Source organism: Candidatus Rokuibacteriota bacterium (assembly GCA_016188005.1).
Taxonomy (GTDB): domain Bacteria; phylum Methylomirabilota; class Methylomirabilia; order Rokubacteriales; family CSP1-6; genus UBA12499.
This window is the reverse complement of record JACPIQ010000086.1, coordinates 112,508-168,490: the sequence shown is the minus strand read 5'-3', so window position 1 is coordinate 168,490 and position 55,983 is coordinate 112,508. Positions and strand designations below refer to the sequence as shown.

Here is a 55,983-nt window from a genome sequence, read left to right as displayed (position 1 = left end):
TGGCGGCGGACGATGCCCCACAGGCCCTCGGGCACGAAGACGACGAAGACGATGAAGATCAGGCCGAGGATGAGCGCCCAGGAGTCAGTCAGGCCGCTCAGATGGTGCTCGAGGAGCAGGAACACCGCCGCGCCGGCGATGGGCCCCAGCAGCGATCCGCTCCCGCCGACGATGACCATCACGAGGACCTGGCCCGAGAGGATCCAGAAGAAGAGATCCGGCGAGGCGAAGCCGGCGAAGGGCGCGTAGAGCGCCCCGGCGAGCCCGCCGAAGAACGCCGCGATCACGAAGACCGCGATCTTGTAGGCCCGCGGGTTGTAGCCCAGCGCGCTCGCCTTCCGCTCGTTCTCGCGGATGGCGAGCAGCGTGGTGCCGACCGGCGAGGCGACGAAGGCGCGGCACAGGACGTAGGCGCCGGCGAGGCAGCCGGCCACGAAGTAGTAGTACCCCGGCCGTGACGTGAACCAGGTGAGGCCGAAGGGCCCCGGCGTCCGCGAGACTCCCGCGAGCCCGTCGGAGCCCCCGGTGACGCTCTGCCACTTGTAGGCCACGGCGTAGAGCAGCTGGGCGAAGGCCAGGGTCAGCATGGCGAAGGAGACGCCGGTCGTGCGGGTGCAGAGCCAGCCCATGGGCAGGGCGAGCACGGCCGTCAGCAGCGCCCCGCCGAGCACCGCCGTGGGCAGCGAGACCTCGGCCCTGAGGAGCAGGAGCGAGGCCGTGTACGCCCCGAGCCCGTAGACGGCGGCGTGCCCGAAGGAGTCGAGGCCGGTGTAGCCCACGAGGAGATCCAGGCTCATGGCGAAGAGGCCGAGGATCAGGACCTCGGTCAGCGAGGTGACCAGGAACCCTGGCAGTACCGCGGGGGCCGCGGCGAGGCCTGCGATGACGACCGCGCCCGCCCAGCCCACGGCTACTGCACCGTGCCGGGCCAAGTCACGAGCCAGACGAGGCCGGAGGAATGCTGTGCGAGCCGCAGCCGGGAGGCGAGGCGAGCGGACCTGGGGAGACGAGCGGAAGCGGCGGGCGCGAGGCGTACGCAGGTGTACGTTGAGTGCCCGCGCCGACCGAGAACATGGCTGGGCGAGCCGAAGCCGGAGGCCAGGCGAGCGGAGATGGGAGTCGCGCGAGCGTGAGCGAGCGATGGCGAAGTGAATTGGGCCGGCACTACTCGTCCTGCCCGAAGAGGCCGCGCGGGCGCAGGACCAGCACGGCGATCATCGCGAGGTACATCGCGGCCAGGGCCAGGTCGGGGAGATAGAAGTTCCCGAAGGTCTGGACGAAGCCGACCAGGAGGCTGCCGATCACCGACCCCACGAAGCTGCCCATGCCCCCGATGATCACGATGACGAAGGCATCCACGACCACCCCCGCCCCCAGGCCGAGGTAGGCGGTGACCAGCGGGACGGCCAGGACGCCGCCGAGCGCGGCCAGCCCGCAGCCGAGCGCGAAGACCCCCGAGCGGACCCAGCGGACGTCCACCCCGAGGGCATGCACCATCTCGGCGTTCTGGGCGGTGGCGCGGATGACCAGCCCGAGCCGCGTCCGCTCGAGGAACTGCCACAGCGCGACGGCCACCGCCACCCCGAAGCAGGCGAGGAAGATCCGGTAGACGGGAAACGCCTCGCCGAGGAGGGTCACCGACCCGGCCAGGCCGGACGGCAGCGCGAACCGTCGGGCCGTGGGCCCCCAGCCGAGGCGGATCCCCTCCGCGACCACCAGAGCGACGCCGAACGTCACCAGGAGGAAGGCGCCGTGCTCGCGCCGGTAGAGGGGCCGGAGGACGAGCGCCTCGACGCCGAGCCCCAGCGCCGCCACGAGGATCGGCGCCAGCGCGAGCGCCAGCCAGTACCGGCCCGTCCAGAGGGCGACCGAGACGCCCACGTACGCCCCCAGCATGTAGAGCGCCCCGTGGGCGAAGTTGATGATGCGCATGATGCCGAAGATCAGCGTGAGCCCGATGGAGATGAAGAACAGGAGCGCGGACAGGGCCAGCGCGTTGAGACCCTGTGTCACGAGGAAGGCGGTCAGGCTCATCGGATCGTCGCGAGAGAGCCGCGGCGGGAAGGGCTGCCCCTCCCCGCCGCGGCGCCGGGCGCCTAGCTGTAGGACGACTTCCGGCAGGGGGGCGTGACGATGTCGGCCGGGTAGGTCTTCACCACCTCGGGGACGGGATGGGCGAAGCCCTGGCGCTTCACCGCCTTGACGACGAAGCCCTGCTGGCTCCCCTGATGGTCGCACTCGCGCATCACGACCTTGCCCTTGACGCTCGTCACCTCGAGCCCTGCCATGGCCTTGACAAGGGCGGCCGTGTCGGTGCTCCGGGCCTTCTCGATGGCCTTGAACAGGATCTGGAGGGCTTGGTACTGCTCCCCGTCGAAGGTGTCGGGAGCTTCCTTGAACTCGGCCTGGAAGCGCTTCACGAAGGCCTGATTCTCCGGGGTCTCGTACATGAAGGTGTACCGGCTCGACCCGATGAGCCCCAGCGTGGCCTCGCCGGCCGGCTTGAGGTTCAGCATGTCGACCAGCTCCGTCACCATCTGGATCTTCTCGCCGAGCTTGAACTGGGCCGCCTGCTGGTAGAAGGCCGTGCCGTCGTCCCCCGTGATGGCGACGTAGAGCCCGTCGGGGTTCGCCTGGCGGATCCGAGTGATGTAGGTCGAGTAATCCTTGGTCCCGGTGGGCGCGAACACCTTGCCCACGAACTCCTTGCCGGCCCGCTGGATCTCCTTCTCGAAGACGGCCACGCTCGAATGCCCCCACGCGTAGTCGAGGCCGATCGCGTAGAAGGTCTTCTGGGGAGCGTCCTTCAGATAGACTGCGATGGTCCGGGCGCCCATGGGGCCCGAGGTGTTGGCGCGGAAGAAGTTCGGGACGTACTTCTCGGCGGTGAGCTCCCCGGCCCCGTTGATGCTCGAGAGGAAGAACGCGTTCCACTCCGCCAGCTTCGCGCTCACCGCGAGCGCCTCGGACGAGGCCATGATCCCCGTGAACAGGTTCACCTTGTGCCGTTCCACCATCTCCTGCGCCTTGCGGACGCAGTTGGCCGGGTTGCCCTGGGTGTCCTCGAAGAGAAACTCGACCTTGCGGCCGAGGATCCCGCCCCGCTGCTCCACCTCTTTCGCGACGAGCTTGCAGGTCCGCACGACCTGCACCCCCAGCGCTGCCCAGGTGCCCGTGATGGCGGTCGGCACGCCGATGACGATCGGCTCCGAGCCCTGGGCCCAGGCCCGCGCGCGCATCGTCGGCACGGCCAGGGTCGCCACCCCGGCTGCACCGGCCCTGAGGAATGTCCGTCGAGGGATCGACCCTTCCCGTTTCATTGGCTGCCCTCCTGTCGACGACGAGGTCGTGGGGATGTGCTCCGGGGGTGGCGACGAGCCGACGGCCTACGAGGACGCGGCGCATGGGCGGCCTCCCCGACGACGCCGAGCCCCCGGAGCATGAAATCCGTCAGCCCGGGGACCAGGACGGCGGGGGGAACGCGCCGGGTCAGGTCCCAGCGGCGCAGGGCCACCATGGTGGGGAGGAACGTCACGATGTTCGCCGCGAGCCGCCGGTGCTCGACCGCGAATCCGCGGCGCCCCCGAACGGCGGCGAGCATCTCCTCGAAGGTCTGGATGAACTCCTCGACCCGGGCCAGCAGCGCGCGCACGGCCTTGGGGTCGAGGGAGTGGCTCTCGTGGTAGAGGAGCAGGATCTGCTCCTGGCGCGCGAGCATGACCTCGACGATCGCCCGGAGCGCCGCGCGGAGCCGCGCCGCGGGATCGACGATGCCGTCGATGGCCCGGCGCACCGCGGCCTGGTAGGCGGTGACCACCTCGTCACAGACGAGGTAGAGGATGTCGGCCTTGGAGCGGACGTAGTTGTAGATCGTGCCCTGCGTGAAGCCGGCCTCGCGCCCGATGTCGCGGACCGTGGCCAGGTGGTAGCCCTTGCGCACGAACACGTCCGTGGCGGCGCTGACGAGACGCTCGCGGCGCTCCCGCACGCGCTCCCCGTCCTTGATGGAGGCGACGACCAGTTCGGTCATACTGAGCGCTCAGTCAACACCACCGGCCTGGCGAAGTCAAGCCCCGACGCGGCGGGGGCCTAGCGCTTCCGGTTCGCAGACTACATAGATGATCCGCGCCGGTGTCCGCAGAACGTCATCGTGGTGCGCAAGGAGTGGACGTGAGGCGGTCAGGCACGCTAGGGCACCGCTTCGAGCCGGATCGCGTCGGCCGACGTGATCCCCGAGGGTGCTTCCAGCACCTCGACGTAGCCGGCGGTGCCCGCGTTGAACATGAACTGGCCCAGGAGGTTCCACTGTCCGCCGTTCACCTGCTGGTTCACGTTGACCGTCGTCAGGCCGCCGGCGTGACTGATGCGGAACGGCACCGCGGTGCCGCGGTTCGAGTGCGCGGCGTGCTGCTCGAAGACACGGTAGGTGCCGGTGGCCGGTACGGTCGGCCGCCAGCGATAGCTCTCGCCGGCGCCACCGCACGCGTACAGGGTATCGGCGCCGAAGCCGGCCAGGGCGGATGTGCACCAGGTCCCGGTGAACGTGCGCGCCGCATCCTGTTGCCCCACGGGAAGATTGTCGACGACGATCGGGGTGGCGCCCGCGCCGGGAACGAAGCGGACCGCATCCGCGGACGTGACCCCTCCGGTCGCTTCCAGCACCTCGACGTACCCCGTCGATCCGGCGTTGAAGCTGAACGTCCCCAGGAGATTCCACATCCCGCCATTGATCCGCTGGTTCACCGCCCGCATGGTCGTGCCCCCGGCATGCACGATCCGGTAGGGGACATTGGTGGAGCGGTTGGCATGGGCCCCCCATCGCGCAAAGACCTGATAGGTGCCAGCGCTGGGGATGGTCGGGCGCCAGCGATAGCTCTCGCTGCTTCCTCCGCAGGCGTAGAGCGTGTCGGGCCCGAGGCCGGCCACGGTAGACGTGCACCAGGTCCCGGTGAACGTGCGCATGCCATCCGACTGCCCCGCGGCCAGGTTGTCGAGGATGATCTCGCCGCTGGCCGCGGGCACGGCGATGCGAAAGACGGCACCGTCGGTGAAGCTGGCTCCGCTGGTGCCGATGTGCACCACGTAGATCTCGCCCTGCTCGTCCTCTCCGAAGCTCGAGATGCTGAGAGCCGTGTCGAGCAGGAGCTGGGTCGTCCACGCCCCTCCGCCGGCCTCCGTGCCGGCCCAGATCTTGCCGGCGCAGAAATCGCCGTAGAAGTACCTGGCGAAGAGCGTGGGGAAGGCGGTGCCGCGATAGCGGTAGCCGCCGGTCACCGAACAGCCCTCCGCATGCGTGTACTCGATGACGGGCAGGGTGAGGGTGCCGTCGTTGCAGCCGGTGGTGGGGTTGAAGCAGGCCGTGCCCTCCATGCGCCGCCAGCCGTAGTTGCGCCCACCCCCGGTGCCCGCCGCCTCGAAGTCGATCTCTTCGCGCGCGTCCTGGCCGACGTCACCGATCAAGAGGTCGCCGGTCATCCGGTCGAACGAATAGCGCCACGGGTTGCGGAAGCCATAGCTCCAGATCTCCGGGCGGGCCCCCGGGACCCCGACGAAGGGGTTGTCAGGGGGGATCGCGTACGGTGTGCCGCCGTCGACGTCGATGCGCAGCATCTTGCCCAGCAGCGACCCGAGATCCTGCGCGAAGTTGTTCGGGTCGCCCGCGCTCCCGCCGTCCCCGAGCCCGACGTAGAGGAAGCCATCGGCCCCGAAGGCGAGATGCCCGCCATTATGGTTGGCGAAGGGCTGTCCCACGGTGAGGATGAGTGTCGCCGACCCGGGGTTCGCGACATCGGGATCGGCCGAGACCCGATACCTGGCGACGACGGTGTTGCCACTCGTGTTGGTGTAGTTGACGAAGAAGAATCCATTGCTCGGATACTGCGGATGGAAGGCGAGACCCAGCAGGCCCCGCTCGCCCGTACAGCATGACACGAGCGTCGAGATGTCGAGGAACGTGCTGATGGAGCCACTCGCCGACCGAACGAGGATCCGCCCCCCCCGCAGCACGATGAAGAGGCGATTTGAACCGTCCCCGGCGTTGGCCAGTCCCAGAGGCTGGGTGAGGCCGGAGGCGATGGGCTGAAGCTCGATCATCTGGGCCCCGGCGGGACTGGCTGGCAGCAGCAGGAGGAAGGCCGGGAACCACAAAGAGGCAGCGAACCGTTGGCGAGGCCACGTTGAGAGTGCGCGCATGGGCGGTCCTCCCTGGACGCGTGGGCCGGAGGCAACGCGACTACAATGCGCTGAGCTTACTCCCTCTGGCTCGCCCTTGCCACGGCAGGCTCGGCCTCGCAGGTTGGTACCGTCATGGCGTATCCCGTCCCACCAGTGATCGAAGGCGGGACGCTGCTACTGGCCGCCGCGCTGGACATAGCTCGACACGAACTCCTCCGCATTGCTCTCGAGGACTCCGTCGATCTCGTCCAGGAGCTCGTCCAGCTCCTGCTTGATCTTCTCGCCCTTCCCGGCCAGCGACGGACTCGGCGAGGTGTCGCTCTTCTCACACGTGTCGCTCGGCCTGCTGACTCGTGTCTTTGGGCTCATGATGCGCTCACCTCCTCACCGCGCTCACCGCGCGCTGCCGCGGCAATCTGCCGATCGCGTCAGCCTCTGCCTGCTCGAGGAGCAATCGACATGCCAGGCGGGGAGCCGAGACGGTCCGGCCATGCCAGCGTTCCGCCAGCTCGAACGTGGCTTGGCGCCCTGCCGACGTTCCCGCCGAGATTCATGTGGGAACCTATAGAGCTGTGGCCGCCTGCAGCCACAGGCCCCGCGTCGACCCGTGCCACGAGTCCTTCTCATCATCGTGCGGCTCGTAATCTTTACCTGGCCGCCCGTACTTTCTTCCCACCGGCCCCAGCAGTCCGGCCTCTGTTCGACCGAGAGGGGGCAGATGCGGCCAGAGAGCGTCGAGGAGGTGACGCTTGGTGCGTGCGATTGCGTCTGGCACGGGGGATGCTCCATAGAAGGACTCGTCGGGACATCCGCCCTGCGAAGCGGGTCTCCCGCACGAGCAGAGGCCGTGCGCGGACAGGCGGGGCGAGCACGGCCCGAACACGGAGGTGAATGTGATGCACGTAAACGTGACGCACGCAAAGGTATTCCTCGTTGCTGCCCTCGTTGGAGTCGTGGCGTTCGCGCTTCCGGCGGGGTTGACATCGGCCAGTCACGTCCGGATCGAGACGGGTTCGGTGTACGCGCCGCCCGTGGCGCCCCCGGGAGCGCTGACACCACCCCCGACCCTGCAGGCCGAGGAGATCAAGGCCCACCAGGTGCGCGCCCATACCATCTACGCCAACAAGATCGAGGCGGACGAGGTCCGGGGCGCGATCCATCACACCCGAGGCGTGAAGATCGGCGATGCCCACGGTGAGATCAGGGCGCCCGAGGTCACGGCCTCGGTCATCTACGCCGACGTGATCACCGCGAACTCCGTCGTCGCGGAGGTCGTCTACGTCCGTGACCTCCGACGGAAGTAAGGGCGAGCGAGGCCGGGCGAGGGCGACCCGCCAGCGGGTGGACGCCGTGGGTGAGCGCACGGTCGCCGGCCGGCAGCCGGCGCGGCGAGCGCCACCCCGTCCGGTCCGGCGAGGGCGAGCGCCGCGACGAATGACGATGATTCAGATCATCGTGACCCCGGGTTCCGGCAGCGGCCTCGCCCTGTCGTCGGCAAGGCGTGTGCAGCAGGCGCTCCGGGTCCGAGGATACGTTGCGCGCGTCCAGATCTTCCGCGATCTGGGCAGCCTCGCCCGGTGGGCCGGGACGTGCAAGCGCACCTTCTCGCATCTCGTCGCGGTCGGCGGCGACTCGACGTTCAGCGCCGCCGCCGCTGCTGCCGTGCGGCTGTCGCTTCCCTTCGTTCCGGTCCCTTCAGGGTTCGGGAACCTGTTCGCGAGCGCGTTCGAGCACCCGCGGGATCCGGAGGCCGTGGTCGACCTGCTCCAGCGGGGGGAGCTGCTGGGGCTTGATGTGGGCGTTGCCAGGAGCGGGCTCTCCCTCTGTCACGAGAGTTACGGCCCGCTCACGAGGATCCAGCACGCCGTCGAACGCGGCCGTCGATACCCCCGGCAGCGATACCTGCGCCAGCTCGCCTATTACCGCACAGCGGCCCGGTGGTTTGCCGACGGTGTTCTCGACACCATCCACGTCGAGGTCGACGGCCGCGTCGTGGCGGACGAGGCCGCCCTCGTCACGGTTGCGAACGTGGAGACCTACCGGGGCTTCCTGAGCCTGACCCCTGCAGCCTCGCCCGTCGACGGCCTCCTGGACGTGTGCGTGATCCCGCGCATGACCACGGCGCGCCTCTTCGCTCGGCTGCTCAGGTTGATGTTCCGGCTCCCCGGCCGCTGGGAAGAGGTGGGGCTCCACCGCGGCCGTCTCGTGCGGGTGAGCGTCAACGGCCGGAGCCCGGAGGAGATCCGCATCCTGGAGGGGGTGCTCCCGACGCTCGTGCCCCCGGGGAGCCTCGAGCGTCTGGAGGCGCGCCGGGAAGCGGCGGAGGCCGAGCTCAGCGTGCTCATGGCGGCGGACGCCGGGCTGCCGGGGGCGTCCCTGGAGGCGCTCACTGCGGCAGCGCCGTCCGGCCCTCCCGAGGGCGGGCCGCGCCGGTCCGCGCCAGGACGATCACGAGCGCGCCGACGCCGATCCAGACCGCCTGTCGGGTTCGCCGCAGGAGACTGAAGGCGATTCCGGTGCCCGCCCCGAGGCCCAGCGCCCCGAAGGCGGCCGCGTTGGCGCCCTCGTACGCGCCGAGGCTGGCGGGCACCAGGAAGGTGGCGAACCGCACGCCGGAGCCGAGGGCCTCGATGACGGTCGTGGTGGCGAAGGACACCGGCACCTGGAGCACGTGGAGGATGACCGCGGCTTCCAGCACGCCGATCAGCCAGCCGGCGAAGTGGCACCCGACCGACAGGACGAGCGGGAGCCACTGGCGCCGGTAGAAGGTCCGCAGCGTGGCGTCGACCCGCTCGGCGGAGGAGGGGTCCGCGATCAGGCCGGACCAGCGGAGCAGCCGCCCGCTCCTGGCGAGGAGCCCGCACACCTGGGACAGGACGAAGCCCCCGACGGCCACGACCTCCACGGCGAGCAGCCAGATCATGGCGCCCAGGACCTGAGAGTCGATCCCCACCACCGTCCAGGCGACGGCAATCCCGAGCAGCAGGAGAAGCGCCTGGGCGATCGTCACCGTCGTCTTGGCGATGATCACCGCCGGCACGCTCGCCTCGTAGGGGACGTGGGGCCGGAGCAGCCAGACCTTGACCGCCTCCCCGCCGACCGAGGCGAGGGCCGACACGACGTTGACGGCTTCGCCCGCGACCCGGGCCGCGAGTAGCCAGAAGAAGGGCGGGCGAGCCTCGGTGAACGTGAAGCGCCAGCCGAGCGTGTCGACCGCTGTGCTGAGGGCGTAGGGGAGGCAGACGAGGAGGAGCTGCCACCAGGCCACGCGGGCCAGCGCGGCGCCGATGGCCGCGATGCCGACCTGGGTGACGAGGACCGCCAGGATGGAAGTCCCGGCGAGCAGGAGCGCTCCCCGGACGACTCTCACGGCCCTTCCAGGGTAGCAAGGCGTGTGCCAGGTGACAGCTATGGGATAATACGGGTCGTGGAGCCGCGGCAGCCAGAGGCCTCATCGACGGGAGTCGCCCTGCTGGGAGCCGCGACGGCGTCCCTCCTGGGTTTCGTGGTCCTGGCCGCCATCGCCCTCAGGCAGCAGATGTTCGCGCTCGACCACACGACCCGGGCCCTCGTCCATCCTCTCCGGCACTCGTGGCTGGATGGTCCGATGGCGGCGGTCTCGCTGCTCGGGAACGGGGTCGGGCTGATCCCACTCATCCTCCTGGGCTCGCTGCTCCTCTGGCGCGTCCAGCCGCGTTGGGCGCTCGGCCTTCCCGTGGTCATGCTCGGGACCGGCGCGCTCCAGCTCTTCGCGAAGTGGGCCGTGCATCGGCCTCGCCCCAATCTCGAGCCGTGGGGGTTCCCCAGTGGGCACGTGCTGAGCCTGGTCGTCCTCCTCGGCCTGCTCTCGTATCTCCTGTGCGCGTCCGGGGCCCGGTGGCGCTGGCGATGGCTCGGCGGGGGCCTCTCCGGGGCCACGCTGTTCGCGGTGGCCTGGAGCCGGCTCCACCTCGAGGCCCACTGGGTCTCGGACCTGGCGGGCGGCTTCGCCCTCGGGCTCGGTTACCTCCTGCTCGTGATCTGGGTCGTGGAATCGCTGGCGCGCCGGCGCACGGCCGCTGTGGCAACCGTCGCCGCCGTCTCCGCTGCACTCACGGAGGTCGCCACGTCGAGGGGGACGGGGGACGGAGCGATGGGCAGAGCCTGACGTAGGTCTGGAGGTTCAGCGGACCCACGTCTGCAGTCGCCCGTCGATCAGGCCGATGTCCCGGCCCCTGAGAGGCCGGGACGTTTCCGTCCCGGCGGGCGGGCGCGCCCGTCTCGATCACGCGATGCCGGGGAGACCCACCGACTTCTACCGCGGGCCGGCCGCCTGGATGGCCGCCCAGAGCTTCTGCGGGGTGAGGGGCAGGTCCACGTGGGTGACGCCCAGCGGCGCCAGGGCGTCCATCACGGCGTTGGCGATGGCGGGGGTAGAACCGATGGTGGCGGCCTCGCCGATGCCCTTGACGCCGAGATCGGTGAGCGGGGAGTCGGTGCGCGTGTGGTCGTTCTCGAAGGAGGGGAGGTCGTTGCTCTTGGGGAGCGCATAGTCCATCAGCGTCGCGGTCAGGAGCTGGCCCGAGTCGTCGTGGACGGCCTCCTCCCAGAGCGCCTGGCCTATGCCCTGGGCGAGGCCTCCATGCACCTGGCCCTGGACGAGGAGCGGGTTGATGAGGAAGCCGGCGTCGTCCACCGAGAGGTAGCGCAGGATCGTGACCTTGCCCGTCTCCCGGTCCACCTCGACCACGGCCACGTGGGAGCCGAAGGGAAAGATCGTGCCGTTGCCCTTGATGTCGGAGCAGGAGGTGAGCGTGCCCCTGGCGGCCGCGGCCACCTGCTGCCACGTCACCGCGCGGTGAGGGGCGCCGCGCACCGAGAAGTGGCCGTCGCCGTGGACCAGATCGGGGACGGCGGCCTCGAGGAGGTCGGCGGCGACACGCTTGGCCTGCTCGCGCACCTTCACCGCATTGGCCCGGGCATGAAGCCCGCCGCGCGCCGCCGAGCGGCTGCCGAAGGTGCCGACGCCGTTCCTGACCTTCTCGGTGTCGCCGTGGATCACGGTCACCAGGTCATAGGGGATCTGGAGCTCGTCGGCCACGAGCTGGGCGAAGGCGGTCTCGTGCCCCTGGCCATGGGAGGCCGAGCCCGTGAGCACGGTGACGCGCCCGTCGTCGGCCACGACCACGTCGGACACCTCCTCGTCCTCGAAGCCGCAGATCTCCACGTAGGAGGCGGTGCCGATGCCGACGAGCCGGCCCTGGCGGCGCGCGGCCTCCTGCTCGTGGCGGAGCCGCTCGTAGCCCGCCGTCCGGAGGGCGTGCTCCAGCGTGCGGGCGTAGTCGCCGCTGTCGTAGACATTGCCGAGCACGGTGGTGTAGGGGAAGCGACTGGCGGGGATGAAGTTACGCCGGCGCACCTCGGCCGGGTCGAGGCCGAGGTGCCCGGCGAGCATCTGGATGGCGCGCTCGATGAAGTAGGCCGCCTCGGGGCGCCCCGCGCCGCGATACGGCACCGTGCCCATGGTGTTGGTGAAGGGGCAGACGACCTCGATCCGCGCCGTCTGGATATCGTAGCAGCCGGTGATCATCTGCCCACAGAGCAGCGGGAGCAGCACGCCCACGTGGTAGAGACAGGAGCCCACGTTGCCCGTGATCCTCGCGTCCAGCGCCAGGATGCGGCCGCTGGCATCGGCGGCCAGGCGCAGCTGGATGCGCATGTCGCGGCCGTGGCCCGTCGCCAGGACGTCCTCGCGGCGCGCCGCGCTCCACCGCACCGGGCGCTGGAGGCGTCGTGCCAGCAGGGGCACGAGGGTGTCCTCCTGGTAGACGGGGACCTTGGCGCCGAAGCCGCCGCCCACGCGCCCCGTCATGAGGTGGATCCGGGCGGGCTCGAGGTGGAGCCGCTCGGCGAGCTGATCGCGCATGCGATGGGGGGTCTGGGTGTCGCCCCAGACGGTGAGCTTCTTCGCCCCTTCATCCCACACGGCGCTGCAGGCCCGGGGCTCCATGGCGAAGGGGATGACGCGCTGGCTCGCCATCCTCGCGTCGATGACCACCGCGGCGCGCGCGAAGGCGCCGTCCACGTCGCCCTGCTCCCGCTTGAAGCGCATGGCGATGTTGGAGCCGGTCTCGGGGTAGAGCAGGGGGGCGCCGGGCTCGAGCGCCTGCTCGGAGTCCCACACGGCGGGGAGCGGCTCGTAGTCGACCACCACGGCCTCCGCCGCGTCGGCCGCGGCCTCGGCGCTCTCTGCGGCCACCACGGCCACGGGCTCGCCGACATAGCGGACGCGCCCCTCGGCCAGCACCGTGTGGCCCTGCCGGCTCAGGAAGTCGAAGGTCTCGGGCGGCAGCGGCGTGTGGATGACGCCGATCTCGGGGTTGACGTCCGCTCCCGTGAGCACCGCCGCCACGCCGGGCAGCGCGCGGGCGGCCCGCGTGTCGATGCTCCGGATCAGCGCATGCGCGTGGGGGCTCCGGACGAAGGCCACGGAGAGTGCGCCATCCAGCCGCACATCATTGACATAGGGGTCGCGGCCGGTAATGAGCCTCGGGTCCTCGAGCCGCTTGAGCGGGCGGCCGACGTGCTGGACGGGCATGGCGTTCCTCTCCTCCGGGGCGGAAGTGGCGGCAGGCCGGAGCCGGGGCAGCCGGGGCCTGCGGAGTGCCGACCGCAGGGCATGGTATCACGGCAGCCGACGGCCGCCGCGCCCCGCCGCTCCGCCGGCCGGCGCGCCGCTACTCCACCGGCCCCGCGCGGGTGAGGGTCGCGTGGAGTGTGCGCCCCCCGTCGGCCGAGGTCCAGACGAGCTCGGCGCCGGCGCCGTCGGCAGCGGGCCTGACGGCGATGCTGGCCGCGGGGGCCGAGCCCAGCCGGGCGCGGAGCTCTCCCCCCTCGACCCGCCCCGCATAGGCCCTGCCGCTCACGCGCGGTGTGGCGGCGCGGTACAGGACGCGCGCGCTCGCGCCGCGGGGCTCGAGGAGGCCGACGACGATCACCGACTCGCCCATGAGGCCGTACCAGAGGCCGGCCAGGGCGGTGACATCGGGGGGGAGCTGGCTGCCATCGCGCAGGAGCCGCGCCCCTGCGGGCCACGGCCGCAGCAGCAGCTCGCGCGCCGCCGCCCACTCCTGCCCGTCGGGGCAGGAGAAGCGGCCCGGGGGCAAGGACTCGGCGGACAGGAACTCGGCCAGGCAGAGGCCGTAGCGCAGCGCGAAGCGGCCGCCCGTCGCGCCGCCATGCCCGGCGATGCCGGGCGCCGTCTCGTCGATCACGAGGTACGGGCCCGCTCGTCTGTCGAGGGCCCTGAGCGCGCCGCGGCCGCGGATCAGGTGACCGAAGAGCGCGTCGCCCTGCGGGAAGACCACGGCCACCCGCTCCGCCCGGCTCGCCTGGAGGAGCCGGTCGGTGATGCTCGGGTCGATCCGGTCCGCGCCAGCGCCCGTCGTGGTGATGCCGGGGGCCATGGCGACGGCCGCGAACAGCTCGCGCTGCGCCGCGGCGCTCTCGAGGGTGATGTAGCGAGGGCGACGCGGCGGTAGCCGCGCGCGCGCTGTGCGCGGATCTCCCCGGCCGTGCGCTCCACCGCGCGGTCAAGCGACCGCGCGCGCCCAGCCTCGTCCCCCGCCTCGCCCAGGTTGTGGCGGTTGATCCTGATCGCGTCCCAGCCGCGGCCGTGCAGGAGACGCAGCGCCAGCGCCGCGGGGGCCCGGTACGCCTCGGTGGTCCCCGAGATGCCGTGGTTCCAGATGACGATGCCCCGCGCCTTCTCGGGGCCATGGGCCTCGAGGTCGCAGAAGGCCCACTCGACCCAGGAGAAGCGGTTGCCCGGTTCCTGGCCGCAGCGGAGATCGGGCGTCTCGGCCCGGGCGGGGTTCGTCCAGGCGAGAGCCGCGGCGAGGAGGCAGGCGGCGAGCGCGCGCGGCGGCATGGAGCAGACTCCGCGCCGAGGATAGCACACGGCGCCCGCGCCGGGAGCGCAGCGACCGGGGGCCCCGCCTTGTCAGCGGGCGAGGGCGGGGATAGACTCGGCCGAAATCCACGGACGCGGGAGGCACTCATGGCGACTTGCGGGATCACGGATGTGGCCATCGTTCTCAGGCCCGAGGACGACGTGGCCATCGCGAAGAAGGAGATCCGGGCGGGCACGATCCTGGAGGATGCGGACGGGCGCCTCGAGGTCCGCCAGGATATCCGCCCGGGGCACAAGGTGGCGCGCCGCGCCCGCCGCGCGGGTGAGGAGGTGCGCCGCTACGGCCAGATCATCGGCTTCGCCACGGCCGGCATCGTTCCGGGCGATCACGTCCATACGCACAACCTCGGCATCGGGGAGCTCTCGGCCGACCGCTACGCGGTGGGGGTGGACGTCAGGCCCGTCGAGCACTACCCGCCCGGGCAGATCCGCCACTTCGACGGCTACAGGCGGGAGGACGGGCGGGTCGGCACGCGCAACTACGTGGCCATCATCTCTGGTGTCAACTGCTCGGCCAGCGTGAGCCAGTTCGTGAAGGACCGCTTCCGCGACGTGGGGCGCGACTACCCGAACATCGACGGGGTCATCGCCATCACGCACAAGTCGGGCTGCGGCACCGGGCTCTTCGGCGAGGATCACCTGGCGCTGCAGCGGGTGCTGGGCGGCCACGCCAAGCATCCCAACGTGGCCGCCTACATCCTGGTGGGGCTCGGCTGCGAGGTGAATCAGGCCGCGGTCATGGTGGACAGGCAGCGCATGGCGGTGCCGGGCCATCCCGAGCGCCGCCCCTTCATCGTCAACATCCAGGAGGCGGGCGGCATCCGCAAGACCGTGGACGCGGCGGCGGCGGCCGTCCGGGCGCTGCTGCCCCGGGCCAACGAGGCGCGCCGGACGAGGCAACCCATCTCGGAGCTGGTGCTCGCCACCAACTGTGGTGGCTCCGACGGCAACTCCGGCATCACCGCCAACCCGGCACTGGGATGGGCCGTGGACGAGCTGGTGCGGTACGGCGGCACGGGAGTGCTGGCCGAGACGCCCGAGATCTACGGCGCCGAGCACCTCCTGATCCGGCGCGCCGTCAGCGAGGCCGTCGCCAAGAAGCTCCTCGACCGCTACAAGTGGTGGGAATGGTACTGCCGGGGCATCGAGGCCATGGACAATAACCCCACCCCCGGCAACAAGTCGGGCGGGCTCACGACGGTGTTCGAGAAGTCGCTGGGCGGCGTCAGCAAGGGCGGGACCATGCCCATGATGGATGTTTTCCTCTACGGCGAGCCCATCACGACCCGTGGCTTCGTCTTCATGGACACACCGGGCCACGATCCCGTCTCGATCACCGGGCTCGTGGCGGGGGGCTGCAACCTCATCTGCTTCACCACCGGGCGCGGCTCGGTGTTCGGCTGCAAGCCCGTGCCCTCCATCAAGCTGGCGACCAACTCGCTCGTGTACCGCCACATGGAAGAGGACATGGACATCAACTGCGGGGTGATCCTCGAGGGCACGCCGCTGCATGATGTGGGGCGGCAGATCTTCGAGGAGATGATCGCCGTGGCCTCAGGCAAGCGAACGAAGAGCGAGCTGTCAGGCGTGGGCGAGGAAGAATTCGCCGCCTGGCTCATAGGGCCGGTAATGTAGTGCGAGCCGAGGCGTGCCTCACGGTGAGGCGAGCGAAGATGGGGGGGAACCCCGAGCGGAGCGAGGGGGGCGAGCCGAGCCGTGCCCTACGTGAGGGACTCCTCGAGGGGCAGGGTAGCCCTGTTGCGCGGCAGCGAGGGGAGCGGCTCGGGCGCGGTCGCCCCCCGGGCGGCCTCCCTCGCCACCGCGCCCTGGAAGAAGGCTTCCCAGAACCTGTTCGAGCCCGGTACGATCGCAAGCCCGCCCACCAGCCGCGGGGCGAGGAACTCCGCGCGCCAGCGATAGGCGAGGCTGTAGAAGGGCACGAGGCTCCTCGAGACGAGCTTGCCGTTGAACATGATGTCCAGCGGCAAGTGGAGCAGCATGCCGAGGACATAGCCCCAGGCCAGCTCCGAGTTGGTGACCCACGCGAGAAGCGCCAGCACCGCCAACAGCTCATAGGAATGCAGCGCCAGGACCACGCGCCTGGCCTCGCCCCCCAGGTAATACTCGAGGAAGGCCGAGGGGCGGAGATCGCGGCGACCCTCGACGAGGACATAGTCCGCGACGTGGTCCACGTCGATCAGGAAGCCCCCGGCCGCGAGCCCTGCGGTCAGGGCGGCCGAGCCGGTGAGGGCATGGACCGCGCCGCAGGCGAGCGCGGTGGTGACGAGGTGGCCTCCGGGACTCACGGCCTCCCGCCCGGTCAGAAGCGCGGGGGCCGGCGCACGGTCGCGCGCGCCAGCGCCAGCCGGCAGAGCGGAAGGAGCCACCCGAAGGGGACCACGGCTGCCGCTGCCATCAGCCAGAGATCGGAGCGGCGATACCAGGGCGGCTCCGCCCCTGTGCCTGCTCCGTACCCCTCCCGCCACATCCTGCCGAGTCGGCTCATCCCTGGCTCCTCTCCGGCGAGTTGACCAACGGGGTGATGGGGCAGCAATTGCAGTGCCACCCGTCACGGTGCCGCCGCGACGCGGACTTGCGCGGCCCCGGAACCGGAGAGACCGGTCGAGAAGGCGCCCGAGCGCCAAAATTCGGAACCTGCCGGCGACAACAATGAGAGCTACGAGTCGAGGGTGGGGCGCCGCCCTGCGCAGGGCTTGCGCAGGCCCTGATGCTACGTTGAGCAGGCCCGATACTCAGGATTGAACGACGGTGACGACGAGGCCGATGGAGGCCAGGATGTTGCCAACCCGGACGCACTCGGCCTCAGGCCCGACCTTCACGACAGCCTTGCCCGAACTGTCGACCTCTCGCGCCAGCTCCCAGCCGCGCTCCTCCGAGCAGGCGATCGCCTTCATGAGCTGACGCACGACGTCCTCGAAGGTGTGGCAGTCGCAGTTGTGCAGGATGGTCATCCAGGGCGGCGCCACGGCAGTCCGGGTCCGGCTGATCTCCCGGGACTCGGGGGCCTCGACGGGGCTCCCGAGTCGCGCCGTCGAGCGCGAGCGACCGTCTGCGGTCACGCGATCACGCCCTTGGCTCTGAGGCTCTGGATGGTCCCCGCCCCATAGCCGAGGACGTCCTGGAGCAGGGTGTCGGTGTGCTCACCGAACCGCGGGGCCGGCGCGGGGGCGGTGATCGCCCCCGCGGTCTTGATGGGGCTCGCCACCTGGCGCATCCGTCCGAAGACGGGGTGGTCGATCTCGAGGATCATCTCCCGCGCGAGCACCTGCTCGTCCTGGAGCGCCTCGCGGACGCTGTTCACGGGCGCACAGGGGACATGTCCGCGCAGGAGCCCGAGCCACTGGCCCGTTGGCTTCGTGGCGAAGCGCCGCTCGAGGATGGGCAGGAGCGCCGCCTTGTGGGCAAGCCGGTCCGGGAAGGAGGCGAAGCGCGGGTCGCCGGCGAGCTCGGGCAGGCCCAGGAGCCTCACGAGGCTCAGCCAGAACTTCTCCTTGGCGCAGAAGACGACGATCCAGCCGTCGGCCGTCCGGAAGTTCTGGGCCGGGACCAGGGTCTGGTGTCCCGACTGCGGCACGCGGGCCGGCTCCCAGTCGCGGTTGAGCGTCCAGGCGGCGAAGTAGGAGAGCATGCTCACCGCGGTGTCGAGGAGCGAGACGTCCACGTCCCGTCCCACGCCCGAGCGCTGGGCGTCGTACAGCGCCACCATGAGCCCCAGCATGGCCGCGTAGCCGCCCGAGAAGTCGATGACCGAGACGCCGCACTTGCCGGGCGGGCCGTCGGGCTCGCCCGTGATGGCCATCCAGCCGGCCTGCCCCTGGATCAGGTAGTCGTAGGCCGGCTCCGCCGCCTGCGGCCCCGTCGACCCGAAGCCCGACAGCGAGCAGCAGACGATGCGCGGGTTCACGTCCTTGAGCTGGGCGTAGGTGAGGCCCAGCGCCTTCGGCTGGTCGCCCCGGACGTTGTTGAACAGGGCATCCGACACCCGCACGAGGTCGTGGAGGACGGCCTGGCCATCCGGGTGCCGGAGGTTGAGCGTCAGCGACTTCTTGCCCCGGTTGAAGGACTGGAAGTAGAGCGAGTCCCGGTCGGCCGTGTACGGGGGCACATAGCGGGAGACGTCGCCGCCCACCCCCGGGTCCTCGATCTTGATCACCTCGGCTCCGAGGTCGGCCAGCACGGTGGTCCCGAAGGGGCCGGCGCCGAATTGCGAGACGGCCAGGATGCGGACTCCGTCGAGCGGCGCTCTCGCCATGTCAGTAGGGGAGCCGGCCCTCGCCCAGCGTCGGGTGGTTCCGCTTCGGCACGAGGACCTTGCGCACGTAGGAGCAGACGGTGTCGCCGCGCTGGTTGCTCCCGACGGTCTCGACGGTGACGATGCCACGGTCGCCCTGGCTCGCCTCGCGCTTCTCGACCACCGTGCTCCGGGCGTAGAGCGTGTCACCGATGAAGGTGGGCTGCTCGTGGCGCAGCCGGTCCACTTCGAGATTGGCGATGGCCCGGCCCGAGATGTCCGCCACGCTCATGCCGATCACCACGCTGAAGACGAGCGGGCCCAGCACCACGCGCTGCTTGTGCTGGGTGTGGGTGCCCGCGTAGTGGGCGTCCGAGTGCAGCGGGTGCTGGTTCATGGTGAGGAGCGCGAACCACGTGCAGTCGGCTTCGGAGATGGTCCGGCCCGGCCAGTGCTGGAAGTGCTGGCCCACCTCGAACTCCTCGTAGTAGCGTCCGTAGCTCACGCCGTTCCCTCCTGCAGGAGGCGGCCGCCGATGGACCGGCGCGCGGCTCCCGTGCTCGCGTCCCCGGCCAGCAGCGCGGCGGCGTCGCGATAGTGGCGCTCCACGGGGAACTCCTTCGTGTAGCCGTAGCCACCGTGGGTGCGCATGGACTCGAGGCTCACCTGGTAGGCCGTCTCGGCGGCCTCGAGCCGCGCCATGTCGGCGGCGAGGCCGGCGCCCGCGCCGCCGGCGAGGAGCCGGGCGGCCCGGTACGTGAGGAGCCGTGCGGCGGTGGTGCGCGTGGCCATGTCGGCGAGCTTGAGCTGGATCGCCTGGTGCTGGCAGATGGGTTTGCCGAAGGTCGAGCGCTGCTGGGAGTAGCGCAGGGCGGCCTCGAAGGCCGCCTGGGCGATGCCCACCGCCGTCGCGGCCCCTCCCAACCGTGCCAGCGTCTCCAGCGCCGCCACCGCCTCCGCCGACTGCCGATCGTCCGCGCCGAGTCGCCGGGAAGCTGGCACGAGCACCTCCTCGAGGCGGATGTCGGCGGCGCCCAGCCCCCGCATGCCGAGGGTCTCGAGCGGGGCGCCGAGCGCGACGCCCGGCGCCCCCCGGTCCACGAGAAAGGCGCCGGCCCCGGCCCCGTCCACGGCGGCGCAGACCACGAGGAGCCGCGCGCGTGCGGCGTTCTCGACGGCGGGCACCGTGCCCGCGAGGCGCCAGTCGCTCCCCGCCGGCCGTGCCGCGACCGGGCCGGCGACGGCGGGCGCGCCGAGGAAGTCGGCCCGCGTCATGGGCGGGAGCAGCCGCCGGTGCTCCTCCGGGCGGGCGTGGTGCGCGACGGCCCACGTGGCGGCGAGGTGGCCTGCCAGCAGGGTGCCGAGCATCCCCCAGCCGCGTGCCACCTCCTCGATGATCATGACCGCCGTCAGGGGATCGAGGCCGAGCCCGCCGTGCTCCGGCGGCACCACGGCGCCGAGGACGCCCAGCTCGGCGAGCTGCTCGACGAGCCCCGCGGGGTAGCGGCCGGCCAGATCGTGTTCCTGGGTCACGGGGACCACGTCCTTCTCGACGAAGCGGCGGACGGCGAGCACGATCTCCCGGCGCTCGTCGGGCTCGCCCTCGCGGGAGGTCAGCGCCCCGAACCGCTCGCCGTAGCGCTCCAGGAGCTGGCGGGCGATGAGGAGGCGCTGGATCTCGTTGGCGCCCTCGCCGATGAGCATGAGCGGCGTGTCCCGGTAGAGGCGCTCGATGGTCCCGTCGAGGCGCTGGCTCGAGGGCCCCATCACCCGCATGGCGCCGACGGCGACCTCCTGGGCCGCCTCGGAGGCATGGAGCTTGGCCATGCCGGCCTCCAGGTCGCAGCGCTCGTTCCGGTCCTTCATGCCGGCGGCCCAGTAGGTGAGGAGGCGCGAGGCCTCCACGCGGATGGCCATGTCGGCCAAGGCGGGCAGGGCCTCCGTGCCCTCCGGGCGCGCGCGGAGCGCGTCGCGCGCCTCGTCCAGCCCCGCCTGGGCGACGCCCACGGCGCGGGCGGCGATGTTGATCCGTCCGGTCTCGAGCCCCGACATGACGTGCTTGAAGCCGCGCCCCTCGACTCCGCCGACGAGGTTGGCCGCCGGGACGGCGAAGCCGTCGAGGGACAGCTCGGCCGTGTCCACGCCCTTGTAGCCCAGCTTGGCGATGGACTTCACCACCTGCAGCCCCGGATGCCCCTTCTCGACGATGAAGCACGACATGCCCCGGTGCGGAGGGTCCGTGGCCGTGTCGGTGCGGGCCAGCAGCGCGAACGTGTTGCCCTCGCGGCCGTTGGTCACGAACATCTTGGTCCCCGTGAGGAGGTAGCAGTCGCCGGCGCGCCGCGCGACGGTGCGGATGGCCTGCACGTCGGAGCCCGCGTGGGGCTCGGTGAGGCAGAGGCCGCCCCGCGCCTCGCCGCGGGCGAAGCGCGGGAGGAAGCGCCGCCGCTGCTCGTCGGTGCCGTGGTGGAGCACGATGAGCGCCGCCATGGTGTGGCTGTTGATGACGCCGGCCAGCGACATGAAGCCGCGGCAGAGCTCCTCGATGATCCGAGCGTAGGCGCTCACGCTGAGCCCGAGGCCGCCGTGGGCCTCGGGGATGAGGGCGCCGAAGAGCCCCAGCGCCTTCATGCGCGCCACGAGGGCGTGGGGATAGGCGTCGGCATGCTCCAGCGCCGAGGCGACGGGCAGCACCTCCGCCTCGACGAAGCGGCGGACGATGGCGACGATCGGATGCGTCTCTGCGGGGAGAGCGTGGCTCACGAAAGACCTCGCCGGAGGGACTGGGGGATCAGTGGCGTCAGCCTAGCAGAAGCCGCGCTAAGATTGCAAGGCGATGGCTCTCGACGCCGTGATCCTGAGCGCGCAGGGGGCGATGGACCGGCTCGCCCGGTGGGCCCGGCTGCGCCACTCGCCCGACGGGCGCCCCCGCCGCTTCCTCATCGTCCAGATCGACGGCCTCTCGCGCGCGGTGCTCGACCATGCCATGGCGGAGCGCGGGATGCCCGGGCTCGCGCGGCTCGTGGCCGCGGGGCGGCTCAGGATGCGGCCGCTCTCCGTGGGACTGCCCTCGTCCACCCCCGCCTTCCAGGCTGCGCTCATGTACGGCGTGCGCCCGGACATCCCGGGCTTCCACTGGTACGACAGGCGGGAGCGCCAGGACGTGTACTTCCCGCGCCCGAGCGTCGCGGACCTGGTGGAGGAGCGCCACGCGCGCGGGCGCCGCGGGATCATGCAGGGCGGGGCCTGCTACGGGTGCATGTTCACGGGCGGTGCCGAGGACAGCCTGTGGACCATGGCGAAGCTCCTCCGCCCAACGCGGGCAGGGCTCGCGATCCTCCGCGTGCCGCTCTCCACGCTGCTGCTCGGCTGGATCGTGCTCAAGTGCTGTGCGCTCACCGCGGTGGAGCTGACGCGCGCGGGCCTGCGTCTGGTGGCGGACCCGGTGGGGCGCGGGCCCCGGGCGCTCCGCTGGCTCCTCATCAAGATCGGGCTCTCCGTCTGGGCCCGGGAGCTGTTCACGCTGGCGGCGTCCGCCGATCTCTACCGTGGCGCCCCCGCCGTCTACGTCAACTACCTCGAGTACGACGTCTTCGCTCACGCCTTCGGGCCCGCACACCCGCTGGCGGTCAGGGCCCTGCGCCGCGTGGACCGCTCCATCGTCCAGCTCGCGCGCATCTGCCGGCGGCTCCCCGAGTCGCGGTACGATCTCTGCGTGCTGTCGGATCACGGGCAGGCGGCCACGCGCCCCTTCACGCGCGTGTCGGGTGGCGCCTCGATCCGGGAGGTCGTGCTCGCCGTCCTGGGGGAGCGCAGGGGGGCGGCGGGGCGCGGCCCCGCGCCGGACCCGGCGCGGCTCCGAGCCCAGCTCGCCACCTATCGGCGGGCGCGCTCCCACGGCCTCCTGCAGCGTTTCCTCGCGTACCTCGAGCGCGACTTCGCCCGGTGGGTGCGCCTGCATGACGGGTCGGACCGCCGTTCCGGCGTCCACGTGGTGGCGGCCGGACCCAACGCCTTCGTGTACTTCACCGACTCCGACGAGCCCCTCGCCGCGGAGGAGATCGAGCGACGGCACCCGGGCGCGGCGGCAGCGCTGTCGCGCCATCCGGGCATCGGCCTCGTGCTTGCCCGCTCCGCCGTGGGACCTGTATGCTGGTATCGAGGCGAGCGGGGCGTCCTCGACGCGGCCTCCAGCGGAGAGCCGTTCGCTGATCGAGAGGATCGGGAGGTCGTGGTGAGGGGACTGCGGGAGTTGATGGACATGCCGAGCGCGGGGGACCTGGTGCTGTACGGCATCGGGGCCGCTGTCGGAGACGTCTCCTTCCTCGACGAGCGCGGCGCTCACGCGGGCCCATCCGCGGCGGAGCTGCAGGCCTTCATCTTCCACCCCCCGTCGGTGGCGCTGCCGGCCCCGCCGCTGACCCACCCCGTGCAGCTCTACCCGCACTTCGCCGCCTACGGCGAGCCCGCCACGGGATCTGCGAGGCCATAGCCCAGACCGATGTCATTCCCGGTCAAGCACCCCATCACGATCGCCTCGTACAACATCCACAAGGCGCGCGGCCTCGACCGCCGGGTGGACCTCATGCGGATCGCCGCCGTGCTCGAGGAGATCGAGGCGGACCTGGTCGGGGTGCAGGAGATCTACGCGGCCCAGGCCGAGGCACTGGCCGGGCGGCTGGGCCTGCACTTCCACATGGGCGTCACCACGGAGCGGGCCGAGGGGCCGTACGGCAATGCCATCCTCACGCGCTTCGCAGTGCGGTCGGCCCACACCTTCGACCTGACGCGCCACCGGCGCGAGCCGCGCGGGGGCCTGCGCGTGGACGTCTCGGTGGCGGGGCAGCTTCTGCATCTCTTCAACGTCCACTTCGGCCTGAGCCGTAGGGAGCGCGCCGAGCAGGTGGACCTCCTTGTCCGGGCCCATATCCTCCGAGACGGGGTGACGGGCTCGCGGGTGGTGGTGGGCGACCTGAACGAGTGGTTCCCCGGGGCCGTGGGGCGGGCACTCCGGCGGGAGCTGCACGGACCGCGCACGCGGCGCACCCACCCGTCCCCGCTGCCGCTCTTCGCGCTGGACCGCATCTACTGGGACCGCCAGCTGCAGGGCGAGCGCTTCCACGTGCACGGAAGCCGGCTCGCGCGGGTCGCCTCGGACCATCTGCCCGTGGTGGCGCGGCTCGGGCTGGTCGCCTCCCGGCGCCGCGCGCCCTGACCATTCCCCCTTCCCGAGGCCACGTGAGGCCCCTGGCCCTGGCCACGCTGCTCTGCCTGGCGACGAGCCAGCCGCTCCTGGCGCAGGAGGCCGGCTGGAGCCTCGTCAAGAGGGGCGTCTTCGACGGGGATCTCTACCTCGCGGGCGATCGCGTGGAGCTGAGCGGTGAGATGCGGGGGGATGTCCTCGCCGCCGGCCGGGCCGTGGTCGTGGACGGGCGAGTCCAGAGCGACCTCTTCGCCGCGGGTGGTGCCGTCGCCCTGCGCGGGCGGATGGGCGACGACGTGCGGGTGGCGGGCCGGCTGGTGACCGTGGACGCCGTGATCCGGGACGCCCTCATCGTCGCCGGCGAGGTGGTGCGGGTGAGCGCGGGGACGCAGGTCGGCGGGCCGGCCTGGCTGGCCGGCCGCCGCCTCGACATCGCTGGGCGGCTGGGCGGCGAGCTGCGGGCGGCCGCGGCTCGCATCCGCATCTCGGGCGCGATCCGGGGGAACGTGTTGCTGGCCGGCCGCGACATCGAGATCGAGCCCACGGCGCAGATCGAGGGCCGCCTCACCTACTGGAGCGGGCAGGAGGCGCGGATCGATCCGCGCGCCCGCATCCGGGGCGCCGTGCTCCACCGCCAGCCGGAGTTCCTGGACCGCGCGGGACGGGTGGCCACGGTGCTGGCCGCCGTGACGCGCGTGGTCTTCGTCGTGAACCTGCTGGCTGCGGGCGTGGGCCTCTTCCTGCTCTTCCCCGACTTCACGGTGTCGGCCGCGCGCACCGTGGGACGCGAGCCCTGGAAGAGCCTGGGCGCGGGCGTGGGCGTGCTGGGCTGCACGGTGCTGGCGGTGGCGTTCCTGCTGACCAGCGTGGTGGGGCTGCCGCTGGGCCTGGCGCTCGTCGCCTTCCTGGCTCTGGCCCTGCTGCTGGGCATCCTGACCTTCGGCTTCTTCCTCGGCGATCTGGGGGCGCGCCTGCTCCGTCGCGGGCCGGAGCTGTCGGCCGGATGGCGCATTGCCTCGCTGGCAGGCGCCGTGGTCGCGCTCGCGCTGATCCGCTTCCTCCCCGTGGCGGGCAACGCAGTGCTGGCGCTGGCGCTGCTGGCGGGGCTCGGGGCGTGGACGCTCCACGCCTGGCGCGCCTACACGGCCCCCACGGAGGACTGAGAGCGTCAGGGGAAGATGGAGAAGTCCACCGCCTTTTCCGTGATGAACTCCACCAGCGCGGGGGTGCCCTCCTGCGTCCGGCGGATCGCGCGCCTGAGGGCGGGGACGATCTCGCCCGGCTCGGTGACGCGCTCGCCGTGGCCGCCGAAGGCGCGCGCCATGTCGGCGTAGTTGCCGCTGATGTCGGTGCTCCGGTACTTCTCCGTGGCCGTCTTCATCACCTTGAGCTCGATGGCCATGGAGAAGTTGTTGAGGAGCACGGAGAGGATGGGAATGCGCTCCCGCACCGCCGTCTCGAAGTCCATGCCGGTGAAGCCGATGGCGGCGTCCCCCCAGACGTTGACGCAGAGCGCCTCCGGCCGGGCGAGCTTGGCGCCCATGGCCAGCCCGAGCCCGTAGCCGAGCTGCGTGGTCTTGCCCCAGCCGATGTAGCCGAGGGGCGCCGTCGCCTCCCAGAAGGGCGAGATCTGGTCGCGGGGGCTCCCCGCGTCGTGGGTGATGATGGTGCGCTCCACATCCACCGTGTGGAGCAGGTCCCAGATGACGCGGTAGGGGGAGAGCGGCGTGGCGCTCGCGGTGAGCCGCGGCATCCATCGGTCGAGCCACCGGGTCTTGACCGCCTTGATCTCCGCCGCCACGGCGGCGCCGCGACCGCGCGGCGCGCCGCCGAGCCGCTCGCGCACCTCGGCCACCAGGGCTTCGAGGACGAGTCGCGCGTCCCCGATGAGCGCGTGGTCGGCGCGCAGGTCCTTGTTGAGGTCGGCGGGGTCCAGCGTTGCGTGGACGATGACCTTGCCCGGGGGCATCGTCACGCCGTAGTTGGTCGTGGAGAAGGAACAGCCCACGCCGAAGATCAGGTCGGCCTGCTGCAGGAAGACGTGCACGGGCTCGGGGAGCGAGCGCCCGCCCGAGCCCAGCGACAGCGCGTGGCTCTCGGGGAAGGCGCTCTTGCCCTCGAGGCTCGTCGTCACCGGCGCCTCGAGCAGCTCGGCCAGCTCGCGCAGCGCCGCCCAGGCCTCGGCGTAGTGCACCCCCTGGCCCGCGTAGAGGACCGGCCGCTGCGCCGCCACGAGCACTCGCGCCGCCTCGGCGACATCACGCGGATCGGGCGCCGTCCGCAGGCGCGGCGCCGGCCGGTAGTCCACGGGCTCGGCCACCTCCTCGCGGAGGAGGTCGATGGGGAACTCCACCAGCACCGGGCGGGGCCGGCCGTTCCTCACCTGGGTGAAGGCCCGACGCAGGGCGTCCGGGACGGCCTCGGCCACCACCACCTGCTCGCACCACTTGGTGACGTGCTGGAAGTTGAGGAACGCGTTGAAGTTCGGCGGGATGTTGGTGAGCCGGCGCGGGTGGCCCCCCGGCAGCACCACGATGGGCACCGAGTCGCCATAGGCCTGGGCGACGCCACCGAACGAGTTCTCCACGCCCGGGCCGTGCTGCATGGCGAAGACGCCGATGCGCCGGCCCGAGGTCACGCGGCTCACGGCATCGGCCATGTGCAGCCCCGTCCGCTCCTGGCGCACGATGATCGTGCGGATGTCAGCCTCGGCGGCGGCTTCGATGATCGGGTTGACGGGATAGCCGATCAGGAAGCTGACGCCCTCACGCTTGAGGATCTCGGCGACGGCTGCGGCGGCCTTCACGCGTGGCCTCCTCGTTGGGGGGGCAGGGTGGGCATCGGGCTGTGGGGGTCGCGTCAGAGCCTAGCAGAGACCGGGAAACGGTTGCAAGGCGCCTGCGGTATCATTGGGCGGCTCGCCAGCTGTCGACCCTGGCAAGAGGAGAACGACATGATCTACGAATACCGCGCCTACTACGTCGTCCCGGGCCGGATGCCCGACATCCAGCGCCGCTTCGCGGAGGTGACCATGGGCCTCTTCAAGAGGCACGGGATCACGGTGGTCGGTTTCTGGGAGACCGTGATCGGCGAGTCGAACGAGCTGGTCTACATCTGCGCGTACGACGACCTCGCCCACCGCCAGCGCGCGTGGAGCGCGTTCATGCGGGATCCGGAGTGGCAGGCCGCGAAGAAGGCGAGCGAGGCCGCCGGGCCGCTCGTGGAGCGGGTCGTGAACAAGATCTGGCGCCCCACCGCCTTCTCTCCGCTGCAGTAGGCCGGACCGCGTGCCTGCCGGGGCGGGGCGCACCCGGCGGCGACGGTCAGCCGGCGCCGGCCAGCTCGGCGGCGGCGAGCAGGAGCGTGTTGGCCCCGGGCTCCACCTCGTCCATCGGCGTGAACTCCTCCTCGCAGTGGCTCCGTCCGGCGCGCGAGGGCACGAAGATCATCCCGGTGGGGGCGATGGCCGCCATGTACTGGGCGTCGTGGCCGGCGCCGGAGAGGATGCGTCGGTGGCTGCAGCCGAGGCTCGTGGCGGCCCGCTCCACGGCGCCCACCACCTCCGCGTCGAACACGGTGCGCGGGACGCGCCAGTAGTGCTCGAGCTGGTAGGTGACGTGCTCCCGCCGCGCCGCCTGCTTGACGAGCCGATCCAGCATGCCCAGGGCGCGGGTGACGTTGTGCTCGTCGGGATCACGCAGGTCGATGGACAGGGCCACCCGTCCGGGGATGGCGTTGGCGATATTGGGCATGACGTCGAGGCGCCCGACCGTGGCCACGATGTTCCCCTGGATGCGTCGCGGGATCTCGCGCACCCCCTGGACGATCTCCGCAGCGGCGACCAGGGCGTCGCGCCGCATCCGCATGGGCGTGGGGCCGGCGTGGTCCTGCACGCCGTGGAGCGTGAGGCGGGACCAGGAGATGGCCACGATGCCCTCCACGACGCCCACCGGCACCCCCTCTTCCTCGAGGATGGGGCCCTGCTCGATGTGCAGCTCGAGATAGGCGCGAATGGGGCGGGGGATGCAGGGCTCGGGCCCCAGATAGCCGATCCGCTCGAGCTCCTCCCCGAGCCGCTTGCCGTCGCGGTCGCACGCGTTGTAGGCGTCCTCCAGCGAGATCTTGCCGGCCATGACCCCGGAACCGACCATGGCAGGCTGGAAGCGGGCGCCTTCCTCGTTGGTGAAGATGATCATGCCCACCGGATGCCGGGTCTGCATGCCGTGGTCGTTGAGCGCGCGGATCGCCTCGAGGGCGCAGAGCACGCCCAGCTGACCGTCGTACTTCCCCCCGGTGGGGACGGAGTCGGCATGCGAGCCCATGAACACCGGTGGGAGCGCCTCGGCGCCCGGGCGCAGGCCGAAGATGTTGCCCATCCGATCGACGCTCACCCGGAGCCCCGCACCCTCGAGCCAGCCCACCAGGAGATCGCGCCCGCGCCGGTCCTCGTCGGAGAGCGCGAGGCGCGTGAGCCCGCCCCCGGGCGTCTCGCCGACGCGGCCGAGCGCCTCCATGCTCTCTTCGAGTCGCCCCCGGTTGATCCGCATCGGGCCCCCCCGGCTGCCGGCATGAAGCGGGATGAATATTAGCATGGGCCGAGCCCGGGCCGGGCGGGGCGCGTGGTAAACTTTCCGGGTCATGGCCGTGCATCGCCAGCTCACCCCGGAGGCGATCCGCTTCTGCCCCCTGTGCGGCGGACCGCTGCTGCGCCAGCCCGTGCCACCCGACGGGAAGCCCGAGATGGTCTGCTCCCGGTGCCACTTCGTCTTCTACCTGAACCACAAGGTGGTGGCGGGGACCATTCCCGCCGAGGATGGCCGCATCCTCCTCACGCGCCGGGCCATCAGCCCGGCCCATGGCAAGTGGACCTTCCCCGGCGGCTACGTGGAGTGGGGGGAGCCCGTGGAGGCGGCCGCCCTGCGCGAGACCCACGAGGAGACGGGGCTCAGCGTGACGCTCGGGGGGCTCGTCGGCGTCTACTCCTATCCCGGCACGCCCATCGTGGTCGTCGTCTACGGGGCCGCAGTCACGGGCGGAAGCCTGACGTGCTGCCACGAGAACGACAGGCTCGAGTGGGTGACGCCGCAGGAGATCCCCTGGGAGGAGCTGGCTTTCCCGTCCACCCAGGCCGCGCTCCGCGATTTCCTGTCAGGGCGCGACGTGGCGACCTGGCCCCGCCGCGCGGGAGACTGAGGGCTAGGACTCCTCGCGGCAGAGGAGGGCGACGGTCGCCTTGCCGGTGATCACCTTCTCGCCCCGCTGGTTCTCGGCCCGGAGCTCCAGATCCACCACGCCCTGGCCGCGGCCGGCCTCCTTGGCGGGGCGCTTGGCGACGATCTTGCCGCGGCACGTGATCAGGTCCCCCAGACGCACGAGCCCCGCGAAGCGCACGCCGATCTTCTGCACCGCGCCAACGCCCAGCCAGTCCGTCACCGACTGGGCCACGAACCCCATGGAGAGCATGCCGTGGGCGAAGACATTGCCCATGCCGGCCGCCCGCGCGAAGGCGGGATCCTGGTGGATCGGGTTGAAGTCTCCGGAGGCCCCGGCGTAGCGGGTGAGCTGGATCTGCTGGATCGGTCCCTTGACGAGCGGCGGCATCTCGGCGCCGACCTCCACGTCCTCGAAGTAGACCTTGGCGTATTTCATGATCAGAGCCGGATCACCGTGATATGCCGGATCGTGGCCACGATGTCGTTGTCCCCGTCGGTGATGGTCGTCTCGCGCACGACGAAGGCCATGGGGCCGGACTTGCCGCTCTTCTCGTAGATGTCCAGGACCCTCGTCCGGCAGAGGAAGGTGTCGCCCGGGCGGATCGGCTTGAAGTGCTCGAACTCCTGCTCCCCGTGCAGCACGCGCGAGATGTCGGTGCCCAGCTCCTTCAGGAGCGCGGCGGTGTCGTGCGACTCGTCGCGGAAGGTCACCGGGAAGGTGGGCGGCGCGATGATGTCGCCCCACTGCGAGGCCCGCCCCACGGCGTCATCCAGGTAGAAGGGGGAGAGGTCCCCGATGGCACGGGCGAACTCCTTGATCTTGCCGCGCTCCACGGTGACCACGAAGGGCGGGTACTCCTTGCCCTTGACGCTCGGGTCGATCTGGATGGGCATCAGGCCCTCCCGACCATGTCAGCCCTCGCCTCGTCGCGCTCCTCGCCTTCGGCTCGTCGGCCGCGCCTCATCTCGCACTCCCTTTCTTCATCGCCCGCTCCAGGAAGCGCGCCATGTCGCCCACGATGAAGCGCTCGTGCCGCCCCTCGGCGATCTTCTCCTTGTCGTCGAAGGCCTCGACCGCGAACACGACGCGCTTGCCGTCCGTCTCCAGCACGGTGGCCCTGGCGCGCACCTTCATGCCCACCGGCGTGGCGGCCAGGTGCTTCATCTCGATCGTGGTGCCGACGCTCCCCCCACCGGGCGGCGTGCTCGCCTTGATGGCGGCAATCGCGGCCTCCTCCAGCAGGCCGACGACGTAGGGGGTGGCCAGGACGTGGACGCCGCGGTTGCCCATGGCATCCGCGGTCCGGTCCGCCGTGACCGTGATCTCGATCTCTCCGACCTGTCCGGCGCTGGGTGGTGTCGTCATGGCCCCTGTTCTACCGCGACTCCCCGTCCGGGGTCAACGTCGTCCTGCGGAGGCGCGGGGTCACTCCACGTGCCCCACCACGCCCCCGTCCCTCATTCCCCGCACTCCTCCCCTGAGATAGAATCCCCATGGGGCGACCCTCGGCGGGGTTTGGTCCAACCTGTTCTCCCCGCCGGGAAGGCTGCTCTCGACGACTCCTGTCCGCGCCGCCCGACGGATAGAACCTTATTCGTTCGGCGGGCTGGTCTGTTGGTTGAAATCCGTGGACTTGCAACTCGTGGGGATGGAGGAATAGAGCGTGTCAACGGTCTTCGTTTTAGGTGCCGGCGCGTCAATCGGGGCAAAGTCCGGAGGCAGGACAAGGTTCCCTGGTACAAACGAACTCGTCGAGCGGATCAGAGAGATCGTTTGCGAAAGGGAGGATTCCCACCTCCCGGCCTTGGCCCTCTACCTAGCTCGGTTCGCACCCGTTCGGGATATGACTTCAAGCGCTGGCAGACTTCACGCCGACTGGGACCGGACCAATGTCGAAGAGCTTTACGCAGCGATCGAGTTTGAGAGCCGTATTACCGATCACTTAATGCTAGCGAGCGGGGACCGGGGTTCGGGCACCCAGTTCTTTCAGGAGTATTTCCCCGAGCCTTACCGGGACGATGTCGCGCAGTTGCTGCGCGGTCCGTACCAAGATTGGATGCGTGCGTGCTACTCGGCTTCTTACGGCAGCGAGGCTTTCCCCCACCTCCATGAGAACTTCCTGCGGATCGTCAAGATGGAGTTACTCGACGCCATCGCCCACACACTTGGGGTGTTGTCGGAGGAAGAGGACACGTCGAACGTTTCGCGCCTGGCACGGCACTTTGAACAGGGTGACACGGTCATCACGTTCAACTACGACCTCCTGGTCGAACAGCACTTGACCCGAGAGCGCCCAGCGGATTGGTCGTACCTTACGGGGTACGGACTTCGACCGACCTCGGAGAGGTGTGATTTGCGTTTTGCCGGGGATGCTCCCAACCACCCCTCAACGTTTAGGGTGCCGAAGCTTCACGGCTCCAGCAACTGGCACTTTCGGTTCGTCCAGGGCACCGGAGATGGTCCCTCCGGCTTCGTCGAGGGTTATCGCACTGTCCCGGAGCCCATTGGTGTAGGGAACCGCATTCGCGACGTTCATCCAGCGTTCTTCCAAGCTACCGACAACTTCTTCAAACGAGTGGTTGTGGAAGGGGAACCCGGAGGGTACTACGAGCGGTTCATGATCCCGCCCAGCACGTACAAGGCAGAATACAGCTTCTCCGCCCAGTTCCTCCACGACCCAACGGGAAGTCCTCTACCGCTCGGCAGTTCAACCATGTGGCTACCGCAATTGCTGTACGGACTCGCGCTGCAAGCCCTCGCGGCTGCGGAGAGGATCGTGTTCATTGGCTTCAGCATGGCGCCTGCCGACACGTCAATTCGGATGCTCTTCCGCGCGGCAGCGGATGCAAATTCGGCCCTGCGACTTGTTGAAATCGCAGACCCGGATGCGAACGTAGCCAGCCGCATCATAGCCGTTCTTCCGAGGGCGCAGAGCCATAAGCGTGTGAGGTCTTTCGAGGAACTCCTGGATGAATGGAAGGTGTAGGTAAGCGATGCCAAGAAGTTCGCTGGACCAGGCGCCGCACCTGACCGGGGCCGCGTGACTGGTTTCGCGCGACAACAAGCTCTTGTAGCGGCCCGGGAAGGTGAGCGTGGTCGTTATGTGGACAGCGCGCGACGTTGGCGCAAGTCTCGGTGCCTCGCGCATGGGGAATTGCCGTGCGGCAAGGGGACGGCCGGTGACGCGGGACATTAAACCCGGAGCCCGTGAACATTGGGCAGTGCGGCGGGTCGTAGGGGGCCGTCAAGCGAGCGAGAACGGCTCGTGACACCCGCTTCGTCAACGCATACATTCTGAGCAGGGACAGCCCACCGGGGACACCATCGAGGCGCGTCGGACCGCCCTGCTTCATGACGCCCGTGCCCACGGCGGAGAAACACAAGAGCAGCGCGGGGCACAGGCGCCTGGTGTCCGCCACCACGAGCTGACCGGCGTCCGCCCCCTCTTCCCCGGAGCTCATGCGACTCGCGCTCACGCTCGCCACGGGTGCGGGGAAGACGATGGTCGCCCGGGCCGGCGGGACGCCGCCTGCACTTTCCGCTTGACAACCTCGTCCGCGAGGAATGACCGCGTGCCCGCCGCGCTCGGAAAATGCCGGCCCAGCGGCCCGCATGGGTCCGGCGGCGGGCGACCGCGAGCGGCGGGAGCGGAAATCATCGCTCCCCTCGCCATCGCTCGTCCTGGACGCCCCCAGTTGGCTCCGAAACCGGGGTGTAGAGTCGCCTCAAGAGGAGGAGGACTTACCATGCAGAGCCACGCGCAAGCGCTCCACGCCACCCCGCAGCGTGTTGCGGCGCTGGACCGGCTGGGGGAAGAGATCGCCGAGCTGTCGGCGCATCTGGAGGCGGCCACCGCCCGCCTCCTCGACCTGATCCGCGAGTTTGACGCACGCGGCGGCTGGAACACCGGGTTCCGCTCGTGCGCCGCCTGGCTGAGCTGGCGGGTGGGGCTCGATCTCGGAGCGGCCCGCGAGCGGGTGCGAGTGGCGCGCGCGCTGGGGACGCTACCGCTTCTGGGCCAGGCCCTCGCCCGCGGGGAGCTCTCGTACGCGAAGGCGTGGGCTCCATACTGCACCTCATTGCTGGGTTGGAGTGTGAAGTAGCTTCTTGCCCTGCTGAGGCCTGGGTGGATTCAGGCCCGGCGGTTCATAGAGCCGCTGAGATCGGCGGTGCGATCCGCACGCGTGGGCCTTGAGCAGACCAGCGGCGTACCACCGTTGGATGGTTGTAGGCACCACGCCAAGGTGCTTGGCCATCTCCCCCAAGGTCCAGAACCCCCGGTCCCGAAGCCGATCGTAGCGGCTCTTGAGGTGGTGGCGCATGCAGAGATCGTGAAGGCGCGCTCGGGTGAAGGGCAGTCCCGTCCCGGTGCGGCGGCCCTCGGCGTTGAGCAATTCGAGGACCTCAGCTTCGGTGTGGTGGTTCAGGAGCTGATCGACGCGTTCGACGATCTCCGCATCGGTTCGCCGAAGATCGGCGGCGGAGCGTGGGAGGGGCAGCGTCAGCGTCCGGGTAGCGCCGCCTTTGAACCGGACGTGAGCAGTGATGTGGTGGTCTCGGATCAACGTGACGTCCTCGATGAGGAGCTGGGCGATCCGCTTCTTCTCGCGGGCGGGCGTCCGGGGATCGCGCCACAGGCGTGGCACGTCGGTGGCGAGGCGGAGAATCTCCTGGCGCCGTGCGTCGTCGAGTTCCTTCTGGTCCGCCGCCGTCTGTCGCGCGTACTGCGCGTGGGCGTCGGCGAGAGCCCGGAGTTTTTCGTTCCAGTCAGCTTCAAGGGTATCGGCGACCAGGCGATGATCGGGATCGACCCGCCGGTACCGTCGCTCCGCGAGTTCCGCCTCGTATCGGGCGTGCTCGATCTCGTGGCGGCGCAGGCGGTCCACCTCCGCGGCCCGGGCGCGGAGCTCGTCCCCGACCGACAAGGCCAGATCGAGGCTGAGCGGCGTCATCGTCTCGATGAGCAGCTCGCCGATCGTCTGATCCAGGTCCCGGCCCGCCACGCTCTGGCACAGCGGCTCGCCGCGCTGCAGCCGAGGGAGCTGGCAAACGTATCTCGGGACTCGCGTGCTGTCGTCGCGGACGTGATACTGCGTGGTCATGCGTTCGCCACAGGTCCCGCACACGGCAAGCCCCTGCAGGAGCGCCGGTCCTTCGCGGGGCGGGCTCCAGCACCGATCCTGGCCGTACGCCCGCGCGCTCTCGTGGAGCCGCTGCACATTGGCCTCGTACTCCGCCCATGTGATGTAGCCCTCGTGGACGTCGGGGATCAGGACCTGCCACTCCCGGCGGGGCAGCGTTTGGATCCGGACCCCACCCTCCGGCTTGCGGCGCAGCCGGCTGCGCCCGTAGGCGAAGGCGCCGGCATAGCGCGGACTGTGGAGAATGCGAATCGCCCGGGAATGGACGAGCGGCTGGAAGACCAGCTCGCCCCGCCGGCTGCCCGTGCGCACCCGCCGCGGGAAGTGCAGCGAGTGGATCCGGAAGTACGTGACCACCGCGGAGGCCGACCCGACCCGGCGAAACGTTTCGAAAAACAGCTCCACGCTCGCACGCACCCGCGCATCCGGGTCGCGGACGACGCGGCCGGCGGCATCGTGAACCAAGCCTGCCGGCAACGCCAGCCGCAGCTCCCCACGGCGGGCCTTGTTGAGGATGCCGCCCTGGAGCCGGGCGTGGAGGACATGGAGCTCCGCTTCGCTCATCGTGCCCTTGAGCCCCAAGAGCAACCGGTCGTTGAAGTGCCCCGGATGGTACAAACCGTCCTCGTCGAGGATGAGCGTGTCGGTGAGGGCGCAGATCTCGAGCAAGCGGTGCCAGTCGGTCGAGCTCCGGGCCAGTCGGGAGACCTCGAGGCCGAGCACGATGCCCGCCCGTCCGATCCCGACCTCAGCGACCAGACGTTGGAAGCCCGTGCGGGGCATGGCTCCGGAAGCCGACTGCCCCAGATCCTCGTCGATCACCACAACCTGCTCCAGCGCCCAGCCCAGCGCCACCGCGCGGTGGCGCAGCGCATACTGCCGCTGCGTGCTCTCGGTGTTCTCCACCAACTGGTGCAGCGAGGACTGGCGCACGTAGAGGTACGCATCCCGTCGGAGATGGTCGGCGGTGACCTTCGAGATGGCCGGATTCATCGGGCGCTCCTCGGGTGGCGATGCGTAACGCAGCGTTGGCGAGCAGTCGGACGAGCTCGGATCGGTCCGTATGGTCCGTGTCGCGGGACGTATCGTCGCGCGCGCGCCCGGCGCCCTCGCGGGATGCCACGTCATGGCGCGAGCCCTCCGCGGTCATCCACGCGGCCACGCCCCGGTGCCGCAGGAGGGCGAGGCCGAGAGGAACGAAGTCGAGGGGGACTTCGCCGGTGGCGTGCGCTCGGAGTCGCTCGTAGCGCGCGGTCCACTCGGGGTCGACTCTCCACGCGTTCACGGGGTTCTCCGGTGTTTTTTTTCCGGCGCGCTCGGGCGCGCTCGATGCTCCGCGGATGGACGGCCAAGCCGAAGCGTGCCCGCACGCGCTGGCTGAGCGCCGCGGCCGTCACGGCGGGATCCTTCTGGCGCACCCCCTCGATGAACGCCATCACCTCCTCCGTCAACTTGTGGGCGCCCTTGGGCCCTGGCCGCTTCGGGACCAACGCCGGCAGACCCGCCGTGGCCAGCGCCCGCTGGGCCTGGTAGTACGTCGGCCGCGACAAGCCGAAGGCCTGCGTCGCCGCCGTCACCGTCGCGCCACCGGCGCGCGCGCGGCGCAGCATCTCGTACTTCACCTGCACCAGGTCGCGCGGATCGAAGAACTCCGTGGTCCGGAACCGCTCGTCCGTCACGCGGTCGGGGGTAGGGTTGAGCACGCCCTGCTCCGCCAGCGCGCGGGCCTTCGCATCCTGCCGGGCCGCCTTCGCCATGCCGTCTCCCATTCGGACGACTTGCATTGTGTACGTATAATTATGTGACATATGTCTAAGGGGGCCAAGGGATATTGGCGACGCTGTGGCGCAGTGTCGACTTATGTCCGGTCTTCATGCCCAGACCTCGGCTCTGAGGCCGCCGGCGCCGCCGGCATAGTCCCCCTTACAGAGCCGGCAGAATCCCCTTTACAACGGCCAGGCGCCTGGGACAGCCGCCCGATCAGGTCTACCAACGCCAGGAGATCGTGGATCCGGAAGAAGGAACGGCCAGCTGAGACGGCCACGAACGGGTCTGGGTTCGCGATGCTCGTCCACGCCGTGGGCAGCGAACGCACGCGGCCTCCATCCTCGAACAGCACCCGGTCTCCGCCCCAGTTCCGCCAGCGCGAGATCAGCAGGAATTGCTTGCCGAGTAGCGGATGGAAGGGATGGGTGACCTCGAAGGCTTGCGGTCCGGTGTGGCACTCCTGTGCAGTCGACGGCCGACTCGAAGGTCCGGGCCCTGACCCGCGTGGCCACGCCGGAGACGGAAGCGCGGCTCCTGGCGGTGGGGCGGGCGGGGACGGCCGCTCACGTCGAGCGGATCGTGCGGGGCTGGCGGCTGGTGGACCGGAAGGCGGAAGCGCGGGAGAGCGCGCGGCGGCACGCGAGCCGGGCGCTTCACGTCCACCAGGACGAGGACGGCATGGTGGTGGTCCGGGGCAGGCTCGAGCCTGAGGTGGGGGCGCTGCTCCTGCGGGCGCTGGAAGCCGGCCGCGAGACGCTGTACCAGCGGGCTCGAGGCGCGGAGGTGGCCCCTCGCCCGGCTGACCCGTCTGTCGCGCCCCCGACCGTGGCCCAGCAGCGGGCAGATGCGCTGGCGCTGGTGGCGGAGACGGCGCTGCACCATGGGCTCGATCCCGGTGCCCCGGGAGAGCGGTACCAGGTGGTGGTGCATGTCGATGCCCCGGTGCTGGCGGACCCGGAGCAGGCTGGCCAGTCCGTCCTCGCGGACGGTTCACACGTTTCCGCGGAAACGTCGCGGCGGCTGGCGTGCGAGGCGAGCCGGGTGGTGATGCGGCACGACCAGGACGGGCGGCTTGTCGAGATCGGGGCGCGAACGCGGACAATTCCGCCGGCGTTACGGCGGGCGCTGGAGCACCGGGACCGGGGGTGCCGCTTCCCGGGCTGCGGGCTGCCGTTCGGCCAGGGGCATCACCTGCGCCACTGGGCGGAGGGGGGCCCGACGACGCTCTCGAACCTGGCGCTCCTCTGTCGCCGGCACCACCGGGCGGTGCACGAGGAGGGCTATCGGGTTTATCGAGAGTCCGACGGCGCGCTGCACTTCCGAAGGCCGGACGGCCGGCCCCTGTCCGAGGTCCCGCCGCCGGCCGCGGTGCCGGGCGAGCCGGTGCAGGCTCTCCGAGCGACGCACAAGGCGCAGGGGCTGAGGCTCCACGCGCGGACGGCATGTCCGGGCTGGCTGGGGGAGCGGCTGGATGTGGGCTGGGCGATCGGCGTCCTGCATCCCCTGGCTACGCGCGCCGTGTGATCACACCATTACGCGAGGCGGGCTCCTCGGTTCGGCCCCGTGGGCCGCAGTGGGGTTGGCGGCGGTCGCGGGAGGGCGCCGCGCTACCGGGACGGGAAGAGCAGGAATTGCAGCCCGAAGACGACGAGCAATGCCTCGATCAGCCGCAGGAACGTGTGCTCGCTCATCCGCTCGAGGATCCGGCGCCCCGCCCAGGCGCCGCCGATCATCACGACGCCGATGTAGAGTCCCGCCGCCACGGTGGGGCCGGTCATGAGGTCGTACTTCTGGAAGACGAAGCCCCGGGCGATGTACATGCCGACGGAGCAGAGGGCGTCGGTGGCGATGTAGGCGCCCTTGCGGAGGCCGTAGTTGAGAAAGAACGGGCTCATGATCGGCCCCACGGCGCCCACCAGCGAGGAGAGCCCGCCGAAGACACCGCCGATCAGCGGGAAGTGGCCGAGCCTCACGCGCGCGCCGTGGCCCGCGAGCCAGCGGCGGAGCGGCACGGCGACGAGCAGGAAGCCGCCGAGGATGCGGCTGATCCACTCGCCTTCCATCCGCGTGTAGAGCAGCGCCCCGCCGATCCCCGACGGGACCGCGCCCAGCAGGAAGGCGGCCACGACGCGCCCGTCCACCTCGTCGCGGCTGAACCAGACGCGGGCGCCGTTGCCGAGCAGCATGGCCACCGTGAGCACCGGCACCGTGGCCTTGATGCCGATGGTCCAGGCGATGAGGGGCAGCATGATGACGCCGGCGCCGAAGCCGGCGACGCCCCCGATCGTCGAGGCCACGATGGCTCCGACGCCGAGGAGGAACCAGCCCTCCAGGGAGGGCACCTGCGGGCTACCGCGGCTTCGGGCGCGGCATCAGCCCGTTGAGCGCGAGCCGGCCGCCGTCCACGTACACCGTGCTGCCCGTCATGTGGGAGGAGGCCGCCGAGGCGAGGAACACGGCCACCTCGGCGATCTCCCGCGGCTGGGCCACGCGCTGCATCGGGGTCCGCATGAAGACGGCCTCCCGCCAGGCCTTCCTTCCGAGGAGATGACGGGTGAGGCCGGTGACCACCGTGCCCGGGCCGATGGCGTTGACGCGGATCCCGTGGGGGGCCAGGGCGATGGCCTGTCAGATCCCGCGCCCCGCTCCCGTGACGAGCGCGACCTGATGCCTCAAGCGCATGGCCCGTGCTCCTCCCGGCGCATTATACTCGACGGGTGCCAGTCTCCCTTGCCGCCCTCGGGGCCCTCGTGGTCTCCCTCGACTCCTCCATCAACATCACCCTTCCCGCGCTGGCGGCCGCCTTCGGGACGGGGCCGGCGGGGGTGCGCTGGGTCATCATCTGCTACGTCCTCACCTACGCGCTGACCTCGCTCGGCGCGGGGCTCCTGGCCGATCGCCTCGGTCCCGGGCGGGTCTTCGGCGCCGGGCTCTGGCTCTCCGGTGCCGCCTTCCTCGGCTACCTGGCTGTCGGGTCGTTCGGGGCCTTGCTCGTTGCTCGCGTGGTGCAGGGAGTGGGCGGCGGCCTCGTGTACGGCACGGCGCCGGCGCTGGTGACGCTGGCGCTGCCCCGTGAGCGTCACGGCCGGGGGCTCGGGCGGCTGACGCTGGGGATGGGGGTGGGCTTCTCCGTGGGGCCCGCGGTCGGGGGCGTTCTCGTGGACGCCTTTGGCTGGCGGGCCGCGTTCCTCTTCCGCGCGCCGCTGGCGTTCGGCAGCGCGCTGGCCGCGACGCTCTGGCTCGGGCCCTCGCGCGGAGGCGGCGCCTGGCAGCTCCCCCCGAGGCGGGAGTGGCTCCGCTGGCCCGTGCTGCGCACGCTCTCGCTGGCCGCGCTGGCGAACTGGGCGCAGTTCGCCGTCTGGCTCCTGGCGCCGTTCTACCTCGTGGGCGTGCTCGGGCTCGCGCCGAGAGTCGGCGGCCTCCTGTTCATGCTCACGCCCCTGGGGACGGCGGCCGTGGCGCCGCTGGCCGGCTGGCTCACCGACCGGATCGGCAGCCGCCGACCGGTCCTGGCGGGACTCGTGGCCGAGGCCGCGGGGCTCTTCGCCATCGGCCGCTGCTCCGAGGCGACGGCGCCGGCATGGGTCGCCGCCGGCCTGCTCCTCGTGGGGCTCGGCCTCGGTCTCTTCCAGGTGCCCAATCTTTCCCAGGCCATGGCCGCCTTTCCGGCGGCGCGACAGGGAGTGGCCGGCGGACTGGCCTTCATGAGCCGGACCCTCGGCACGGTGCTCGGTGTCCAGGCGACGGCTATGGTGTTCAGCGCCCTCGAGGGCCGCCTCGGCTTTCCGGGCGCCTTCGGTGCCGCCTTCCTCGCTGCCGCCGCCGTCTGCGCGCTCGCCGCGCTGATTGCCTTGCTCCCTCCCGGGATGCCTGCGACCAGGCGGGCAACCGCGTGAGCCTCGGCCATCGCTGGGTGGTCCTCGGCGTCTGCACGCTCGCCTTCATGCAAACCCATATCCACCGCGTGGGCTTCGCCCCGCTCATCCCCATCTTCATCGCGGAGCTCGGCATCACGTACACGGCCGCGGGGACGATCATGACGGCGTACTTCTGGACCTACACGGCCGTGCAGGTGCCCATCGGCATCATGACCGATCGCCTCGGGGCGCGGCGCGTGATGCTCTCCTTCCTGACGGTGCTGCTGCTGGGCATCGGGGTGTTCGCCGCGAGCGCGAGCTACGCCCAGGGCCTCGTGGGCCGCTGCCTCGTGGGACTGGGCGCCGCGGCCGTGTGGTTGCCGGGGCTCCGGCTGATGAACGAGTGGTTCCCCCCGCGCGAGCGCGGGCGCGTCACCGGCATCTTCTCGGCGGGGGGCGGCATCGGTGGCACGGCGGCCCTGCTGGGGATCCCGCTCCTGGCCGACCGCTTCGGCTGGCGCCTGGGCTACGCCCTCACGGTCGTCCCGGCGCTCGTCACGCTGCTGGCCATCTTCCTCGTCATCCGCCCCGGGCCGCTCGTCACGGGGCAGGCCGCTTCGCGCCGCGCTCCCGATGGCCCCACCCTCGCGGCGACGGGCAGCGGCGGTCCGCTGGGGGACCTGCTGACCGTGCTCCGGATGCCGGCCCTGTGGACCTTCAACCTGGCGGTGCTCCTCTCCTACGGCGCCTACCTCAGTCTCGTGACGTGGCTGCCCGCCTTTCTCGTGCGCAGCGAGGGACTCAGCCGCTCGACGGCCGGACTGGTGACGGCGCTCATGACCTCGGGAACGATCATCTCGTGGCCGGCGGCGGGCCTCATCTCGGATCGGCTCGGGCGGCGGAAGGCGGTGTGGCTCTTCAGCCAGGGGATGAGCGTGCCCGTGTGCCTGGCCTTCGCGCTCGTCGTGCCCGGCTCGGGGGCCGGAGGGGCCGTCGCGGTGGCGGTCCTCACGGGGCTCGTGCTGGGTGGCATGGTCACCCCGTTCGTCATGATCACCGAGCTGTTCCCGTCGGAGCTGGTGGGCACCGCCTCCGGCGTCGTGAACACCTTCACCTTCCTCGGGGCGCTCGTGGTCCCCGTCCTGCTGGGGGTGGTGCTGGACGCCTCTGGCAGCTTCCCCGCGGCCTTCCTGGCCTGCGCCGCCGTGCAGGCGCTGGGGTTCGTGGCCGCCTGCTTCACGCGCGAGACCGGTCTTGCCGGCCGGCCGAGGTGAGAAAGGCGCGGTGAGGATCCTCGGCCGACACGGCCACCGGGCTATCCGGGGGCGTAGAGGCGGGCGAAGTACTCCTGGACCATCCGGTCGGAGGAGAAGCGCTCGGTCGCCATGCGGATCGACGCCCGCATCATCCGCGTCCAGCGCGCCGGATCGGCGAAGGCCGGGAGCACCTCGCCCTCGAGCGTGTCGAAGAGCGAGCGCAGGTCGGAGAGGTCCCGGCTGGCGTCGTTCTCCTCCCCGTCGCCGATGGCCCACCCCGTCTCGCCGGGCTCGCACCCTTCCGGCCACCAGCCGTCGAGCACGGAGAAGTTGAGCACCCCGTTCATGGCCGCCTTCATCCCGGAGGTGCCGCTGGCCTCCATCGGCCGCCGCGGCGTGTTGAGCCAGACGTCACAGCCGCGGGTGAGGAGGCGTCCCAGCCCCATGTCGTAGTTGTCGAGGAAGACGATGGACTCGGGCCACTGGCGGATGGTCTCGACCAGGAGCCCGATCACCGCCTTGCCCTCCTGATCGGCCGGGTGCGCCTTGCCGGCGAAGACCAGCTGCAGGCGCCGGTCCTTGAGGAGCGGAGCCAGACGCTCGGGATCGCGCAGCACGAGGTCCGGCCGCTTGTACGTCGCGGCGCGGCGGGCGAAGCCGATCGTGAGGGCGTTGCGGTCGAGGCGGACGCCGGTCCGGCGGTCCACCTCGGCCAGCAGCTCGTCCTTCAGCAGGCGGCGCGCGGCGCGGAGGGCCTCGTCGCTGGCGAGTGCCGCCCGGAGGCGCTTGTCCTGCCAGCTGCCCACGTGTACCCCGTTGGTGATGGCGATGATCGGGGCGGCATCCTCGACGTCGGCCCACATGGCGCGGGCGGTGTGCCCGTGGAGCTGAGCCACGGCGTTCGCCCGGCGCGCCAGCCTGAGCCCCGCCACGGTCATGTTGAACGGGTCGCCGCCGATCTCGCGCAGCTCCCCCTCCACGAGCTCGCAGCCCGCGCCCAGCCGCCCGAGGTCGGCCAGGGCATGCGTCTCGTTGCCCGCGGGCACGGGCGTGTGGGTCGTGAAGACGATGCGCTCGCGGGCCGCGCGCCGGGCCGAGTCGAAGTCCGCCCCGGCTTCCATGGCCGAGGCGATGAGCTCGAGGCCGGCGAAGACGGCATGCCCCTCGTTGAAGTGGTAGAGCTCGACGGGCAGGTGGAGCGCCGCCAGCGCGCGCACGCCGCCGATGCCGAGCAGCATCTCCTGGGCGATGCGGCAGTCGGGCCGCGTGTCGTAGAGCCTGTGGGTGATCCAGCGGTCTCGCGCGTTGACGGGCTCGAGGAGGAAGAGCGGGGCGATGGCATAGCGGCTGACGCGCCAGACCCGGCACTCGACCTCCCGCGCCGCGACACGCACGCGGATCCGCACGCGCGTGTCCACGAGGAAGTCGGTTCTCTGCTCGTGCCACTCATCCACGGGGGCGCCGTCGGGCCCGATCCGCTGGGTGACGTAGCCCTGCGCCCACCTGAGGCCGATCCCCACCACCGGTAGCCCCAGATCTCCAGCGGACTTGACGAAGTCGCCCGCCATCACGCCGAGGCCGCCCGCGTAGGAGGCGAACTCCTCATGCAGGCCGTACTCCATGGAAAAGTACGCGACGAGTGACATCAGGGCGCCCGCCGGGCGTCGACGTTGCCTTCCGGCTCTCGCCCCGACGCCCGGGGCGTCCCTGTCACCGCGTTGCTGCCCATGGCGCCTCCCCGTGACTCGATCGCCTCAGCATCGGTGCCCCCCCGCGCGCCGGGATGGCTGCCGGCCACTCGAGCGTCGAGATCCGGACTGGTCGGGCCCGCGGCTTGCGCCCACGGCCGCGCGCTGCTAGCGTGGGCCGAGGTCCAGCCGGCCCTGCGCGCAGGGCCGCATCCCGGAGGATGAGCGATGACCCATTACCAGGAGTTTACCCTGGCGGCCGTGCAGGCGGCACCCATCCCGTTCGATCGCGAGGCCTCCACCGAGAAGGCCTGCCGTCTCATCGAAGAGGCGGCGGCCCGGGGCGCGACGCTCGCGGCCTTCGGCGAGACCTGGCTGCCCGGCTACCCCTTCTTTGCCTTCAGCTCGCCGGGCCCGCTGTGGTGGAAGGCGGCTGCCGAGTACCTGGCCAATGCCGTCGAGATCCCGAGCCCCACCACCGACCGCCTCTGCGGCACCGCGCGCCGGGCGGGCATCGACGTGGTCATCGGCGTCGTCGAGCTGGACCCGCGCACGCGGGGGACAGTGTACTGCACGCTGCTCTTCATCGGGCGCGACGGCGCGATCCTCGGGCGGCATCGCAAGCTCAAGCCGACCCACGCCGAGCGCGCGATCTGGGGCGAGGGCGACGCCCGGGGCCTGCGCACCTACGACCGCCCCTACGGCCGGCTCAGCGGGCTCAACTGCTGGGAGCACAACATGGTGTTGCCCGGCTATGCGCTCATGGCGCAAGGGACGCAGGTCCACGTGGCGGCCTGGCCCGGGCGCGAGCCCTCCGTCGTGCCCCCCGCGCCGGTGTCGGTGTGGCCACGCCAGCTGCTCCTGTCGCGCGCCTTCGCCTCCCAGGCCGCGGCGTATGTCGTGATGGTGGGAGGCGTGCGGCTCCCCGACGACACCCCGGAGCGCTACCGGGAGCTGGCCACCTTCCATCACACGGGGGACAGCGCCATCATCGATCCGCGTGGCGAAATCATCGCCGGGCCCGCCAAGGGCGAGACGATCCTCACGGCGCACGGTTCGCTGGAGGCCGTGCTGGCTGCCAAGGCCGGATGCGACGTCGGGGGCCACTACTCGCGTCCCGACATCCTTCAGCTCCACATCGACGGCCGCCCGCTGGAGCGCGCGGTGGGCCTGGCGGCCTCGCAGGGCCCGCTTCCCGCGCCCGCCGGCTGCGGGCTCGACCTCGCCGCCAGCGAGCCCGAGCGCGCCGAGCAAGAGCGGGAGCGCCGCTGACCCGAAGCCGCAGCCCCCTTGCGCCTGGCGGTATAATCCGGGCCATGACGACTTCGCTGACCTCCACCCGCCATGCCGTCACCGATCTCGCCCAGGCCATGGAGCTGTGCTTCGAGAAGGGCTGGACCGACGGGCTCCCTGTGGTGCCGCCCACCGAAGCCGCGGTCCGCGACATGCTGGAAGCGGCGGAGCTCGCGCCCGGGGAGGAGCTCGCCTTCATCACGAACCGCCAGGTGGCGGTGACGGCCGAGAAGGTGGCCATCAACGCGGTGATGGCCGGCTGCCGGCCCGCCTTCATGCCGGTGGTGGTGGCGGCCATCGAGGGGATCGGCGATCCGCGCTGGGCCTACCACGGCCCGGGTACCTCCACGGCCGGCGCCGCGGTGCTCATGATCGTCAACGGCCCCATCGCGCGGGAGCTGGACTTCAACTGCGGCGACAACCTCTTCGGTCCCGGCTGGCGTGCCAACGCCACGGTCGGCCGCGCGGTGCGCCTCGTCATGCGCAACGTCATCGGCTCGCGTCCGGGCACGCTCGATCGCGGCACCCTCGGCCACCCGGGCAAGCTCAGCTACGTCATCGCCGAGAACGAGCTGGATAGCCCCTGGACGCCGCTGCACGTCGAGCGCGGCTTCAGGGCGGAGCAGAGCACGGTGACGGTCATGGCGGCGGAGGCGCCGCACCAGTTCTACAACCAGCTCTCGAGCACCGCGGCGGGCTTGCTCACCACGTGCTGCGACGACATGCGCATCTCCGGCAACGTGGTGGGCCAGTCGCAGTACGCGCTGGTCCTGGCCGGCGAGCACATGCGCACCATCTCGGCCGAGGGCTGGTCCAAGGCCGACGTCCGGTCCTTCGTCTTCGAGCACACCCAGAACACGGTCGCGCATCTCAAGCGGACCGAGCGCCTGGCGGGCCCCGTTGAGGCCGGGGACGAGCGGGCGCGCCGCCCCCTCGTGGCGAGTCCTGCGGACATCCTGGTGGTGGCCGCCGGCGGCCGCGCCGGCGCCTTCTCCGCCTACATCCCCGGCTGGGGCAGCCGCAAGGCTTCCGAGGCCGTGACCACACTCATCAAGGACAGGAGGGCGTGATGGCAGGCTTCGAGATCCTCGATCCGACCGTCGAACCCCGGCTGCAGCCCCTCACCTACGTCGCTCGCCCCGAGTCCCTCAAGGGACGGCGGATCGGGCTCGTCGAGAACACCAAGTTCAACTCCGACCGCCTGCTCCGGAAGATCGGCGATATCCTCGTCCACGAGTACGGCGCTGCCGAGGCGCGCATGTGGCGCAAGCGCAACTCGAGCGTTCCCGCCCACGACGAGATCATCGACGAGGCCAAGCGGGGCGTGGACGTGGTGGTCGCCGGCATCGGCGACTGAGGGTCCTGCTCGTCGGGCAGTGTGCTCGACGGAATCCTCTTCGAGAAGGTCGGCGTCCCGGCGGCGGCCATCGTGACCGACGTCTTCGAGAGCACGGGCCGCGCCATGGCCCGGTCGTGGGGTGTTCCGGATTATCGCTTCCTGTCCATGCCCCATCCCATCGCCAACCTCACCGAGGCCCAGCTCGACCAGCGCGCGCGGGAGATCGCGCCGGAGGTCGTGAAGCTGATCCTCCAGGGGCAGGAGTAGCGCGGCCGGATCCGCCGGCGTGGCTGACGCGGCGGAGTACCGGCCGCCCTGGTGGTACCGCGGGCGCCATCTCTAGACCATCTGGGGGCCGCTGGTGCGGCGCCCGCCCCGTCCCGCGCTACGGCGGGAGCGCGGGGAGACGCCGGACGGCGACTTCCTCGACCTCGACAGGCTCGTGGGCGGTCGCGGCCCCTTCGTCCTCATCCTTCACGGCCTCGAGGGCTCGTCCGTGTCCCACTACGCCGCCGGGCTGCTCGCGGAGGTCGCGGCGCTGGGCTGGCGAGGCGCGGTGGTCAACTTCCGGTCGTGCAGCGGCGAGCTGAACCGGCTCCCGCGGCTCTACCACTCCGGTGAGACCGGAGACCTCGGCTGGGTGATTGAGCCACGGCAGTGAGCGGTTCGGCGTCGGCATCGCCCGGACGCCGCGGGCCCGTGTGGACAGTCCCCCGCCGGGATCTCTGCCCCGACAGGAGCCCCTCATGATGGATTGGAAGAGCCTCGGCGAGGAGGCCGTCGATCTCCTCCGGCGCTATCTGATGGTGGACACGACCAACCCGCCGGGGAAGGAGACCGACGGCGCGCGCTTTCTCGCCCAGGTGCTGGATGCCAACGGCCTCACATGCGAGATCGTGGAGTCCGCGCCGGGCCGCGGCAACCTCGTGGCGCGCCTTCGCGGCGACGGGTCGCTGCCCGGCATCGTCCTCCACCATCACATCGACGTGGTGTACGCGGCCCGCCGCTACTGGACCGTGGATCCCTTCGGCGGCGTGATCCAGGACGGCTACCTGTACGGCCGCGGCGCGCTGGACATGAAGTCCACCGGCGTTCTCCAGCTGGCGGCGGTGCTCGCCCTCCGGCGGGCGCGCGTTCCCCTCAAGCGCGACCTGATCCTGCTCGCCACGGCCGACGAGGAGGCGGGGAGCCGCTTCGGCGCGCAGTGGGTCGCCGACGAGCGGCGCCAGTGGCTCGCCGGCGCCGAGTACGCGCTCTCCGAGCTGGGCTTCATCGCCGCCCGGCCCGGCGCGAAGGCGCCGCTGGGCAGCATCGTGATCTCGGAGAAGACGGGGCTGCCGCTCAGGCTCACCGCGCGGAGCGCTCCCGGGCACGGCTCCATGCCGTGGCCGGACACGGCGCCGCACCGGCTCATCCGCGCGCTGGGGCGCCTGCTGGCCGCGGAGCGCCCCCCCCGCATCCTGCCCGAGACCCGGGAGTACTTCGCGCGGCTCGGCTCCGTCCTGCCCGGAGACCAGGCGTCGGGTCTCGACGACCTCGATCGTTTCCTCCAGGACCCGGCCTTCCGTGCCCGCTTCTACGGGAGCCCGCACCACGCGGCCATGGTCCGTACCACGTTCGCCGTGACCATGCTCAAGGGCAGCGAGAAGCGCAACGTCATCCCGCCCGAGGCCGTGGCGGAGATCGACTGCCGGATGCTCGCCGGCGAAGACCCCGAGGAGATCCGGGACTGGGTGCGGCAGGTCGTGGCGGACGGAGAGGTGGAGGTCGAGATCACCTCGCCCCCCAAGCAGCCGAATCTCTCGCCGCCGGACACGGAGCTCTACAAGCACCTGGCCGACGCGCTCCGCGGCCGGGCGCCGGGCGTCGTGGTGGTTCCGGAGATCCTCGTGGGCTTCACCGACAACTGGGTCTTCCGGCGCTGTGGCTTGCACGGCTACGGCTTCGGCCCCTTCGTCCTGGACGACGGCGAGGTCCGGCGCATCCACGGCAACGACGAGCGCATCTCGCTCGAGAACGTCGTCGCGGGGGCCCGGGCCTACACCGAGATGCTCCTGGCCGTCGCCGGGGCGTGAGGGGCCCGCCGCCCCGCGCGCACGAGGTGCGCCTCAGGCGAGTGCGGGCACCGCGGGCGGGATCCTGTCCGCCCAGGGACAGGCCGCCTCGAAGGCCGCCGCGGCCCGGAGCACCATGGCTTCCTGGCGGCGTCGCCCGACGATCTGCAGTCCGACCGGAAGCCCCGACCGCGTGAAGCCGCAGGGTACCGAGATGACCGGGAGCCCCGTGACCGTGATGCCGTAGGTCAGGAAGAACCACTGGGTGTAGTTGTCGAGCGGCTTGCCGTTGATCTCGGTAGGGTAGGGCTTCTCGACGGGGAACGGCGGCACGGCCACCGTCGGCAGGATGAGCAGATCGTGCGTCTCCATGAAGGCCCTGACCCGGTACCAGAGCGCCGTCCTGGCCTTCTCCGCGCGGGCGATGTCGCGGGGCGCGAGCTTGAGCCCCTGCTCGATGTTCCACACGAGCCCCTTCTGCATCTCATCCCGCCACTCGGGCAGCTTGTCGGCGTGCATCGCCACCATGGTGAGTCCGCGGGTGCCCAGCACGATGTCGTTGACCTCGCCGAAGTCGGGGCACGCGGCCTGGACCCGGGCGCCGAGGGCACGAAAGGGGCGCGTCGCTCCCGCGGCCACGGCCGCCACCTCGGCATCGACGGGGACGAGCCCGTCGAGATCGGGGGTCCAGGCCACGCGCCAGCCCCGGATCGACGGCGCCTTCACGGCCCGGAGGAACCGGCGCGCCTCCACGTCATAGGACAGTGGCGCCCGGTCGTCCGGCCCGGCGATCACCGACAGCATGAGCGCGGTGTCGGCCACCGTCCGGGCCATGGGGCCGGTGACGGAGAGCGAGTCCCATGCCAGCTCCACCGGGTATTTCGGGATGAGGCCCGGGGTGGTGCGGAAGCCGACGACGCCGCAGAAGGCCGCGGGGATCCGGAGCGAGCCGCCGAGATCGGAGCCCTGCGCGAGGGGGCCCATGCCGGTGGCCAGCGCCACAGCCGCCCCGCCGCTGGAGCCGCCGCAGGTCAGCGCGGGGTTCCACGGGTTCCGCGTCGCGCCGAAGACGGCGTTGAAGGTGTTGCCGCCGGCGCCGAACTCCGGGGTGTTCGTCTTCCCGACGACGATGGCGCCCGCCGCCTTCAGGCGCTGGACGATCAGCGCGTCCTCCTCGGGGACGTGATGCTCGTAGATCTTGGAGCCCCACGTGGTGCGGATGCCCCTGGTGGGGGTCAGATCCTTGATCGACACCGGCACCCCGTGAAGTGGAGGCAGCGCCGCGCCCTTTCGCCCCAGGGCGGTCGTCGCGCGCCGTGCGGCCTGGAGCGCCTGTTCGCGGACCACGGTGACGTAGGCGTTGAGCGTCGGGTTCACGGCGTCGATGCGCGCCAGCGTGGCCTGCATCACCTCGAGCGGCGAGGTCTTGCGGGCCCGGAACAGCCGGGCGAGCTCGGTGGCGGGCGTGAAGCAGAGATCGCGGTCACTCACGGCGGGCCTCCTCGGGTCTGCGGCGGTCTACAGGACCTTGCGCGGGTCGAGTGCGTCCCGGAGCCCGTCGCCGATGAAGTTGATGGCCAGGACGGTCAGGAAGATCGCCGTCCCAGGGAAGATGGCCCAGTGGGGTGCGAAGTCGAGATTGTCCTTGGCGTCGAAGAGGATTCGCCCCCAGGTGGGGATGTCCGGCGGGAAGCCCAGCCCCAGGAAGGAGAGCGTGGACTCGGCGATGATCGCCGTGGCCACGTCGATGGTCCCCGCCACGATCACCGGCCCGATGGCATTGGGGAGGATGTGCCGGACGACCTGCCGAAGGGGCGGAGCTCCCAGTCCCCGGGCCGCCTCAACGAACTCCTTCTCGCGCAGGGTGAGGAACTGGGCGCGGACGAGCCGGGCGACGGGCATCCAGCGCAGGCCCCCGATCACCGCGACGATCAGGATGAAGATGCCCAGCTCGGGGCCGAAGGCCTTCCGGAGCGCGTCCCGGAAGAGGTAGACGATCAGCAGCAGCAACGGCAGCTGCGGCAGCGACAGAAAGAGGTCGGTGAGGCGCATGAGCGCGTTGTCCAGGACGCCGCCGGCCTGCCCGGAGGCGGCGCCGATGGCCGTGCCGACGGTGATCGCGATGAGCATCGCGGCCACGCCCACGGCGAGCGAGATGCGACCGCCGTAGAGCATGCGCGCCAGCAGGTCCTGGCCGAGGTCGTCGGTGCCCAGGGGATGGAAACGTGACGGCGCCTTCAGCTTCGCCTTGAAGTCGATCTCGTTGACCGGCACGGTATAGACGAGGGGCCCGACGAGCACGGCGAGCACCATGGCGCCGAGGACCAGGGCGCCGACCGTGGCGAGCCGGTGGCGGCGGAAGCGCCGCCAGGCCTCGGCCCACAGCGAATCGCTTCCGCCCGCGGCGCGGACCGCCAGCTTCCCTGCCACCGCGTCCGCTGCCATGCCGTCGGGAGCCATGGATCGGTCCCGCGCTACCGGTACGAGATCCGGGGATCGAGCCAGCCGTAGACGATGTCGGCCAGCAGGTTGGACAGCACCACCAGACACGAGAAGACAAAGGTGACCGCCATGATGACGGGTGTGTCGTTGGACAGGATGGAGGCGATGAGGAGCGAGCCGATGCCAGGCACGCGGAAGATCTGCTCGGTCACCACCGCGCCGGCGAAGATGCCCGGGATCTGGAGCGCGAGCAGCGTGACGACCGGGATGAGGGCGTTCCGCACCACGTGCTTGACCACGGTGATGCGCTCCGAGAGCCCCTTGGCCCGGGCCGTGTTGACGTAGTCGAGCCGGATCACCTCCAGCACCGAGGAGCGGACGAAGCGGGTGAGCGTGGCGCCCTGGAAGAGCCCCAGCACCGCGATGGGCATGATGCCCTGCTTGATGCTGGCCCAGAGCCAGGCGAGCCCCTGGGCGTCGATGTCGGCCCGGTAGATGAACGGGAGCCAGTCGAGGTAGATGCTGAAGAGGAGGATGAAGAGGAGCCCGGTGAAGAAGGTGGGCAGCGAGAAGCCGACGAAGGCCAGCGTGGTGGCGATCTGGTCGAAGACCGAGTACGGGCGCGTGGCCGACAGGATCCCGATGGGCAGCGCCACCAGGATCCCCAGCACCAGGGCGGAGCCCAGGACGAAGAGGGTCGTCGGCAGGCGCTGCAGGATGAGAGTGTCCACGTCGACGCGGCTCACGAAGGAGAAGCCCCAGTCCCCCTTGAGCATGGAGGTGAACCAGCGCACGTAGCGGATGGCGATGGGGTCGTCGAGGCCGAACTGCAGACGGAGGTTGGCCCGCACCTCGGGGGGGACATTGGGGTTGGTGGCGAGCTCCTCGAAGGGGTCGCCGGGCGCCAGTGCGAGCACCGCGAAGAGGACGACGCTGATCCCGACGAGCGAGGGGATGGAGATCAGCAGGCGGCGGAGGACGTACTTGGACATGGAGCGAGGGGGCCGGGCAGGGCGCCCGGCCCCCCGTCAGGGCTCTCCGCCTACCCCTCGCGGTACCAGTTCGGCAGGTTCCAGAAGTCGGAGTCCCACCCGCTCTGCTCGGCCCGCAGCCGGTTGGAGATGGCAGCCACCCGGGGGCGGAACACCACCGGGATGACCACGACGTTCTGGATCACGAGATCGTTCATCTTGACGAACAGCGCCGCGCGCTTGACGGGATCCAGCTCGCTCTCCGCCGCGCGGTACGTCTTGTCGTACTCCTCGCTCCGCCAGCGCGTGATGTTCCGGCCCTGCCACTTGTTGGCCTTGGAGGCGACCTCCCAGGACGTGAACTGGTTCATGAACAGCTCGGCGTCGGGCTGTGTCATCGTGGTCGTGTACATCTGGATGTCGGTGTAGAACTTCGTGTAGGTGTCGGGGTTGGCCACGTCCGACGAGAAGTAGACGGACGCGGTCACCGACTTGAGCTCCATGTCGATCCCGGCCCTGGCGGCCGCCTGCTTGACGATCTGCTGCGTCTTCTGCCGCGGGGCGTTGATGGAGGTCTGGAACACCATCTTGAGCTTGACGCCTCCCTTGGCGCGGAGGCCGTCCGGACCCTTCTTCCAGCCCGCGGCTTCCAGGATCTGGTTCGCCTTGTCGATGTTGAGATCCCACCTCGTGTTCTTGGAGGCGAAGCGCGCCGGCTGGTTGAGGAAGTTGGCGGTGGCGATGCCGGTGCGGCCGTAGATCTGCTCCTGGACGGACCCGCGATCCACCAGGAGGTTCAGCGCCAGGCGCACGGCCGGGTCGGTGAGGAAGGGGTGCTTCGTCTTGGCGCTCGATCGCTCCCCCTCGACCTCCTTCCACGGGTCGGTGTTGTTGAGCTGGATGTGCTCGATGTTGCCGCCGGCCACGATGTCGGCGCGCCCCTTGCCGCCCTGCTCGAGCCGTTTGAGGATCTCGTCCTCCACCTGCAGGTTCCAGGCGTAGTCGTACTCGGCGGTCTGGATCACGGCCCGGGCCGCCGAGATCGCATCGCCGCCCCCCTTCATCTCGATGGTGTCGAAGGAAGGCCGGTTGGGCATGTGGTAGGCGGGGTTGAGCTCGCCCCGGACCACGTCCCCGGGCTTGAAGTCCACGAACCGGTAGGCCCCGGTGCCCACCGGCTTGAGGTTGTTGGGCGCCTCGCGGCTCTTGCCCCCCTTGTAGGCCTCGAAGAGGTGCTTGGGGATGAGCATGCCGCGCACGCCGCAGAAGACGTCGGCCCAGAAGGGCGTGGGCTTCGGGAAGAGGACCTTGACGGTGTGGCTGTCGACCTTCTCGACCTTCACGTCCTTGTAGGTGCCGATGCTGACGGCCGCGGTGGCGGGGTCGGCCGCGTACTCCCAGTTGAAGACGCAGTCGTCGGCCGTGAAGGGCTTGCCGTCGTGCCACGAGACGCCCCGCTTGAGCTTCCACGTCACCGACTTGCCGTCCCGGGCGAGCCCGCCGTTCTGGATCGAGGGGATCTCGGCGGCGAGGATCGGCACGAGGGTCCCGTCGGGATCCCAGGAGGCCAGGGGCTCGTAGAAGATCCGCGAGCCGTCCTGGTCCTTGGTGCCCACCGCGAAATGCGGGTTCAGCAAGGTGGCGCCCTGCCACCACAGCGCCTTGAGCGCCCCGCCGCCTCCCCGCTTCGTCGGTTTGTAGGCGAGCTTGCCCTGCGCCTGGGCCACCCCGGCCGAGGCCAGCATCTGGCCGGCCATCGGCGCGGTGAGCCCGAGGCCCACCATCATCTGGACGAAGCGCCGGCGGCTCAGCGCGCCGGCCTTCACCTGAACGATCAGCGACCTGAGTTCGCGCTCTTCCATGGACTTCCTCCCTGGGGATGTGTCAGGAACGACTGGACGGTTGCCCCCTTATAGTCTCGCCCCCGGAAACTGTCAAGGTCGGCGCGGGGTTCCACTCATGGCTCCTTATAAGCAGGACCGGCGGGCGTGTCAAGGTGCCCGGGCCGGGCCGAGCATGCGCACGGCCAGCTGGATCGCCTCGATCATGCTCTCGGGGTTCGCGATGCCCTGCCAGGCCCGGTCGAAGGCCGTGCCGTGATCCACCGACACGCGCAGGAAGGGCAGCCCCACCGTCACGTTGACCCCCGACAGCCCCGTCCAGGTCCCGCTCTGCTGGTCGTAGGTGAAGCCCAGCGTCTTCACCGGAACATGCCCCTGGTCGTGGTACATGGCGACGACGATGTCGAATTCTCCGCCGCGGGCGCGGGAGAAAAGAGTGTCCGCCGGCAGCGGTCCGTGGACTTCGAGCCCTTCCAGGCGCGCGGCCTCCACGGCCGGGACGATCTCTCGCTGCTCCTCGTCCCCGAAGAGACCGCCCTCCCCCGCGTGGGGGTTGAGCCCGCACACCGCGATCCTGGGGCGCGCGGCCCCGAGGCTCGTCATGGCCCGGTGGGCGAGACGCACGACGCCGAGCACGCGATCGCGGGTCACGAGGTCGGGCACGCGCCTGAGCGCCACATGGGTCGTGACGTGGATCACCCGCAGGTCCGGCGCCACGAGCAGCATCGCGAAGTCCCTCGTCCCGGAGAGCCGGGCGAGGATCTCCGTGTGCCCGGTGTGTTCGCATCCCCCCGCCGCCAGCGACTCCTTGTTGATGGGCGCGGTGACGATGGCGTCGAGCTGGCCGTCCTGGCACAGCGCCACCGCTCGCTCGATGTAGGCGTAGGCGGCCCGCCCCGCCTCGGGGCTCACCGCGCCCTTCGGAAGCGCCGCGGGATCCACGTTCCGGAGATCGAGGCATTCGATGGTGCCGGGGGCGAAGGCGCACTCGGCGAGGCCGCTCACGGCGTGGAGCCGCAGCGGGGAGTGGAGGAGATCGAGGGTTGCCTGGAGGGTGGCGCCGTCGCCCACGACGAGGGCCCGGCATGTCGAGGCGACCTGCGGGGTGGCCAGCGCCTTGGCGGTGATTTCCGGACCGACGCCGGCCGGGTCGCCCATGGTGATGCCGAGCCGGGGAAGAGGAGCGCTCATCGTCGGGTTCCTGTGATGAGGGTGACGAACAGCTCCGGCGGGCCGAAGCCACCCGCCTTGGTGAGGAGCCTCCGCCCCGACCTCCGGGGCCCCGAGGCGCCGGGGACGATCATCTCGCCCAGCGCGAGCCCGGGCCCCGGCGCCCCCAGGAGCTCGAGCCGAGCGGCGCCCAGGGCGCGCGTCAGTGCCAGCGCGGTCTCGCCTCCGGTGGCGCAGACCAGGGCTGGCGTCGCCACCGAGAGCGCTGCTGTCGCGGCGCAGGCCAGGCGCTTGGCCATCTGGGCACGCTCGAGCCGTCCGGGCGACGCGGCGGGCACGCGCGCGGCCACGAACGCAGGCTCGTCGGCGGCCAGCGCTGCGACGATGCCCGCCGGATCTGGTCGGCTACCGCCGGGCTCGATCCAGAGGCCCGTCACGCCGGCGGTAGCCAGCGTCTCGATCTGCGCGGTCGTCGCGGGATGCAGGCTGCCGGCGACGATGAGCCAGGCTCGCCCTGCCGGCAGGGGCGCGGGGTCGCCGGCGTGGCCGAGCGCGCTCGCGAGCCGGCGCGCCAGCCCAGCCGAGCCGGCCAGGAGCGTGGCCGGCAGGGCGATGACGGCCCGCGCGAGGGCGTCGAGATCAGCCTCGGTGACGGCGTCGGCGACGACGAGGGGAGGCGCTGCTCGCGCGAGCGCGTGCCGGAGCGCCTCGTCGCCGCGGCGGACCGTCTCGAGCGGGACGTGGCCCACGGGATGCCCGAGCTGCCCGGCCAGGATCTCGAGGAGGTCGGAGGTCGGCGCGGGGTAGTCGGGGTCGCGTCCCACCGGAGACTCGTGAGCGGGGAGGCCGTGGATTCGCAGGATGCCCCCGACCACGGTCCGGCGCTCCGCCGGGAAGGCCGGGCACACCAGCGCCGTCCTGGCCGCGGCGGCGGAGCACAGGGCCACCACCTCGGCGCCGACGGCGCCCCGCATGCTGGAGTCGATCTTCTTGAAGACGCGGCCGTGGCGCAGGCGCGGACCCATCCGGCCGGCGGCGCGGCGGATCCGGTCGGCGGCCTCGGCAGGAGGGAGCGCGCGGCTCTCGGTGTCCACGGAGGCGACGTTCCAGTCCGCGCCGGGGGCGGCGGGCTCCACGAAGAGGCCCACGCGGCCGGGGCCCGCGAAGGGAGCGCCGGCGTCGCAGGCGCCCGTGAGGTCATCGGCGAGGATGGTGAGCGGCATGGATGCTCTAAACCCTAGCACAGCCGGCTCCGCCGGGGACGGTGCCGGCGAGCCGCGTGTATACTGGCTCCATGCCATGTGGAGCCCGTGCGGCGATCCTCGCGCTGTCGCTCCTGGCAACGGTCCTCTTCGCGGCGCTCTCGCCCGCGGCGCCGGGGCAGGAGGCCGTGCAGGCGCTGGATCTCATCAAGCTCCAGCGTCTCCAGCAGGCCAGGGACTTCCAGACGCCCACGTCGGACCAGGGACCCGTGAAGCTGTCGGACTTCAGGGGCAAAGTTGTCTTTCTCAATTTCTGGGCCACCTGGTGCCCTCCGTGCAAGGAAGAGATGCCGGCCATGGAGCGCCTCTACCGCAAGTACAGGGCGAAAGGGCTCGTGGTCCTGGCGGTATCCATGGACTCGGAGGGCGCCTCCGTCGTCGTCCCCTTCGTCAAGCAGCACGGCCTCACCTTCCCCGTCGGGCTCGACTCCAAGGGGACGGTGGCGAGCCTCTACGGCGTCCGGGCCGTGCCCTCCACCATGATCATCGACAGGCAGGGGAATCTCACGCTGATCGCGCTGGGGCCCCGGGAGTGGGATGGCAAGCCCGCCCACTCTCTCTTCGAGTCCATGCTCAGGTAAAGGATGCCAGGTGACTGAATCACTTGGTGTCTTCGTCGCATTCACTGCCGGCCTCTTCTCCTTCCTCTCGCCCTGCGTCCTCCCGTTGTTCCCCTCCTATCTCTCATTCATCACCGGCATGTCAGTGGATCGCCTGGCGGGGGAGGTGACGGCCGCGGCGCGGACGCGGGTGATGCTGCACTCCCTGGCCTTCATCGTGGGCTTCAGCACGGTCTTCGTGAGCCTGGGGGCCTCGTTCAGCGCCGCCGGGCAATTCCTCCTGGACTACAGCGACTGGATCCGGATTGCGGGCGGCACCCTGATCGTGGTCTTCGGCCTGTACATCGCCGGCGTCCTCAAGTTCGCGGCCCTGGGGCGAACGCACCAGATCCGGATCCGGAGCAAGCCCACCGGGCTCCTCGGCTCCTTCGCCGTCGGGCTCACCTTCGCCATCGGCTGGACGCCATGCGTGGGGCCCATCCTCGGCTCCATCCTCACGCTGGCGAGCAACGACAGGACCGTGGGCGAGGGCGTCGGCCTCCTCCTGG

54 protein-coding genes (2 of these 54 only partly in view) are annotated in these 55,983 nt (G+C 70.9%); 22 read left to right on the top strand and 32 right to left on the bottom strand.

Annotated elements, in window-relative coordinates:
- The 6 genes from HYV93_17630 to HYV93_17605 all read right to left on the bottom strand — a co-directional run.
- Positions 1-908 carry the 5' portion of a branched-chain amino acid ABC transporter permease gene (locus tag HYV93_17630; protein ID MBI2527791.1) on the bottom strand. Its footprint begins 58 nt before the window's first position, so the window shows 908 of its 966 coding nt (coding positions 1-908); its start codon is at positions 906-908; its stop codon lies off the left edge, out of view.
- Positions 909-1,164: 256 nt separating this feature from the next.
- Positions 1,165-2,034 carry a branched-chain amino acid ABC transporter permease gene (locus tag HYV93_17625; protein ID MBI2527790.1) on the bottom strand — a complete coding sequence of 290 codons (870 nt, stop codon included), beginning with the start codon at positions 2,032-2,034 and terminating at the stop codon, positions 1,165-1,167.
- Positions 2,035-2,096: 62 nt separating this feature from the next.
- Positions 2,097-3,320, bottom strand: a complete 1,224-nt coding sequence (locus HYV93_17620; protein MBI2527789.1) for an ABC transporter substrate-binding protein — start codon at positions 3,318-3,320, stop codon at positions 2,097-2,099.
- Positions 3,317-4,030: a TetR/AcrR family transcriptional regulator gene (locus tag HYV93_17615; GenBank protein ID MBI2527788.1), complete on the bottom strand. Its 714-nt coding sequence runs from the start codon at positions 4,028-4,030 to the stop codon at positions 3,317-3,319. The genes HYV93_17620 and HYV93_17615 overlap by 4 nt, the downstream gene beginning before the upstream one ends.
- Before the next feature lie 158 nt (positions 4,031-4,188).
- Positions 4,189-6,192 (bottom strand): PQQ-dependent sugar dehydrogenase, encoded by a 2,004-nt coding sequence (locus HYV93_17610; protein MBI2527787.1) that lies wholly within the window; start codon positions 6,190-6,192, stop codon positions 4,189-4,191.
- Positions 6,193-6,348: 156 nt separating this feature from the next.
- Positions 6,349-6,543 carry a ubiquitin-like protein Pup gene (locus tag HYV93_17605; GenBank protein MBI2527786.1) on the bottom strand — a complete coding sequence of 65 codons (195 nt, stop codon included), beginning with the start codon at positions 6,541-6,543 and terminating at the stop codon, positions 6,349-6,351.
- Between the two features lie 527 nt (positions 6,544-7,070).
- Between HYV93_17605 and HYV93_17600 the strand changes: the two genes are divergently transcribed.
- Positions 7,071-7,478: a hypothetical protein gene (locus HYV93_17600; GenBank protein MBI2527785.1), complete on the top strand. Its 408-nt coding sequence runs from the start codon at positions 7,071-7,073 to the stop codon at positions 7,476-7,478.
- Between the two features lie 130 nt (positions 7,479-7,608).
- Positions 7,609-8,679, top strand: a complete 1,071-nt coding sequence (locus HYV93_17595; GenBank protein MBI2527784.1) for a hypothetical protein — start codon at positions 7,609-7,611, stop codon at positions 8,677-8,679.
- On the opposite strand, the gene HYV93_17590 is transcribed toward HYV93_17595, so the two are convergent.
- Positions 8,561-9,544 (bottom strand): flippase-like domain-containing protein, encoded by a 984-nt coding sequence (locus tag HYV93_17590; GenBank protein ID MBI2527783.1) that lies wholly within the window; start codon positions 9,542-9,544, stop codon positions 8,561-8,563. The genes HYV93_17595 and HYV93_17590 overlap by 119 nt on opposite strands.
- A 57-nt stretch (positions 9,545-9,601) precedes the next feature.
- Between HYV93_17590 and HYV93_17585 the strand changes: the two genes are divergently transcribed.
- Entirely contained in the window at positions 9,602-10,321 is a 720-nt protein-coding gene (locus HYV93_17585; protein MBI2527782.1) for a phosphatase PAP2 family protein, read from the top strand.
- Positions 10,322-10,468: 147 nt separating this feature from the next.
- Here HYV93_17585 and HYV93_17580 read toward each other — a convergent pair whose 3' ends face one another.
- Both HYV93_17580 and HYV93_17575 read right to left on the bottom strand, forming a co-directional pair.
- Positions 10,469-12,751 (bottom strand): xanthine dehydrogenase family protein molybdopterin-binding subunit, encoded by a 2,283-nt coding sequence (locus HYV93_17580; protein MBI2527781.1) that lies wholly within the window; start codon positions 12,749-12,751, stop codon positions 10,469-10,471.
- A gap of 139 nt (positions 12,752-12,890) precedes the next feature.
- Positions 12,891-13,619: a hypothetical protein gene (locus HYV93_17575; protein MBI2527780.1), complete on the bottom strand. Its 729-nt coding sequence runs from the start codon at positions 13,617-13,619 to the stop codon at positions 12,891-12,893.
- A 593-nt stretch (positions 13,620-14,212) separates the two neighbouring features.
- Here HYV93_17575 and HYV93_17570 point away from each other — a divergent pair.
- Positions 14,213-15,760, top strand: coding sequence for an altronate dehydratase (locus HYV93_17570; GenBank protein ID MBI2527779.1), 1,548 nt, complete (start codon positions 14,213-14,215; stop codon positions 15,758-15,760).
- A gap of 86 nt (positions 15,761-15,846) precedes the next feature.
- Here the strand turns inward: HYV93_17570 and HYV93_17565 are convergent, their stop codons facing one another.
- The 6 genes from HYV93_17565 to HYV93_17540 form a co-directional block, all read right to left on the bottom strand.
- The gene (locus tag HYV93_17565) at positions 15,847-16,431 is read right to left on the bottom strand and encodes a hypothetical protein (GenBank protein MBI2527778.1); all 585 of its coding nucleotides are present in this window, start codon (positions 16,429-16,431) and stop codon (positions 15,847-15,849) included.
- Positions 16,432-16,445: 14 nt separating this feature from the next.
- Positions 16,446-16,631, bottom strand: coding sequence for a hypothetical protein (locus HYV93_17560; protein ID MBI2527777.1), 186 nt, complete (start codon positions 16,629-16,631; stop codon positions 16,446-16,448).
- 247 nt (positions 16,632-16,878) lie between these two features.
- Positions 16,879-17,205 carry an ATP-dependent Clp protease adaptor ClpS gene (locus HYV93_17555; GenBank protein MBI2527776.1) on the bottom strand — a complete coding sequence of 109 codons (327 nt, stop codon included), beginning with the start codon at positions 17,203-17,205 and terminating at the stop codon, positions 16,879-16,881.
- The gene (locus tag HYV93_17550; GenBank protein ID MBI2527775.1) at positions 17,202-18,398 is read right to left on the bottom strand and encodes a CoA transferase; all 1,197 of its coding nucleotides are present in this window, start codon (positions 18,396-18,398) and stop codon (positions 17,202-17,204) included. Before HYV93_17550 ends, HYV93_17555 begins: the two co-directional genes overlap by 4 nt.
- 1 nt (position 18,399) lies before the next feature.
- Entirely contained in the window at positions 18,400-18,882 is a 483-nt protein-coding gene (locus HYV93_17545) for a MaoC family dehydratase (protein ID MBI2527774.1), read from the bottom strand.
- On the bottom strand, positions 18,879-21,140 hold the full coding sequence (locus HYV93_17540) for an acyl-CoA dehydrogenase family protein (protein ID MBI2527773.1): 2,262 nt from the start codon (positions 21,138-21,140) through the stop codon (positions 18,879-18,881). Before HYV93_17540 ends, HYV93_17545 begins: the two co-directional genes overlap by 4 nt.
- Before the next feature lie 73 nt (positions 21,141-21,213).
- Between HYV93_17540 and HYV93_17535 the strand changes: the two genes are divergently transcribed.
- The 3 genes from HYV93_17535 to HYV93_17525 are packed head-to-tail and all read left to right on the top strand — an operon-like array spanning position 21,214 to position 24,743.
- On the top strand, positions 21,214-22,869 hold the full coding sequence (locus HYV93_17535) for an alkaline phosphatase family protein (GenBank protein MBI2527772.1): 1,656 nt from the start codon (positions 21,214-21,216) through the stop codon (positions 22,867-22,869).
- Between the two features lie 9 nt (positions 22,870-22,878).
- Positions 22,879-23,592, top strand: a complete 714-nt coding sequence (locus HYV93_17530) for an endonuclease/exonuclease/phosphatase family protein (GenBank protein MBI2527771.1) — start codon at positions 22,879-22,881, stop codon at positions 23,590-23,592.
- A 23-nt stretch (positions 23,593-23,615) separates the two neighbouring features.
- Complete coding sequence (locus HYV93_17525; GenBank protein ID MBI2527770.1) at positions 23,616-24,743, top strand: hypothetical protein; 1,128 nt, start codon at positions 23,616-23,618, stop codon at positions 24,741-24,743.
- 5 nt (positions 24,744-24,748) lie between these two features.
- Here the strand turns inward: HYV93_17525 and HYV93_17520 are convergent, their stop codons facing one another.
- Positions 24,749-26,443 (bottom strand): thiamine pyrophosphate-requiring protein, encoded by a 1,695-nt coding sequence (locus tag HYV93_17520; GenBank protein ID MBI2527769.1) that lies wholly within the window; start codon positions 26,441-26,443, stop codon positions 24,749-24,751.
- Positions 26,444-26,533: 90 nt separating this feature from the next.
- On the opposite strand from HYV93_17520, the gene HYV93_17515 reads away from it, so the two are divergent.
- Positions 26,534-26,857 (top strand): NIPSNAP family protein, encoded by a 324-nt coding sequence (locus HYV93_17515; protein MBI2527768.1) that lies wholly within the window; start codon positions 26,534-26,536, stop codon positions 26,855-26,857.
- 46 nt (positions 26,858-26,903) lie between these two features.
- Here HYV93_17515 and HYV93_17510 read toward each other — a convergent pair whose 3' ends face one another.
- A complete protein-coding gene (locus HYV93_17510; protein MBI2527767.1) occupies positions 26,904-28,127 on the bottom strand; it encodes a Zn-dependent hydrolase in 1,224 nt (407 codons plus the stop codon).
- A gap of 91 nt (positions 28,128-28,218) precedes the next feature.
- Here HYV93_17510 and HYV93_17505 point away from each other — a divergent pair, with 91 nt between their 5' ends.
- Positions 28,219-28,773, top strand: a complete 555-nt coding sequence (locus tag HYV93_17505) for an NUDIX hydrolase (GenBank protein ID MBI2527766.1) — start codon at positions 28,219-28,221, stop codon at positions 28,771-28,773.
- Positions 28,774-28,776: 3 nt separating this feature from the next.
- On the opposite strand, the gene HYV93_17500 is transcribed toward HYV93_17505, so the two are convergent.
- The 3 genes from HYV93_17500 to HYV93_17490 form a co-directional block, all read right to left on the bottom strand.
- Positions 28,777-29,229, bottom strand: a complete 453-nt coding sequence (locus HYV93_17500; protein MBI2527765.1) for a MaoC family dehydratase N-terminal domain-containing protein — start codon at positions 29,227-29,229, stop codon at positions 28,777-28,779.
- 2 nt (positions 29,230-29,231) lie between these two features.
- Positions 29,232-29,687, bottom strand: a complete 456-nt coding sequence (locus HYV93_17495) for a MaoC family dehydratase N-terminal domain-containing protein (protein ID MBI2527764.1) — start codon at positions 29,685-29,687, stop codon at positions 29,232-29,234.
- A gap of 67 nt (positions 29,688-29,754) precedes the next feature.
- On the bottom strand, positions 29,755-30,159 hold the full coding sequence (locus HYV93_17490) for a thioesterase (GenBank protein ID MBI2527763.1): 405 nt from the start codon (positions 30,157-30,159) through the stop codon (positions 29,755-29,757).
- A gap of 298 nt (positions 30,160-30,457) precedes the next feature.
- Between HYV93_17490 and HYV93_17485 the strand changes: the two genes are divergently transcribed.
- Both HYV93_17485 and HYV93_17480 read left to right on the top strand, forming a co-directional pair.
- Positions 30,458-31,780 carry a hypothetical protein gene (locus HYV93_17485; GenBank protein MBI2527762.1) on the top strand — a complete coding sequence of 441 codons (1,323 nt, stop codon included), beginning with the start codon at positions 30,458-30,460 and terminating at the stop codon, positions 31,778-31,780.
- 760 nt (positions 31,781-32,540) lie between these two features.
- Complete coding sequence (locus HYV93_17480; protein MBI2527761.1) at positions 32,541-32,897, top strand: DUF222 domain-containing protein; 357 nt, start codon at positions 32,541-32,543, stop codon at positions 32,895-32,897.
- Here HYV93_17480 and HYV93_17475 read toward each other — a convergent pair.
- From HYV93_17475 to HYV93_17465, 3 genes are all read right to left on the bottom strand, one after another.
- On the bottom strand, positions 32,871-34,928 hold the full coding sequence (locus HYV93_17475) for a recombinase family protein (GenBank protein MBI2527760.1): 2,058 nt from the start codon (positions 34,926-34,928) through the stop codon (positions 32,871-32,873). The two genes, HYV93_17480 and HYV93_17475, sit on opposite strands and share 27 nt — an antisense overlap.
- Positions 34,929-35,059: 131 nt before the next feature.
- A complete protein-coding gene (locus HYV93_17470) occupies positions 35,060-35,692 on the bottom strand; it encodes a helix-turn-helix domain containing protein (protein MBI2527759.1) in 633 nt (210 codons plus the stop codon).
- A 101-nt stretch (positions 35,693-35,793) separates the two neighbouring features.
- Complete coding sequence (locus HYV93_17465; GenBank protein MBI2527758.1) at positions 35,794-36,093, bottom strand: hypothetical protein; 300 nt, start codon at positions 36,091-36,093, stop codon at positions 35,794-35,796.
- 71 nt (positions 36,094-36,164) lie between these two features.
- Here HYV93_17465 and HYV93_17460 point away from each other — a divergent pair, with 71 nt between their 5' ends.
- Complete coding sequence (locus HYV93_17460; protein MBI2527757.1) at positions 36,165-37,226, top strand: DUF222 domain-containing protein; 1,062 nt, start codon at positions 36,165-36,167, stop codon at positions 37,224-37,226.
- 83 nt (positions 37,227-37,309) lie between these two features.
- Here the strand turns inward: HYV93_17460 and HYV93_17455 are convergent, their stop codons facing one another.
- Positions 37,310-38,044 (bottom strand): sulfite exporter TauE/SafE family protein, encoded by a 735-nt coding sequence (locus tag HYV93_17455; protein MBI2527756.1) that lies wholly within the window; start codon positions 38,042-38,044, stop codon positions 37,310-37,312.
- A 7-nt stretch (positions 38,045-38,051) separates the two neighbouring features.
- The gene (locus HYV93_17450) at positions 38,052-38,324 is read right to left on the bottom strand and encodes an SDR family oxidoreductase (GenBank protein ID MBI2527755.1); all 273 of its coding nucleotides are present in this window, start codon (positions 38,322-38,324) and stop codon (positions 38,052-38,054) included.
- Between the two features lie 95 nt (positions 38,325-38,419).
- Between HYV93_17450 and HYV93_17445 the strand changes: the two genes are divergently transcribed.
- Positions 38,420-39,598, top strand: coding sequence for an MFS transporter (locus HYV93_17445; GenBank protein MBI2527754.1), 1,179 nt, complete (start codon positions 38,420-38,422; stop codon positions 39,596-39,598).
- Positions 39,595-40,833, top strand: coding sequence for an MFS transporter (locus tag HYV93_17440; GenBank protein ID MBI2527753.1), 1,239 nt, complete (start codon positions 39,595-39,597; stop codon positions 40,831-40,833). Before HYV93_17445 ends, HYV93_17440 begins: the two co-directional genes overlap by 4 nt.
- Positions 40,834-40,874: 41 nt before the next feature.
- Here HYV93_17440 and glgP read toward each other — a convergent pair whose 3' ends face one another.
- Positions 40,875-42,461, bottom strand: coding sequence for an alpha-glucan family phosphorylase (glgP, locus tag HYV93_17435; protein ID MBI2527752.1), 1,587 nt, complete (start codon positions 42,459-42,461; stop codon positions 40,875-40,877).
- Positions 42,462-42,731: 270 nt separating this feature from the next.
- Here glgP and HYV93_17430 point away from each other — a divergent pair, with 270 nt between their 5' ends.
- The 6 genes from HYV93_17430 to HYV93_17405 all read left to right on the top strand — a co-directional run bounded on the left by HYV93_17430 (position 42,732) and on the right by HYV93_17405 (position 47,210).
- Positions 42,732-43,775 carry a carbon-nitrogen hydrolase family protein gene (locus tag HYV93_17430; GenBank protein ID MBI2527751.1) on the top strand — a complete coding sequence of 348 codons (1,044 nt, stop codon included), beginning with the start codon at positions 42,732-42,734 and terminating at the stop codon, positions 43,773-43,775.
- Positions 43,776-43,819: 44 nt separating this feature from the next.
- A complete protein-coding gene (locus HYV93_17425; protein MBI2527750.1) occupies positions 43,820-44,866 on the top strand; it encodes a hypothetical protein in 1,047 nt (348 codons plus the stop codon).
- Positions 44,866-45,153, top strand: a complete 288-nt coding sequence (locus HYV93_17420; GenBank protein MBI2527749.1) for a hypothetical protein — start codon at positions 44,866-44,868, stop codon at positions 45,151-45,153. Before HYV93_17425 ends, HYV93_17420 begins: the two co-directional genes overlap by 1 nt.
- Positions 45,154-45,174: 21 nt before the next feature.
- Entirely contained in the window at positions 45,175-45,402 is a 228-nt protein-coding gene (locus HYV93_17415; protein ID MBI2527748.1) for a hypothetical protein, read from the top strand.
- Between the two features lie 94 nt (positions 45,403-45,496).
- Positions 45,497-45,796, top strand: coding sequence for a hypothetical protein (locus HYV93_17410; GenBank protein MBI2527747.1), 300 nt, complete (start codon positions 45,497-45,499; stop codon positions 45,794-45,796).
- Positions 45,797-45,881: 85 nt separating this feature from the next.
- On the top strand, positions 45,882-47,210 hold the full coding sequence (locus tag HYV93_17405; protein ID MBI2527746.1) for a M20/M25/M40 family metallo-hydrolase: 1,329 nt from the start codon (positions 45,882-45,884) through the stop codon (positions 47,208-47,210).
- Between the two features lie 33 nt (positions 47,211-47,243).
- Here the strand turns inward: HYV93_17405 and HYV93_17400 are convergent, their stop codons facing one another.
- The 6 genes from HYV93_17400 to HYV93_17375 all read right to left on the bottom strand — a co-directional run bounded on the left by HYV93_17400 (position 47,244) and on the right by HYV93_17375 (position 54,836).
- Positions 47,244-48,680, bottom strand: a complete 1,437-nt coding sequence (locus HYV93_17400; GenBank protein MBI2527745.1) for an amidase — start codon at positions 48,678-48,680, stop codon at positions 47,244-47,246.
- A 27-nt stretch (positions 48,681-48,707) separates the two neighbouring features.
- A complete protein-coding gene (locus HYV93_17395; GenBank protein ID MBI2527744.1) occupies positions 48,708-49,649 on the bottom strand; it encodes an ABC transporter permease in 942 nt (313 codons plus the stop codon).
- Between the two features lie 14 nt (positions 49,650-49,663).
- Positions 49,664-50,623, bottom strand: coding sequence for an ABC transporter permease (locus HYV93_17390; protein MBI2527743.1), 960 nt, complete (start codon positions 50,621-50,623; stop codon positions 49,664-49,666).
- Between the two features lie 50 nt (positions 50,624-50,673).
- Positions 50,674-52,464: a peptide ABC transporter substrate-binding protein gene (locus HYV93_17385; GenBank protein ID MBI2527742.1), complete on the bottom strand. Its 1,791-nt coding sequence runs from the start codon at positions 52,462-52,464 to the stop codon at positions 50,674-50,676.
- 129 nt (positions 52,465-52,593) lie between these two features.
- Positions 52,594-53,634: a 4-hydroxythreonine-4-phosphate dehydrogenase PdxA gene (pdxA, locus tag HYV93_17380; GenBank protein ID MBI2527741.1), complete on the bottom strand. Its 1,041-nt coding sequence runs from the start codon at positions 53,632-53,634 to the stop codon at positions 52,594-52,596.
- Positions 53,631-54,836 carry a four-carbon acid sugar kinase family protein gene (locus tag HYV93_17375; protein ID MBI2527740.1) on the bottom strand — a complete coding sequence of 402 codons (1,206 nt, stop codon included), beginning with the start codon at positions 54,834-54,836 and terminating at the stop codon, positions 53,631-53,633. Before HYV93_17375 ends, pdxA begins: the two co-directional genes overlap by 4 nt.
- Positions 54,837-54,907: 71 nt before the next feature.
- Between HYV93_17375 and HYV93_17370 the strand changes: the two genes are divergently transcribed.
- Both HYV93_17370 and HYV93_17365 read left to right on the top strand, forming a co-directional pair.
- The gene (locus HYV93_17370) at positions 54,908-55,456 is read left to right on the top strand and encodes a TlpA family protein disulfide reductase (protein MBI2527739.1); all 549 of its coding nucleotides are present in this window, start codon (positions 54,908-54,910) and stop codon (positions 55,454-55,456) included.
- Positions 55,413-55,983 carry the 5' portion of a cytochrome c biogenesis protein CcdA gene (locus HYV93_17365; GenBank protein ID MBI2527738.1) on the top strand. Its footprint extends 221 nt past the window's final position, so only the first 571 of its 792 coding nucleotides appear in the window; its start codon is at positions 55,413-55,415; its stop codon lies off the right edge, out of view. Before HYV93_17370 ends, HYV93_17365 begins: the two co-directional genes overlap by 44 nt.

What these genes read in the sequence shown, in the direction of transcription:
- HYV93_17625 (MBI2527790.1), bottom strand. Translation starts at nt 2,034, where the DNA reads ATGAGCCTGACCGCCTTCCTCGTGACACAGGGTCTCAACGCGCTGGCC.
- HYV93_17620 (MBI2527789.1), bottom strand. Translation starts at nt 3,320, where the DNA reads ATGAAACGGGAAGGGTCGATCCCTCGACGGACATTCCTCAGGGCCGGT.
- HYV93_17615 (MBI2527788.1), bottom strand. Translation starts at nt 4,030, where the DNA reads ATGACCGAACTGGTCGTCGCCTCCATCAAGGACGGGGAGCGCGTGCGG.
- HYV93_17610 (MBI2527787.1), bottom strand. Translation starts at nt 6,192, where the DNA reads ATGCGCGCACTCTCAACGTGGCCTCGCCAACGGTTCGCTGCCTCTTTG.
- HYV93_17605 (MBI2527786.1), bottom strand. Translation starts at nt 6,543, where the DNA reads ATGAGCCCAAAGACACGAGTCAGCAGGCCGAGCGACACGTGTGAGAAG.
- HYV93_17600 (MBI2527785.1), top strand. Translation starts at nt 7,071, where the DNA reads ATGCACGTAAACGTGACGCACGCAAAGGTATTCCTCGTTGCTGCCCTC.
- HYV93_17595 (MBI2527784.1), top strand. Translation starts at nt 7,609, where the DNA reads ATGACGATGATTCAGATCATCGTGACCCCGGGTTCCGGCAGCGGCCTC.
- HYV93_17580 (MBI2527781.1), bottom strand. Translation starts at nt 12,751, where the DNA reads ATGCCCGTCCAGCACGTCGGCCGCCCGCTCAAGCGGCTCGAGGACCCG.
- HYV93_17575 (MBI2527780.1), bottom strand. Translation starts at nt 13,619, where the DNA reads ATGGCCCCCGGCATCACCACGACGGGCGCTGGCGCGGACCGGATCGAC.
- HYV93_17570 (MBI2527779.1), top strand. Translation starts at nt 14,213, where the DNA reads ATGGCGACTTGCGGGATCACGGATGTGGCCATCGTTCTCAGGCCCGAG.
- HYV93_17560 (MBI2527777.1), bottom strand. Translation starts at nt 16,631, where the DNA reads ATGAGCCGACTCGGCAGGATGTGGCGGGAGGGGTACGGAGCAGGCACA.
- HYV93_17550 (MBI2527775.1), bottom strand. Translation starts at nt 18,398, where the DNA reads ATGGCGAGAGCGCCGCTCGACGGAGTCCGCATCCTGGCCGTCTCGCAA.
- HYV93_17535 (MBI2527772.1), top strand. Translation starts at nt 21,214, where the DNA reads ATGGCTCTCGACGCCGTGATCCTGAGCGCGCAGGGGGCGATGGACCGG.
- HYV93_17530 (MBI2527771.1), top strand. Translation starts at nt 22,879, where the DNA reads ATGTCATTCCCGGTCAAGCACCCCATCACGATCGCCTCGTACAACATC.
- HYV93_17515 (MBI2527768.1), top strand. Translation starts at nt 26,534, where the DNA reads ATGATCTACGAATACCGCGCCTACTACGTCGTCCCGGGCCGGATGCCC.
- HYV93_17510 (MBI2527767.1), bottom strand. Translation starts at nt 28,127, where the DNA reads ATGCGGATCAACCGGGGGCGACTCGAAGAGAGCATGGAGGCGCTCGGC.
- HYV93_17505 (MBI2527766.1), top strand. Translation starts at nt 28,219, where the DNA reads ATGGCCGTGCATCGCCAGCTCACCCCGGAGGCGATCCGCTTCTGCCCC.
- HYV93_17500 (MBI2527765.1), bottom strand. Translation starts at nt 29,229, where the DNA reads ATGAAATACGCCAAGGTCTACTTCGAGGACGTGGAGGTCGGCGCCGAG.
- HYV93_17495 (MBI2527764.1), bottom strand. Translation starts at nt 29,687, where the DNA reads ATGCCCATCCAGATCGACCCGAGCGTCAAGGGCAAGGAGTACCCGCCC.
- HYV93_17490 (MBI2527763.1), bottom strand. Translation starts at nt 30,159, where the DNA reads ATGACGACACCACCCAGCGCCGGACAGGTCGGAGAGATCGAGATCACG.
- HYV93_17480 (MBI2527761.1), top strand. Translation starts at nt 32,541, where the DNA reads ATGCAGAGCCACGCGCAAGCGCTCCACGCCACCCCGCAGCGTGTTGCG.
- HYV93_17475 (MBI2527760.1), bottom strand. Translation starts at nt 34,928, where the DNA reads ATGAATCCGGCCATCTCGAAGGTCACCGCCGACCATCTCCGACGGGAT.
- HYV93_17470 (MBI2527759.1), bottom strand. Translation starts at nt 35,692, where the DNA reads ATGGCGAAGGCGGCCCGGCAGGATGCGAAGGCCCGCGCGCTGGCGGAG.
- glgP (MBI2527752.1), bottom strand. Translation starts at nt 42,461, where the DNA reads ATGTCACTCGTCGCGTACTTTTCCATGGAGTACGGCCTGCATGAGGAG.
- HYV93_17430 (MBI2527751.1), top strand. Translation starts at nt 42,732, where the DNA reads ATGACCCATTACCAGGAGTTTACCCTGGCGGCCGTGCAGGCGGCACCC.
- HYV93_17425 (MBI2527750.1), top strand. Translation starts at nt 43,820, where the DNA reads ATGACGACTTCGCTGACCTCCACCCGCCATGCCGTCACCGATCTCGCC.
- HYV93_17420 (MBI2527749.1), top strand. Translation starts at nt 44,866, where the DNA reads ATGGCAGGCTTCGAGATCCTCGATCCGACCGTCGAACCCCGGCTGCAG.
- HYV93_17405 (MBI2527746.1), top strand. Translation starts at nt 45,882, where the DNA reads ATGATGGATTGGAAGAGCCTCGGCGAGGAGGCCGTCGATCTCCTCCGG.
- HYV93_17395 (MBI2527744.1), bottom strand. Translation starts at nt 49,649, where the DNA reads ATGGCTCCCGACGGCATGGCAGCGGACGCGGTGGCAGGGAAGCTGGCG.
- HYV93_17390 (MBI2527743.1), bottom strand. Translation starts at nt 50,623, where the DNA reads ATGTCCAAGTACGTCCTCCGCCGCCTGCTGATCTCCATCCCCTCGCTC.
- HYV93_17385 (MBI2527742.1), bottom strand. Translation starts at nt 52,464, where the DNA reads ATGGAAGAGCGCGAACTCAGGTCGCTGATCGTTCAGGTGAAGGCCGGC.
- pdxA (MBI2527741.1), bottom strand. Translation starts at nt 53,634, where the DNA reads ATGAGCGCTCCTCTTCCCCGGCTCGGCATCACCATGGGCGACCCGGCC.
- HYV93_17375 (MBI2527740.1), bottom strand. Translation starts at nt 54,836, where the DNA reads ATGCCGCTCACCATCCTCGCCGATGACCTCACGGGCGCCTGCGACGCC.
- HYV93_17370 (MBI2527739.1), top strand. Translation starts at nt 54,908, where the DNA reads ATGCCATGTGGAGCCCGTGCGGCGATCCTCGCGCTGTCGCTCCTGGCA.